The organism is Bradyrhizobium sp. 147 (genome assembly GCF_023073935.1).
Taxonomy (GTDB): domain Bacteria; phylum Pseudomonadota; class Alphaproteobacteria; order Rhizobiales; family Xanthobacteraceae; genus Bradyrhizobium.
Genome location: NZ_JADPKL010000089.1, coordinates 111,852 through 166,730, shown reverse-complemented (window position 1 = coordinate 166,730; position 54,879 = coordinate 111,852). Strand labels below are relative to the sequence as shown.

The following is a 54,879-nucleotide window of genomic DNA, read 5'->3' as shown; positions in this document are numbered from 1 at the left end:
CGATGAGACCCGCGCGCAGGAACGCGCCATTGGCGATACCTCCGCCCTCCACCAACAGACGCTTCACGCCGAGCTCACGGCTGAGAATGTCCAGCGTCAGCGCCAGATCGATCTCGGACTTGCCGGCGAAGACGTAGGACACACCCTCGCCGCGCAGCCCTGCGAGATGCGAATCCGGCACGCTTTCGGTTAGCACGACGACAATTGGATCCCCGCCGATGTCGGAGCGGCCCCAGCCGATCTTGCCCTGCGCATCGAGCACGACCCCAAAGCTTTTCGCATCGCGTCGTGCGAACCAGTTCTCGCGCGGAAATTTCTCGCTCGTCCCGGTCGGATACGGCTTGCCCTTGGCGAATTCCGAGCCAGTAACGCGGCCGATCACCCAGGCGTCGCCGCCGAGCTCGTCATGGATTTTCTCGAACCAATCCGTGCCCGCACCCTTCGGACGCCAGCGGCTGGGATGCGTGCGGCCATCCAGGCTGGCGTGCATCAGGCAGATGACATAAGGCTTCATGTGATTCTCCGGTCTCAGGCCGCCGATCCGCCAGCCTTGGCACGCTGCTCCGGCCCCTCCGCCTTCGGATTGACGCCGAGGCCCTTGTCCGCGTGCCAACTGCCGGCGAGACGGCGGAGCGGACCGAGATTGGCAAGGCCGTCGGGCGAAACGTCCTCGGGCTCGGTGAAGATGTCGGCGGGAGTAGGGAGCATGGGGGCCTCGCGGGATTGCGAGGAGCAGCAATAGCACGGAGGCGGGAACGCGGCTCGTGCTCAAGTCTCACAATTGCGAATGGACATAGGCGCCACGCGCAGACGGTTGTTGGAAGGACCTTGCCAAGGGAGCGAAGTGGAGCTGAGCCTCCTCACGGCCCGTCGCCACGACTTTGGTGGCGCCGCGGCCGCAAGCGCCGCGCGGGTGCTGTTCATAGCGCGAAGCCAGGTGAAGCAGCCTTAAGCTTTGGTTGGGGCAAAGCTCAATCCTTCTGACGACATCAGTTTGACCACGGAGGCGGCTGGAAGGCGATAGCATTGGTCATCGGTCCCGGCCTCTCACATCGCGCGCGCCAGAACGATCGTGCCGGACAGGATGAGGACCGCGCCCGCCGCATAACTCAATCGCCGGCCGAGCGGCAGCAGTTTCTCAGCGGCGACATAGAGCGCAATGCCGATGACCCAGGCCAGATTCATCGCGCCGCCGACGAACAGCAATGCCATCAGAAACCAGCAGCAGCCGACGCAATAGCTGCCGTGGCGAACTCCCATCCGGAATGCTCCGCGCGTGCCGGGCCGCCAATGCCGGCTGAGAAACAGCAGCGGGCTGTCGCAGTAGCGCAGGCAGGCATGTTTGAGCGGCGTGAACTGGTAGAGGCCTGCGGCCAGCAGAATGCTGCCGCCCAAGATTGCGCTGGTGCTGGCCATCGCCATCGACAGCAATCCCAAGCGTTCCAACGCCGATTGCGCCACGACCGCGACAACACTGAACCCCGCCCATGTCACGAGATAACCGGCGAGAAAGATCCAGGCGTCGATTGCGGCCCGGGATGCAGTCTCCTGCTTGCGCTTGACGGTCGCATACAAGAGAACGGTGGGTGCCGCGCTCGGCGCCATCATCGCGATCATCATCACCCACCACATCACGAACAGCAGCGCAGCGTAGAGTGGCGTCCACGGCATTGGCGCCATGTCCGGCATGGCGGCCATCATCTCGGTGTCCATGCCGGCGCCCCCGGCGAGATAGGCCCAGGCGAGCGCCGCCACCGTAGCGGTCCCGATCGCGACGATCAGCCGGTCGCGGTGAAGTAGGCGTTCCAGCATCACGCGCCCCCGCATGGACTTTTCCAGGATCGCGATGAGGCGCCGACACCGAGGCCTCGTCTCGATGTCAGCGCCGCATCATGCCGCAATGCCCTCGGGCGTTTGCACGACATGGGCGAGCGAGCTGTGCGTGCCCTGGGTCTCGAACGGGATCGCACCGGTCGAGCGGATGTTGGCGGACGCGACCTCGGCAGCCCTGTGCTCGAATCCCTCGGGCATCACCACCTGGATGCGATGCGGATCACCCGTCACCGGATTCCTGATCGGCTCGACGTCGGTCTCGAGCACGCCCGTGGCGATGAGTTTTGCGACGCGGCCGTCCTTGTCGAAGGAAAATTCGAAGGGGGCAAAAATCGGATCGTGGATCTTGGTGACGATGAGGCTGACAATCTGAAAAAACGTACCCTCGGCCGAATGCTTGCCTGAAAAGATATTGAACAACGCTTGGCGCTGTTCCGGCGCGGCGCGTTCGTCGATGATGGGCTGGATTGTCCCGTTGCCTTCATGCAGCGGGCCGGGGAAATCGACCGTGATCGCGAAGCAGAGACCGTCGAGCCTGGTTCCCTCGAAATGTCCTTTGGCGATCCGCATGCCGAACATTCCCTTGCAATAGCCCTTGGTGGGCGGCGCATTGAAATCGCAGGGGCAGCCAAACGCGCAGGTGCAATTCTTCATCCATTCGCCTTCGAGACGCCAGTCCGATGCAGCCATGGCACATCTCCCAATGTGAGCGAGGGACGCGGCAGCCGTAGACGAATTTGTTCAGCGTTATATCGAGGCGTTGCGAGAAGATGCGAGCGGGATCGAATCCGATCAGAAGGCCGGCATCGCGGGAAAGTCTGTGGCCAGCTGCCATTTACCGTCCTATGGCCAAGAGCATATCAGCTGCAGCCGGGCGCGTACAGCGAGCGGATGCGGCAGAGCAGCGGGCTCTTGGGACGTCGAACTGCCACCTTTCAGGCCATCTGCAGCGATGCTGGCTCAGTGCCGCATTGAAGTGACCCGGCGGAGATGGCGCTCATTTGCGCAACGCCGGCTTGCTAGAGGGTTTGGGCGTCGATGCCGATGCCGACGTTACCCGGCGCCGTGATGAGCGAGAAGACGGCCTGGCCGCCCAGGACCGAAAAGGGAGAGGTGTAGGTGATGCCAAGAGCAAGGGCGTCCCCATGCGCGTTGAGTCCGGTCACAACCGAGCCGCGCGCGCCATTGCTGGTGACGAAATTCTGCGCCGCTCCGGCGTTCGCCTGGAGGTGCAGGTAGACCGTCGCATATGCCCAGCCAGGAACGGCCAGCGCGCGCGTAACGCGTGCCGATCTTGGCCTTACTTAACTTCGTGCTTCAGCGCGAGAAAGCGTAGTTGGTGCCCAGGGGCGGAATCGAACCACCGACACTGCGATTTTCAGTCGCATGCTCTACCAACTGAGCTACCTGGGCGTGCTCCAAGAGAGGGGCCAAAGCCCATCGAGCGGGCGGTTTATAGTGGGCCGAGAGCGGCCTGTCCACCCGCCTTCGCCTGAAGGCTGCGCCGGGCGCGGCCCGGCTGTGCACAAGGTGGGGCAGTATCGCCGCGGCTGCGCGCGGCGTTCCTGAACTCAACAAATCATTGATATTGCTTTCTATTCTACGTCGTCTACCTCGTCGTCGCGGCCGGGGATGACGTAGGAGCCCTTCAGCCAGCGGTTCAGGTCGACGTCGCGGCAGCGCGAGGAGCAGAACGGGCGGGTCGCCTGCGACTGCGGCTTTCCGCAGATCGGGCAGGTCTTGAGGGGTTTGGCGGGCGTTTTGAGGTGATCGTTCATGGTGTCGGCGCTTACACGAGGTGAAGGAGTTCAACAGCCTGGCGGGAAAACGGGTTCCTCGGCGGCGCAGGCGTTCGCGCGGCGGGCCGGTGGGGCCATTCTACTGCGCATGGGGTTGTTTCGCGATTTTTGTCGACGGCGCTGTCGTGCTCACAGCGCGGTGGCGTTGAGCCAGCCGAAGCGGATCGGAAAGCCCTCGCCGCCGAGCAGGGTCGTGGTCTCGTACAGCGGCAGGCCGACCACGTTGGTGTAGGAGCCGACCATCTTGACCACGAACGAGCCGGCGATGCCCTGCACAGCATAGCCGCCGGCTTTGCCGCGCCATTCGCCCGAGCCGATATAGGCCTGGATGTCGTCTTCCGACAGGCGCTTGAAGCGGACGCGGGTCTCGACCAGGCGCTGACGAAAGGCCTCGCGCGGCGTGACGACGCAGATCGCGGTGTAGACGCGGTGGTTGCGGCCCGAGAGCAGCCGCAGGCACTGCGCGGCTTCGTCGACCAGGTTGGCCTTGGGCAAAATGCGGCGGCCGACCGCCACCACGGTGTCGGCAGAGAGGATGAAGGCGCCGCGCAGCTCATCATCCAGCTGCACCGATTTGAGCGCCGCATCGGCCTTGGCCCTCGCAAGGCGGTTGACGCAGGCGCGCGGCAGCTCGCCCCGCTTCGGCGTCTCGTCGACGTCGGCCGGCCGGAGCGCGTCCGGCTCGATGCCGGCCTGATTGAGCAGCGCAAGGCGCCGCGGCGAACCGGAGGCAAGTACGAATTTGGGGCGGCCGAGCATCAGGTGATTTGGGGGATGAAGCGGGGTGAATTGCGCGCGGAACCTATCGGAAGGGGGCCGGTTTCACAACCCGGGAACCGGAGGTTTGGTGATTCGAGAGTTGCCAACACGCGTGTGCGTGCGCTCTGTGACGCGGGTGTTACGCACGCCGCATGCTATCCGCTCGCCGCACCCACCTTCGCGAACCGCCTGCGGATGCGCATCAAGAGCTGATCGCAAACCGCGCGATAGGCGGCGAGCTTCTGGTCACGGCTGCCTTCGATGGTGGTGGGATCCTGCGTCGGCCAGTATTCGACCTCGGCGGCGAGCGTGCGGGTCAGCTCCAGCGCCTTGTGGTGGGCCTCCGGCGACAATGTGATGATGAGGTCGAAGTTCAGGCCCTCCCAATCCTCCAGCTCCTCGAAGGTCTGCGGCTTGTGGGCAGAGATGTCCTGGCCGAGTTCGGCCATCACGGACACCGCAAATGGATCGAGGTCGCCCTTCCTGGCACCGGCCGACTTCACGTAGAGGCCCTGCGGAAACATGTGCTGCAACAGGCTCGCTGCCATCGGCGAGCGCACGCTGTTCATCGCGCAGGCGAACAGCACCGATTGCGGATCGCGTGCGCGTGGCGGCGCCGCCATCGCGCTTAGCCTTTCCAGTGCAGGACAGTAATGAGCGTGAACAGCCGGCGCGAGGTCTCGAAATCGACCCGCACCTTGCCCTTCAGCCGCTCCTGGAGCGTGCGCGATCCCTCGTCATGGATGCCGCGGCGGCCCATGTCGATGGCCTCGATCTTGTCCGGCGTCGCGGTCCGGATCGCCTGATAATAGCTGTCGCAGATCATGAAATAGTCCTTCACAATCCGTCGGAACGGCGTCAGCGACAACAGATGCGCGACCACGGGCGTGCCGTCCTCGCGGCGGATGTCGAACATCAGGCGGTTGCCGGTGATGCCGATATGCAGCGTGAACGGGCCCTGCCCTTCCGCACCGTCGGGCGCGAACAAGTTCTGCTCAATCAGGTCGTAGATCGCGATCGCGCGCTCATGCTCAATGTCCGGCCCGGAACGGCCGATCGAGTCCTCGTCCAGCGTGACGCCGACGATGCGATTGGTCGAGTCGTCCTGTTCGGGCGGCCTTGTCATGACTGATTGAGGCGCAATCCAATCGAGCGCGAATGGGCGTCCAGCCCTTCCGCCTGTCCAAGCGTCATCGCGGCCGGACCTAGCGCACGCAGCTGATCCGGGCCGCATTTCAGGATCGAGGTGCGCTTGATGAAGTCGTGCACCGACAGGCCCGAGGAGAACCGCGCCGAGCGCGCTGTCGGCAGCACGTGGTTGGAGCCGCCGACATAATCGCCGATCGCCTCCGGCGTATGCGCACCGAGGAACACCGCACCTGCATTGCGGATCTTGGCGGCGAGCGCATCGGGATCGCTCGTCATGATCTCGAGATGCTCGGCGGCGATCTCGTCCGCGAGCGGGATGGCGCCAGCAATATCCTTCACCATGATGATGGCGCCGAAATCGGCCCACGAGGCGCCGGCGATCGCAGCGCGCGGCAGCGTCTTCAGCTGCGCCGCGACTGCCTCTTCGACCTCGGCGGCAAGCCGCGCGGAATCGGTGATCAGGATCGATTGCGCGCTGGCATCGTGCTCGGCCTGTGCCAACAGATCCGCGGCGATCCAGTCGGCATTGCCGGTGTCATCGGCGATCACCAGCACCTCGGACGGGCCGGCGATCATGTCGATGCCGACCTTGCCGAACACCAGCCGCTTTGCGGCGGCGACATAGGCGTTGCCGGGCCCGACGATCTTGGCGACCGGGGCGATCGTCGCGGTGCCGTGCGCGAGCGCGGCCACGGCCTGTGCGCCGCCAACCCGGTAGATCTCGGTGACGCCGCCGAGATGGGCTGCCGCCAGCACCAGCGGGTTGAGCTTGCCGTCGGGCGAGGGCACCACCATGACGAGGCGCGCAACGCCGGCGACCTTCGCGGGCACGGCGTTCATCAGCACCGAGGACGGATAGGCCGCGGTGCCGCCGGGCACATAGAGGCCGGCGGATTCGATTGCGGTGTAGCGCCAGCCGAGCTCGACGCCGAGCGGGTCGGTGAAACGTTCGTCCGTCGGAAGCTGGCGGCGGTGATAGATCTCGATGCGGTCACGCGCGAGCTTCAGCGCGTCCAGCGTCGCGGCATCACAGGCCTTTGTCGCGGCTTCGATCTCGGCGGCGGTGACGCGCAGGGAGGCGGCATCCAGCGTAAGCCGGTCGAATTTTTTCGTGGCCTCGAGCAGGGCCGCATCGCCCCGCTTGGCGACGTCGTCGACGATTGCGCGCGCGGCGGCCTCGACGTCCGCCGAGACCTCGCGTTTGGCGGCGAGGAAGGCCGCGAATCGCTGGTCAAAATCGGCGCTGCTGCGGTCGAGACGAACGGGCATTTTGGCTGGGCTTCTGGCTGGTCTTTGGGGCGGATTGGCTCACCCGACCCCTGCTCAATGGCGCGGCGGGGAAGCGGCGTCAACCCTTGGGCCGGGTCGTTTCCCTCCGCTGTCGTCCTGGCTTTCGCCAGAACGACAGCGGAATGCGTTGGCTTGGCATGCCATTCTCACCCCTCGATCCCCGGACCCGCCCCCAGCGCGTCCGTCCCGAGGTCGGTCAGCTCGCATTCCAGGCATTCGACGTCGAGGCGGATGGCGCCGCCCTGGGCGAACAGAAGCAGGGCACTGCCGCCGGGCTCCTCGCTGCGGCCACCCTGGGGGTGAAACTCGATGCCGACGAGGTCCAGCACCTTGTCCGGCGCGGCGAGGTCGATGTTGCGCGACTTGCAGGCAAGCACGCGGTCGAAGCGGAGCGCGGCGACCAGCCGGCGCGGCTCGGCCTCGCCTTCCAACGTCTGCTCCCAGTCCAGCCGGCTCATGCCGACGACAAGCCGCTTCTCGCTCTGCCGCCAGATGATGTCGGAGGCCTGGACACGGGCGTCCTGGACATGGGTCGAGATGACAGCGAGATCGTCGGCGTCAAGTGCGATCAGTTTGAGCTGGGGAGACATCGCCGACGCTTCTCCTTCAAGGGCGGACGGGACTCAACGCGCGCGAGCGCCGAAATTTCCGCGCCAAACTATCTGCGCAGCGGACTAGAGGCTATTGATATCCTCCATTTTCAGCATCTTACCTCTCCCGGGCGACGCGGATCATGGCGCGGTGACGAGCGATGGTGAGATCCGGCGGAGCACGCGAAGCTTCACTCCTTGAAGAACGCCAGGAGGTCCGCGTTGATGGTCTCGGCGTGCGTGGTCGGCATCCCGTGCGGGAAGCCTTTGTAGGTCTTGAGGATGCCGTTTTTCAGCAGCTTGGCCGACAGCGGTGCGGAATCGGCGTAAGGCACGATCTGGTCGTCGTCGCCGTGCATGACCAGCACCGGCACGTTGATCTTCTTCAGGTCCTCGGTGAAGTCGGTCTGCGAGAACGCGACGATGCCGTCGTAATGCGCTTTTGCGCCGCCCATCATGCCCTGGCGCCACCAGTTCTGGATCACCGCTTCCGACGGCTTTGCGCCGGGACGATTGTAGCCATAGAACGGGCCGGCGGGGAGGTCGCGATAGAATTGCGTGCGGCTGGCCGCGAGTTGCGCCTGGAGACCGTCGAACACGCTCTTCGGCAGGCCGCCGGGATTGGCCGCGGTCTGCACCATGAGCGGCGGCACCGCGGCCAGGAGCGCCGCTTTCGCGACGCGGCTCTCGCCGTGGCGCGCGATGTAGTGCACGACCTCGCCGCCACCGGTGGAGTGGCCGACATGGATGGCGTCCTTGAGGTCGAGATGCGCGGTCAGCGCGGCAAGGTCGTCGGCGTAATGATCCATGTCGTGGCCGTCGGCGACCTGCGCCGAGCGGCCGTGGCCGCGGCGGTCATGCGCGATGACGCGGTAGCCGTGCGAGACGAAGAACAACATCTGCCCGTCCCAGTCGTCGGCCGAGAGCGGCCAGCCATGGCTGAACACGATCGGCTGGCCCGAGCCCCAATCCTTGTAGAAGATCGCGACGCCGTCTTTGGTGGTGATGGTGGGCATTGCTAGGCTCCTTGAACGATCAGACAAACGCCATCGGCCTGAAGCGGCGCCAGGCGCCGATGGTGAGCAGCACGAAGAACACCAGCACGATGCCCTGTACCACCGCGAACACCGGACCCGAGGGCGGCGCCGGCGGCACGGCGGGCGCGAGCGCGGCGAGCGCCGGCACCTTCAGGAACGACTGGATGACCAGCACGAAGACGTTGAAATAGAGCGAGACCATCGCGGTCACGATATAGATCGGGCGCCAGGCGCCTGCGAGCTTCATGCCGTAGAGCGCGATGCAGGCGATCGCGAGCAGCAACAGCGAGATGATGCCGATGACGTGCGACGGCAGCAGCTTCTCGAAAGGAAACAGGAAGCCGGTCGCGCTGGTCAGGATAGTGAACAGCAGGAAGATCGCGGTGAGGCCCGGCATCGACTTCGAGCCGAGCAGGCCGAACATCACGACGAGGCCCGCGACGATGGCAATCAGGCTGATGACGGCATGGATCATCGTAAACGCAGACAGGCTCAACCCAAGCACCATGACGTCTCTCCTACGTGTCCAGCATTGAGGTCAGGCGATTGATATTACGGTCCTCATCGGATTGCCACATGCGATGGCGCCGCACATGCGCCCCGAGCCATGCGCCATCGTGCGAAAAGACAAACGCGTGCTCGGATTTTTTGCAGCGCTGTCACAAACGACAGCAGGTTTTCGACGAACTTGATTCATCTTCGAAGAGCGGCCCGCGATATGCGGGCCGCCCTTGCGCGTGGTTCACACTTCCTTGGTGTCGAAGATCAGCAGGTCGGCGCCGCCGCTGGCGAATTTCGGCACGTCGCCCGCTGCCGCTTTGCCTTCTGCGCTGCCGAATGCCGCCTGAATGGCGGCCACGCTGTCGAAGGTGAGAATGGCGACGAGGTGGACTCCGGAAGGACCAGCGGGAGAGCCGACCGGGCCGGTGCTGACCGCGTACTTCTTCAAGCCGGGCAGTTTCTTGGCGAGCGGGATGTGGGTCTCGGCATAATGCTTGTCGAAGGCCGCAGCATCCTTGGGCGTCTTGTAGAGCACGACGAGTTCAGCCATTTAGTCCTCCCTTGAACATATTGTGTTTAGACCCTCATGGTGAGGAGCGTGTGAAGCACGCGTCTCGAACCATGAGGGCCGGATCGTGGTTCGGGGCCTGAGACGCGCGCTTAGGCGCGCTCCTCAGGATGAGGGGATAGTCTGTAGCTGCCGACAAGATGGCAAGCTACATTCCCTTGTCTTCTGCTTGCCTAAAGCGCCGGTTTTGCGGCGTCGCCGAGATAGCCGTGCAGGGAGGCCACGACCTGCGCGCCTTCGCCGATGGCGCCGCCGACGCGCTTGACCGAGCCGGAGCGGACGTCGCCAACGGCAAAGACGCCGGGCACGGAGGTCTCGAGCGGCGCCACCAGCCGGCCCTGATTCTGCTCGGATTGCGCGCCGGTCACGATGAAGCCGCCGCGGTCGAGCGTGACGCCGCAGCCGTCGAGCCAGTTGGTGGCGGGATCGGCGCCGACGAACAGAAAGAGATTGCGGATATCGGCAGAATCCTCGTCATCGGAAAGCCGGCTTTTCCAGCGGATGCGGCGCAGCAGCGAAGCCTCGTCGCCTTCGAGCGCGGTGATCTCGGTGTTGAATATCAATTCGATGTTCGGCGTCGCTTCGATGCGTTCGATCAGATAGCGCGACATGCTCGCGCCCAGGCCGCCGCCGCGGATGATCATCAACACCTTCTTCGCATGCCCCGACAGGAACACGGCGGCCTGGCCGGCCGAATTGCCGGCACCGACCAGCGCCACCTCCTCGCCGGCGCAGAGCCGCGCCTCGACAGGAGATGCCCAGTACCAGACGCCGCGTCCTTCGAACTTGTCGAGGTTCTCGATCTCGGGCCGGCGATAACGCGCGCCGCTCGCGACCACCACCGCGCGTGACCGCAATGTGTCGCCGCAATCCAGCGCCAGCGCGAACGTACCGGCGCTGCGCGAGCAGTCCAGCGACTTCACCGACATCGGGATCATGATTTCGGCGCCGAATTTCTGCGCCTGGGTGAAGGCGCGACCCGCAAGCGCCTGGCCCGAGATGCCGGTCGGAAAGCCCAGATAATTCTCGATGCGCGCGCTGGCGCCGGCCTGACCGCCGAAGGCGCGGGTGTCGAGCACGGCGACGGACAGCCCTTCGGACGCCGCGTAGACCGCCGTCGCAAGGCCTGCCGGTCCACAGCCGACGATTGCGACGTCGTAGATGCGGTCATCCTTCGCGCCGCCGATCATGCCGATGGCGCGGCCAAGCGCGGTTTCGCTGGGGTTGCGCAGCACGGTGCCGTCGGCGGTGACGACGAGCGGCCAATCCTCCGGCTCGGGCGAATAGCGCGCGATGATCTCGGCGGCGTCATGCTCGCTGTTGGGGTCGAGCAGATGATGCGGCTGGCCGTTGCGGGTGAGAAAGCCTTGCAGGCGCACCACGCCGGCGGAGTTCGACGGACCGATCAGCACGGGGCCGCCAATGCCGCCCTGGATCAGGCTCACCCGGCGCAGGATCAGCGCGCGCATGATGCGCTCGCCAAGCTCGGCTTCGGCCACCAGCAGCGCGCGCAGCCGGTCCGGGCGTACCAGCAGCACCTCGACATCGCCCTCGGCGCGTCCGTCGACCAGCGCCGGCCGTCCCGAGAGCTGGCCGAGCTCGGCGAGGAATTGCCCCGGCCCCTGATCGATCACGGGCGTGACATGGCCGAGACCGTCGCGCTGGGTGATGACAACATGGCCAGACAGCACGACGAACATGCCGGGCCCGGGCTTGCCGGTCTCGAACAGGAACTCGCCGTCGGCATAGCTGCGGACCTCGCCGAAATGCCTGATACGCGCGATCTCGGCTGATGCCAGCGTCGGAAAGGTTTGCTCGGGACGGGTGAACCGCGACATCAGCGCGTCGCGGTCGGTTCGTTGCTGTCCGTCCTGCCCCATTGCCACTTCGATGCACTCCAAAATGTTAGCCGCCGGCCTTCAACTGCCGGTCTCGCCGGCGGTCCCCTTACCCAGGGAATCATCGTCGTTCTGCGAAGGCTCGGTCCCTGCGGCGCGTTCGCGCGCCTGCACCTTCCGCCGCTTCAGGTTTTCGCGCAGCGCCGATTTCAGCCGGTCCTGCCGGCGATCAGCGGCCCGCGTCTTGTCAGTCTCGTCGCTCATCGTGGCCCATCACGTTGTCGGCGGCAGGATGCCACCGAATGACGACATCTCAAGAGGTACAAGAGGCCGGCGCAACGAAGCCAGCGAGATTTGGTCGAATTCGAGGGCGGGACCAACTGGCCAGATGGCTGGGGCTCGCCGGCAGAAAAATCACCCCAAAATCGGTCATTTCGGGGCAATAAGGCCGCCTCGGTCGGGCAACCGCGCCGATTTTCTCGATTTGGCAGGGCCGGCAAGCTTGCACATGAGGGGGCCTTGTGGCATCCATCGCCCCGCTTGGCGGGCCTGGTGGCGGCCCGATTCTGTGCCAGCATCTGCTGCCGTAGCTCAGTGGTAGAGCACTCCCTTGGTAAGGGAGAGGTCGACAGTTCAATCCTGTCCGGCAGCACCAGTGTTCCACACATGACAAGGCATTCTCGTGGCTCGATGCGCCCGAGTTTTGCTCTATTCCGCGCCCCTCTTCGGTGAAGAGGGCGCAGGGAAGGCCGGGTGCCGGCTGGCACCCACGGTCCGCTGTGCGAAAGCACACGCAGAAAAACTGCACAGCGGCATACAGGTGAAGCCGAACACACGGCCTTCCCTGCGCAGTGGTTTGACGGCTTATGCCTGCTCTCCCCGGAGCCGAGTTCCTCCTGGCCTCCGTCACCTCGCGAATTGGCGATGCCGCGAGGCCCGGTTGAGCCTCAAAGCATCTCCGCAAGGCTTGACCGTAGCAACGACGGTCAGGACCACACGGTTTTGCCGTACGCAGCAATCCGGCTTCACCCAAAGGGCTTCGCCGGACACGGGCGCCGTCCGTCCGCACGCAGTCAAGGACCTCACGAGGTTCATCTCGCCCTGGCCTCGCCTAGGCATGCCCGACGCTGCCGCGTCCACCGCACCCCCGCCCACGTTTCGTGACGACGTACGATCGTCCCTCTCCTCGGGCCGGGATGGGTGGGAGAATGCCGCAATTCCGAATTTCGGTAAAGTGGAATATTTTTACGGCAGGGGATTGATGAGGTTTTGTATGGGGCGGGTGTTTTGCCCGACGGGTAAAAATTGCAGTGACCCGATATCAGCTTTGTTACGGCGGCTTTCCCTTGAACCTGTACGAGCGACCAACGAATAGACTTGCCAATAGCAATGCAACGATGCCGCCGAAGCCAACCCACGCGCCCCATGGACCGATGTTGCCATGCCGGGAAAGCCCGACCATACACATGCATACCAGTCCTGCCGTAACTCGCAGAATTTCCCAAACAACCCGCTTGCCACCACTTATCACGGACCTGAGCAGCGCTAAGACAACGAAGACCACTAGCCCCCCTGCGAGGAGATTAACTATTAACTTGGCCGTAAAAAGCTGGTCCATACTCTTAATCGGCTCGACAGTTTTGAGTGGCTTCTTGTTTCAATATCTCGCAATAGCGACGCACTTGAGGCGCAACCAATTCCTTCACGAGCGTAGCGCATGCGAGTTGTTTTACTCACAATCCGCTAGGCTGCTTTATGGCTCGCTGTTTAACGGAGCGTTAGTGAAGCACAGACCAAGTCGACGTCTGCTAGCTCGTAAGATGGCTAGAGCGAAGCGAAACCCATCGAGGCCTTGCCTCAGTGACGAAGCATGATGGGTTTCGCAAGCGCTGTACCCGTCTACGGACGGTCAATTGTCGTCACGCATCCGCTGTCCCATGAAGCGCTCGTCGGCACGGCGCAGCCGTCGGCACAATTCGCGATTGATGTTCTGCAGGACGATCACATAGGCGTGGATATCGGCCTTGTAGCAAGCGTAGAGCTTTTGGGCGGTCAACTCGTACAGCACCGTCGGCCCTTCCGCCATCACCGTGGCGGAGCGATTCTGCATTTCAATCAGCGTCATTTCACCAAAGAAATCACCAGGCTCCAGAGCGGAAATTGGGATGACGCTCCCCGAATTCGCCCGTTTGCGCACCGCCAGCCGACCGGATTTGACGATGAACATCGAGCGTCCCTGCTCGCCCTCCGCCACGACGGTTGCTCCGGCATCAAAGCGGCGCTCGACCAGCATCGAGATCAGGAGGTCGAGACTCGGTTTCGGGAGACCACCGAAGAACGGCGTGGCGAGCAGGAACGCCTTCAGATCAGGAGCGCTGACAGCCATCACGCAAGGATACGCCCCGTCGCCATCTGCGGCAAGCAGAGCAGCAGACATCGGCGCTGACGATGCCCGACGTGTTCGCAAGAAGAGGCCAACAAAATACGCGTAGGATGGCTAGCGCGATCTGTCCGCCGTAGCTCAGGCAGTGAAAACGGTAGCGAAATCCACCAAACCCGTTCGGCGGCGAAACGTGGCGGATTTCGCAAGTGCTCTACTCATCCTACGCTTGCCGCCACGCAACACTCCCGCCGCGCACCGTTCGCTTTTTCCAGTGGCGCAACCCGGATGGAGTGCAAGCGTAATCCGGGGCCATTAGCCGCGGACGCAATCCGTTTGACCCTCAAATTCATGGTGATAATGTCGTAATCTGCCGTCTGTCCGGGAGGACACAATGGGATGGTTTGACCGGCTGTTTGGAAGGACGTCGGCGCCTACGACCCCACTCTTTGCGAGATTTAGGCGGAAATCACGGGCACCGACTGATCCCGATCTTCTGAAGATTGCCAAAGACCGAAAAGGGCATATTTCGCGGAGAGCCGTGAGAGATGAATATAATCGGCTGCTTCTGGAGAAGTACGCGCACGACAAATCGTGATCTCTGATCACGTCCAGCTCGTGCGATCGGGAGAGCGATTTGTCCGCCGTAGCGCAAAGAGCCAAGGCGGCAGCGAAGCCCGTCGAGGCTTGCCGATGACGAAGCACGATGGGTTTCGCAAGTGCCCTACCCATCCGACGCCTACTGCCGCGCAATGCCCTCTCCGCGCAGCCTCCGCTTTCTCCAAACCAGATCAGCCATCACTTTGATGGCCGCCCCGAGAACGAGCGCACAAAGCACAACCTTCGAGATCGTCTCCATCGTCCCCTCGATCAGCAGGCAATGGGCCACGCTGGCTGCGACGATGACGATCGCGAGGGGAATATGGACGATGCGCCAGGTTCGCAGCCGCAATCCCAGCCGCCGCCGCAAGAGAGCCAGAAGCGCGACAGCGAAGATGGCCCACATGGCGACCACGCCAAAGGGCGAGAATGGCGTCGGCGATGAGAAGGTAAGGGCGTCGATCATGTCGGGCGGACTGGTGATCCAGAGGCCGGCGACATGGATCACCACCGCAAAGGCCAGCGCGCCGCCGATCCAATGATGGGCACGCCGTCCGCGATAAGCCGACAGCCCCGGCAAATATCCGCCGATCAATAGGGGCTGAACGAGCACAAGACCGAGGGCGACGATCCCTGCGAAGCCGGCGAGGATGTAGACCGGACCGCGCCAAGCGAGCAGGTCGCTTCCTGCTGCGGCGGCGATCGGCACGCAAATGGCCAAGGCAAGGGCGACCCAGATCAGGATCGCCCGGGCCGATTCCCATCCCTTCATTTGCAATTCGCGGCTCAAGCCGGCTGCAGGACGAAGTGCGCCTCGAGGCTGGTTTCCTTTGCGCTCCGCATCACCGGACGCAGAAAGACGGTTTTGAACTCGCCGCTGTCATAGGCGAGGTGGCCATGCGGCTGGCCGAAGATGGGAATGATCTGCGGCATCTCGAGCCGGAACTTGCCGTCCTTGTCGGTGAGCGTGGCGCCATGACTCTGCGGCTCGTGCTCCTGCCCCTCGACGGTGTGCGCCCAGATCTGGATGCGCTGCCCGGCGAGCGGAGCCCCGTCGCCGGCGCGGCGCACGGTACCGCTCATCCAGAAGCCACCCTTTCCGATCCGCTCCACGATCGCCGCGCCCTTGCGATAGTTGTTCGCCCCGCCCGACATCGACTCGGTCGGCGCGAGACCTTCGGCACGGGCGGGCAACAGCAGCCCGGAAACTCCGCTCGCCAAAACCCCGGTTGCGAGCACCGAGCCGCCAGCGGCGAGGAGGTTGCGGCGGTTGAGTACGACCGTGGTCATGTCAGTTCCTCCTGGCAACCGAGCAGTACTCCGGCAAGCTACAACAACAGGCGCAAAACGCCCAGTTGAGACGAAGGGCGCGATAGATCGCAATAACAGTGTTGTGAACGGGCGGCGCGGGCTGCAGCGCGAAGGATGCGCTGCTCCGTCAAGATCAAAGTCGCGCGACAAGTTCGAGCAGCATTCCCACCCCTGGGCCCCTATATGTGAGGCCCCGCGCACACGCGCCCTTCACGGGTACCACACATGATCCCCTTCTCCGTGCTCGACCTCGCGCCCATCCGCCAAGGTGGCGACGCCGCGCAGGCGTTTCGCAATTCGCTCGATCTCGCCCGGCATGCGGAGGCCTGGGGCTACAAGCGGTTCTGGCTGGCCGAGCATCACAACATGACGGGGATCGCAAGCGCGGCGACGTCAGTGGTGATCGCCCATATCGCGGGGGGAACGAAAACCATCCGCGTCGGGTCCGGCGGGATCATGCTGCCGAACCATTCGCCGCTGGTCATCGCCGAGCAGTTCGGCACGTTGGAATCGCTCTTTCCCGGACGGATCGATCTCGGCCTCGGGCGGGCGCCGGGCACCGACCAGTTCACAGCAAAGGCGCTGCGGCGCGACCTTGCCACGGCTGCGGAGAACTTTCCGCATGACGTGCTGGAATTGCAGGCGCTGCTCGGCGATGTGCAACGGAACCAGGCGATCCGCGCGGTGCCGGGCATGGGCACGAAGGTGCCGCTGTGGATCCTGGGATCGAGCACCTTTGGCGCGCAGCTTGCGGCGATGCTGGGCTTGCCTTTCGCGTTCGCCTCGCATTTCGCGCCGCAGATGATGATGCCGGCGCTGCGCGAATATCGCGCGCGCTTCGAGCCCTCGGCGCAACTCGACAAGCCTTATGCGATGATTGGTGTCAACGTGTTTGCCGCCGATAGCGACGCCGAGGCGCAGCGCATGTTCTCATCGCTGCAGCAGCAGTTCATCAATCTGCGCCGGGGCACGCCGGGCCCGCTGCCGCCGCCGGTCGACGACATGGATGTGCTGTGGTCACCGGCGGAGAAGGCCGGTGTCGGCCAGGCGCTGTCCTGCTCCGCGGTCGGCTCGCCCAGAATCGTGGAGGAGAAGCTGAAGGCACTGATCGCCGAGACCGGCGCGGACGAGCTGATGACGACGGGCCAGATCTACGATCACGCCGCCCGGCTGCGCTCGTTCGAGATTGCGGCCGAGGTGCGGGATCGGCTGGCGGGGCAGAAGGGAGCGTGAGCGCGTTGGGCCTTGATGTGCTGGAGGCTGACCGTGAGCTGGCCGAACGCGAACTGCATCATCGCCATCCTCGCCGCGATGCGGCGCAGGACGCGCGGAAGATCGTCGCGGCCAACGAGAAGAGGTTCGAAGCTACCAGACGCGGAGATCTTGCTGCGCGAGGCCGGGATTATCGCGCAGGCGATCCGGTCTTAGAGGCGCTGTCAATGGGCTGACGCAGCGCTTCTTTTTGTGGCACAAGGGCGGCCTCCGCCGATCGACCAACGAGGCCACGCATGCCCGCGCCAAAGCCGCCTGCCTTCGAGACCCTGAGCCTGCATGCGGGCCAGCATCCGGATCCCGTAACCGGCGCCCGCGCCGTGCCGATCTACCAGACCACGTCCTATGTGTTCCAGGATTCCGATCACGCCGCCGCGCTGTTCAACCTGGAGCGTGCCGGCCACATCTATACGCGCATCTCCAATCCGACCACCGGTGTGCTGGAGGAGCGGCTCGCGGCGCTCGAAGGCGGTGTCGGTGCGATCTGCACCGCCAGCGGCATGGCCGCGCTGCATCTGGCGATCGCGACACTTTTGAACGCCGGCGACCACATCGTGGCATCGAGCTCACTCTATGGCGGCACCATCAACCTGCTGGCGCATACGCTGCCGCGCTTCGGCATCACCACCAGTTTCGTCAAGCCGCGCGATCTCGACGCGTTCCGCGCCGCGATCGGGCCGACCACGAAGCTCGTGATCGGCGAGACCATCGGCAATCCCGGGCTGGAAGTGCTCGACATTCCCAAGGTCGCGGCGATCGCGCATGAGGCAAAAATTCCGCTGCTGATCGACAACACCTTCGCCACGCCCTATCTCAGCCGCCCCATCGAGCTCGGCGCCGATATCGTCATGCATTCGGCGACCAAATGGATCGGCGGCCACGGCATCGCGATCGGCGGCGCCATCGTCGACGGCGGCCGCTTCGACTGGCGCGGCTCCGGCAAGTTCGGCGTACTGACCGAGCCCTATGGCGGCTATCACGGCATCGTCTTCGACGAGCAGTTCGGCACCGCGGCCTTCATCATGCGCGCGCGCACCGAGGGCCTGCGCGACTTCGGCGCATGCCTGTCGCCGACCAACGCGTTCCAGCTGCTTCAGGGTATCGAGACGCTGGGCGTGCGCATGGACCGGCATATGCAGAACACGCACCTCGTGCTGGACGCGCTGAAAGCCAACAAGGCCGTCGATTGGGTGCTGCATCCCTCGCTGGAGAACCACCCGGACTTTCAGCTCGCAAGGGCGCTGCTGCCGCGCGGTGCCGGCTCCATCGTCTCCTTCGGCATCAAGGGCGGCCGGCCCGCCGGGCGCAAGTTCATCGAATCGCTGCGCATGATCAGCCATCTCGCCAATGTCGGCGATGCCAAGACCTTGGTGATCCACCCCGCCTCGACCACACATCAGCAGATGGATGCCGAGCAGCTCAAGGCCGCCGGAATCGGCGAGGAGCTGGTGCGGCTCTCGGTCGGCATCGAGACGGCAAGCGACATCATCGACGATCTCAACCAAGCGCTGCGCATCTCGCAAAAGGTCTGACGCCATGAAGGTTTCCGTCAACGGTACCGATGTGTTTGTCACAACCGGCGGCCGCGACTTCGACAAGTCGCTGCCGACGGTCGCCTTCATTCACGGCGCCGGCTTCGATCATTCGACCTGGGGGCTGCACACGCGCTGGTTCGCCCATCACGGCTTTTCGGTGCTGGCGCCAGACCTGCCCGGCCACGGGCGCTCGGCCGGGCCGTCGCTGTCGACCATCGCCGAGATGGCCGACTGGACCGCGGCGCTGCTGGATGCGGCCGGCGCCGCGAAGGCCCACCTGATCGGCCATTCCATGGGCTCGTTGATCTCGCTGGAGGCGGCGGCGCGGCATCCGGACAAGGTTTCTGCGCTGAGCCTGATCGGCACCGCCGCGACCATGACCGTCGGCCCGGATCTGCTCAAAGCCGCAGAAGCCAATGACCAGGACGCCGTCGACATGGTCTCGATCTGGGGTCTCGGCTTCAAGGCCGAGCTCGGCGGGAGCCTCGCGCCGGGCCTTTGGATGCATGGCGGCGCGCAGGCCGTGTTGAAGCATTGCGAGCCGGGCGTGCTGTTCAGGGATCTGTCGGCCTGCAATGCCTATGCGAATGCACTTGCCGCGGCTGCGAGCGTGAGGGTCCCGACCACGCTGATTCTCGGCGAGCGAGACATGATGACCCCCGCGAAAGCCGGCAAGGCGCTGGCGGCGGCGATCCCGCATGCGAAGACTGTCATCGTGCCGGGCGCGGGGCACATGATCATGGCCGAGCGCCCCGACGAACTGCTGGCGGCGCTGAGGAACTGAAAAGGATCAATCGTCCGGGTTATGCGTTGCGGTGAGACATCCCTGTCATCTCGAAGGGAACTCGACCCATGCCAAGACAGGAAATCATTCGCAAAGCGAAGCAGGACAAGCGCGCCGGCAAATCTGCGAGCACGCAGGCCGGCGAATTCGTCAAGGACGAGATCGACAAGATTCGTAAAGGCAAGCACGGCGCGCGCTCGACAAAGCAAGCCATTGCCATCGGCCTTTCCGAGGCACGCCGCGCCGGCGTCGATCTGCCGCCGCCGCGCAAGGGGCGCACCAAGAAATCGACGCGCCGCAGCGCCAAATATGCCTATGAGGTCGGCCAGGGCAAGCGCACCCCGAAGCGCCGGCCGCGCGTGTCGCGCGCCGTGGAAAATGTCCTGAAGAAGGAGCCGCGCTCGACGGCGTCGCGCAGCGCGTTGTCAAAACAGGCCAAGAGCGCCGCGAGCCGGCGAACCGCGGCGTCACGTTCGGCCGCTGCGCGGAAAGCGAGCCGCACCAAAGGCGCCAAGACCCGCTCCGCCGCCGCCAAGAAGGCGGCGCGCACCAGGGCGCGCCGGCGGCGCTAATTCATGTAGCGGCCTTTTGACTTGAACGGCAGTGGCTGACGCCCGACGATCCCGCTGTGATCGGATCGGAGTTTCTCATGTCAGACAGTCTGAAGGGGCGCACGGCGCTCGTCACCGGCGGCTCGCGCGGAATTGGCGCGGCCGTCTGTCGCGCGCTGGCCGAAGCCGGTGCCGCCGTAGCGATCAACTGCCGCGAGCAGATCGGTCAGGCCGAGCAGCTGGCAGGCGAAATCGGCGAGCACGGCGGCCGCGCCATCGTCGCCGCAGCCGACGTCTCGCAGCGCGAGGCCGTGGCCGGCATGGTCGAGCGCGTCACGGCCGGACTCGGACCGATCGACATCCTCGTCAACAATGCGGGCATCGCGATCACGCGCGGCATCGATGATCTCAGCGAAGAGGATTTCGACCGGACCATCCTGGTCAATCTGAAATCCGTGTTCCTGTGCACGCAGGCCGTGCTGCCGTCGATGCGCTCCCGGACGTGGGGCCGCATCGTCAACGTCTCCTCTGGGGCTGCGCGCGGTGCCGGCTCGATAGGGCCGCACTACAACGCGTCCAAGGCCGGCATGGAGGGCCTCACGCGGGGTTATGCCGCGCGGCTGGTGAAGGAAGGCATCACCGTTAACGCGGTGGCGCCATCGCTGATCGAGACCGACATGATGAGCGGACAGCAACAGCTCGTCAGCCGCATCCCGCTCGGCCGCTTCGGCACGGCGGAGGAGGTGGCGAAGGCGGTGATGCTGCTGGTCGACAATGCCTACATGACGGGTCAGACCATCGCGCTGAGCGGCGGCATGGCGTTTAATTGAGGTGAGCCGCCGCCGCGGACTCGTTCTTCCCTTCTCCCCTTGTGGGAGAAGGTGGCCTTCGGCCGCCGTTCTCAAGAACGCCGAAGCGAAGCTTCGGCTATGGCGCCGGATAAGGGGTCTCTGTCCGCGAGATCAGCTGTGAGACGGGCGCTCGCGGAGAGATACCCCTCACCCGTCTCGCCGCTATCGCGGCGAGCCACCCTCTCCCACAAGGGGAGAGGGTAAGAAACGTCACCACATCGTCGCTGCGGCTCGCGCGGGCCAGGCGCGGTCGTACTCCGCGCCGCCGACCCTGTTCTCGCTCATCTCGGCCAGGATCTGGCCGGGCGTCGGCAGGGTCTTTGGGTCGACGCGCTTGTCGGGATTCCAGAGGTCGGCGCGGACGATGGCGCGGGCGCATTGGAAGTAGATCTCGTCCACGCTCATGACCATGACGCAGCGCGGTGCCTTGCCTTCGACCTTGAACGAGGCCAGCAGTTCGGGATCAATCGAGAGATGGGCGCGGCCGTTGGCACGAACCGCATTGCCGGAGCCGGGAATCAGGAACATCAGCGACACCCGGGGATCGCGCACGATATTGCGCAGGGAATCGACCCGATTGTTGCCGCGGCGGTCGGGCAGCATCAGCGTCTTCGGGTCATGAATGCGGACAAAGCCGGGGAGATCGCCGCGCGGCGAGCAGTCGATGCCCTCCGGCCCGATCGTGGCGAGCGCCGCGAACGGCGCCTTCTCGATGTAGATGCGGTAGAGCGGGGTGACATGGTCGGCGACTTTCACGGTCGAGGCATCGTTGGTGACGCCGTAGATGGCCTCCAGCTGTTCGACCGTTTCGATCACCGACATTCTTCCACTCCTCCTTAGCGTGCCCGCCATTACTCATGCCAACCTTCATTCCTGATCACGCGCACGAGCTGTCGGCTGTGATACTCCGCGCTGCCGGCGTTGAGGATGGTGATATCGGCATGCGCCCGCGCGACATCGACACTGCGCGACAGCCGCGCCGCGATATTGCCGTCGCTGTGCCGCGCCCGCGCGGCAAGCCGCTGCGCCAGCACGTCTGGCGGGGCCGTGATCGCGACCACCACGACATTTGCATAGGCTTGGCGCAGCGCGCCGATCACCGTGCGCGAGACATTGACGACCACCGTGCGTCCGGCACGGATATCGTCGTTGATCTCGAGCGGCAGCGCGTAGGAATGCCCGTGCGCCTCCCAGTGCATGGCGAACTCGCCATGCTGCTGACCGCGGCGGAATTCGTCGGGGCCAAGCGCGAGGTTGTCTTCGGCAGCGGAGGATTCCCGCGTCACGAGGCGGCGTGGAAAGACGATGTCGTGATCCTCACTGCACGCCGCCCGCGCCAGTCGCAAAAGCGTGTCCTTGCCGGCGCCGCTGGGACCGACCACAAGCACCAGCCGCCCGGGTCCGATCGCGCCCGCGACCTCCTGCGCCATGGCCGCGGTCTCGCTCATGCGACACGACTCCCTTCGCGCCAGACGCTGCGCACGACGGGGACGCTGCCGGCAACATGCACGCGGATCAGGTCGGCGCGCTTGCCGACCGCGATCTCGCCGCGATCGGTGAGTCCGACCGCATCGGCAGGCGCCTTGGTTACGGTGCGGATCGCCGACGGCAGATCGATCGCCGGCACATGCTCGGGCAGCTGCAGCGCGCCCATCAGCAGGCTCGACGGGATGTAATCCGACGACAGGATATCGAGCAGGCCTTCGCGGGCGAGATCGACCGCGGCGATATTGCCGGAATGCGAGCCGCCGCGCACGACGTTGGGAGCGCCCATCAGGATGTCGATGCCGGCGTGATGCAGACCGCGCGCGGCTTCGAGCGTGGTGGGGAATTCCGCCACGGCGACACCGTCGCGCACGGCATCGGCGACGTTCTCCTCGGTGGTGTCGTCATGGCTTGCGAGCGAGATCTTGTACGCATGCGCCAGCGTCACGATCTCGCGCATATTGGTCGCGGCATAGGCCTTCTGATAGGCAAAGCGCTTCGCGAACAGTTCGTCGAGCTCGGCGTCGGTCTTGCCGCCGCCCTTGCCGCGATAATAGTCGCGCAGCTTGACCTCGTCGCGAAACTGGCGCTGGCCCGGCGTGTGATCCATCAGCGACATCAGCTTGACGTCGGGCCGGCCGATCAGCTCCTTGGCCTCCTCGACGACGCTCGGCATCGGGATTTCACAGCGCAGATGCAGGAAATGGTCGGCGCGCAAGAGGCCGGCATCGCGCGCGATCGTGATCGCGGCGGCGAGCACGCCGGCGCGGCCATCGACTTCCTCCGCGCCGTCCTCGCGCCAGACCCGGAGCGAATCGAACACGGTGGTGATGCCCGAGGTCGCGAGCTGGCCGTCATACGAGATGACGGCGGCGACCGGATTCCAGAACACCTTCGGTCGCGGCACGTAATGGGCTTCGAGATGGTCGGTGTGAAGCTCGATCAGGCCGGGCATGACGAGGTCGCCGCCAGCATCCTCGGCGCCGGCGGGCGCCCTGCCCTCGCCGATCTCGGCGATGCGTCCGTCGACGAGAGCAAGCCAGCCCTGATCGATCACCCGGTCAGCCAGCACGATCCTGGCGTTGGCGATGACCGTGTCCTTCGGCTTGGCGTTCATGTCCATTTCCTTCAAGCCGCGGCGGCGAAGCTGGTGACATCGACGATGCGGTCGGCAATCAGATGCCGGATTTCGTCGTCATGGACAATGGCGACCATGGCGACGCCCTGGCGTTTTTTCTCAGCGATCAGCTCGACCACCACAGTGCGGTTGGCGGCATCGAGCGAAGCGGTCGGCTCGTCGAGCAGCAGGATCGGCAGATCCGAGATGAAGCCACGCGCGATGTTGACGCGCTGCTGCTCGCCGCCGGAGAAGGTCGCGGGCGGAAGCTGCCACAGCCGCTCGGGAATGTTGAGACGATGCAGGAGCACGCCCGCGCGGGCTTGCGCCTCCGCGCGCGCCAGGCCGTTCACGATCAGAGGCTCGGCGACCACGTCGATGGTCGCAACGCGGGGCACGGCGCGAAGGAACTGGCTGACATAACCGATGGTGGCGCGGCGGACGTTGAGCACCTGCCGCGGCTCGGCGGCGGCAAGATCGATCAGCGCGCCGCGGTGGCGGATGCCGATGCGGCCGGAATCGCAGCGATAATTGCCGAAGATCATCTTCAGGATCGACGACTTGCCGGCGCCTGACGGCCCCGACAGCACGACGCCTTCGCCGGGATCGACATGGAACGTCACGCCGCGCACGACCGGCAATTTGATGCCGCCTTGCAGGTGCATCGTAAAGGTCTTCCGGGCGTCGGCGATGTCGATCATGGCAGTCGTTGCAAGGCTCATGTTGGCAGGCTCATGGCGGCAGAATCGAGGAGACGAGGAGTTGCGTATAGGGCTCGCGCGGATCGTCGAGCACCTGATCGGTGAGGCCGGTCTCGATGACGCGGCCGCCCTTCATCACCATCACGCGGTGCGACAAAAGGCGGGCCACCGCGAGATCATGCGTGACGATGATGACGGCGAGGTGCAGCTCGGCGACCAGGCTGCGCAGGAGATCGAGCAGGCGCGCCTGCACCGACACGTCCAGGCCGCCGGTCGGCTCGTCCATGAACACCAGCCGCGGCCCGGTGACGAGGTTGCGCGCGACCTGGAGCCGCTGGCGCATGCCGCCGGAATAGGTGCGCGGCGCATCGTCGATGCGCGCGACGTCGATCTCGACGCGCATCAGCCAGTCGGAGGCGGTGTCGCGGATGCGGCCGTAATGATTCCATCCCACCGCCATCAGCCGCTCGCCGACATTGGCGCCGGCCGAGACCGCCATGCGCAGGCCTTGCGCAGGATCCTGATGGACATAGCCCCAGTCGGTGCGGAACAGAAAGCGCCGCTCGGCCTCGCCGAGCGTCGTAAGATCGCGGGTGACGCCGTCGCGCATCCGGTAAGAGACCCGGCCGGCGCTCGGCGTGAGTTGAGCCGACAGCATTTGCAGCAGCGTCGACTTGCCCGAGCCGGATTCGCCGACGATCGCCAGCACCTCGCCGGGATAGAGCGCAAAGGACACCTCTCGGCAGGCGGCGATGCGGCCGAAGGACTTGCTGAGCGACTCCGCCACCAGCAGCGGCTGGTCGTTTTCGAGCGTATCGAGTTCAGCCATTTGAGCCCGCCCTCTCCTTGTACGGTGCGGCGCTCAGGCTGCCGTGATGGCCGGCGGCCTGCCGGCCCTCGCAATAATCGGTGTCCGAGCAGACGAACATCCGGCCGCCCTTGTCGTCGGTGACGATCTCGTCGAGATAAGAGCTTTCCGCACCACACAGAGCGCAAGGCGCGTTGAAACGGTACGGCTCGAACGGATGATCCTCGAAATCGAGCGACACGACTTTCGTGTAGGGCGGGATCGCGTAGATGCGCTTCTCACGGCCAGCGCCGAACAATTGCAGCGCGGCACAATTGTCCATCTTGGGGTTGTCGAATTTCGGCGTCGGCGACGGGTCCATCACGTAGCGCGCGTTCACCTTGACCGGATAGGCATAGGCAGTCGCGATATGGCCGAAGCGGGCGATGTCCTCATAGAGTTTGACATGCATCAGGCCATATTCGGCGAGCGCATGCATGCGCCGCGTCTCGGTCTCGCGCGGCTCGAGGAAACGTAGGGGTTCAGGGATCGGTACCTGATACACCAGCACCTGGTTTTCATGCAGCGGCGTCTCGGGAATGCGGTGGCGCGTCTGAATCACGGTTGCCTCGTCCGTCGCCGTCGTGGTGGCGACGCCCGCCGTCTTGGCGAAGAACTTTCGGATCGAGATCGCGTTGGTGGTGTCGTCGGAGCCCTGGTCGATCACCTTCAGCACGTCCTCAGGTCCCAGGATCGCCGCCGTCACCTGCACGCCACCGGTGCCCCAGCCATAGGGCATCGGCATTTCGCGGCTGGCGAACGGCACCTGATAGCCGGGGATCGCGATCGCCTTGAGGATCGCACGGCGGATCATCCGCTTGGTCTGTTCGTCGAGATAGCCGAAATTATAGGCGGGCGCGTTCATTCCGCGGCCTCCTTCATGGCATCGGGCGCATTGGCCTCGGCAAATTCCTGGCGCAGCTTGCGGAGCAGGCCGAGCTCGGACTGGAAGTCGACGTAATGCGGCAGCTTGAGATGCTCGACGAAGCCGGTCGCCTGCACGTTGTCCGAATGCGACATTACGAACTCCTCGTCCTGCGCGGGGGCACGCACCTCCTCGCCGAGCTCGCGAGCGCGCAGCGCACGATCCACCAGCGCCATCGACATGGTCTTGCGCTCACTCTGGCCGAAGGCGAGGCCATAGCCGCGGGTGAAGCACGGCGCTTCCGTCGCCGAGCCCTTGAACTGGTTGACCATCTGGCACTCGGTCAGCTCGATCGAGCCGAGCGGCACGGCGAAGCCGACGTCCTCGGCGAAAAATTCGACATCGACCTCGCCGAAGCGAATCTCGCCGGCAAAGGGATGGTTCCGGCCGTAACCGCGCTGGGTGGAATAGCCCATCGCCAGCAGAAAGCCTTCGTCACCACGCGCCAGATTTTGCAGGCGCAGGTCGCGGTCCGCCGGAAAATTCAGCGGCTCGCGGGTGAGATCGCCGACGCTGGCGCCGTCCTCGGCCTGCGGCGAGGACTCGATCAGTCCGTCGCGGCCAAGAATATCCGTCACGCGCGGCGTGGGTGCCGTTGATGCTTCCGCCGTCACTGGCGCTTCCGGCACAACGCCTTCTGCGAGCGAAGGATCGAGCAGGCGGTGGGTATAATCGAAGGTCGGCCCGAGGATCTGGCCACCTGGAATATCCTTGAAGGTCGACGACACTCGCCGCTGCACGCGCATCGCGCCGGTGTCGACCGGCTCGCTCGCGCCAAAGCGCGGCAGCGTGGCGCGGAAGGCACGGACCAGGAAGATCGCCTCGATCAGATCGCCCCGCGCCTGCTTGATCGCGAGCGCGGCGAGCTGGCGGTCATAGAGCGAGCCCTCGCTCATGACGCGGTCCACGGCGAGACCGAGCTGCTCCGAGATCTGCTCGAGCGTGACTTCCGGAACGCTTGGGTCACCGCGCCGCGCGTTTGCAAGCAGGAGATGGGCGTTCTCGATGGCGCGTTCGCCGCCTTTGACTGCGACATACATGCGGTCAGCTTCCCTTGTTCGCGACGCGCGTGGTGCGCGGGATCGCAACCACGGCATCATCGGCAACCAGCACCACATCGAGGCCGCGCGGAAACAGCGCCTCGTTGAACCGCAGGCGCTCGAACAGATCGAACGGCTTGATCGACGCCTGGAGCGTCGTGGCGCTATCGATGCCGGGGCCGCGCAGCTCCAAGCTGCGTCCCGAGCCCAGACTATCGACCTGAAGGATCAATGTGGTCGAGCGATCCGGATATTCGTTGGTGCCGAGCGCAAAGCTTTCGAGCGGCGGCAGCGCCGCGCCGTCGCTGATCAGCGCGAAGCTGGCAATCGAAGTGTCCTGCACCACCGGCGCGCCAGTGTGGAACTTGAGCCATTTCATCACGTCGGAATTTTCTGCCATGCGCGCATCGAGCCAGAGTGGCGTGTCATGATCGAACAGCGTCAGCGCGATCGCGGCGGTGCCGCGCATCATCGTATGGGGCGCTCCGGCTGTCGGAACGATGCGCTGGACCGAACCCGGCCGCGCCATCGCATCCATGACCGAACGAAAGGTCGATTGCGCCGACAGAACCCTGTCGGCGAAACCCGGCGGCAGTTCTGCAATCGTGGTCATGATCTCACCCCTCACCGCGCACCATGGTGTAGAAATCAACCTTCGTCGCGGCAGTCTTCGCCGCTGCCTGCTGGCGCCTCGTCATAAGCTGCTCGCGCAACGGCGCGATAATTTCGCGCTCGACGGCTGCGCCAAAATCGCTGGACTGCACCAGCGCGTCGCACAGCGCGATCAGCCGCGCCTTCTCACCATCGCGGCCGAGTGTGTAGCCGAAGCCGACCTCGCCACTGGCAAGCCGGACCGCCGCACGCGAGACCGTGGCTTCGCCGAGGTTGAACGGTGCACCGTCGCCGCCGACCCGGCCGCGCAGCATGACGAGACCGTTTTCGCCTTCGCGCAGATTTTGATGGGCCGGCAGGGCGAGTGTGCGGAGGCGGGCGGCGATCTCGCCCGCCTCCGCGTGCGCCAGCACGGCCATCGCGGCCTTGCGCTGGGCTTGCTGGTCATTCTGCTGGGTCACCAAATCCACCGAACTTGCCGATTCTAAGTTGTCTATGATACTAGACAACTTCATAAAGGAGCGCCATGACTGTTTCGTGACAAAGGCGTGATTTCTCAGCTAGGCTGACCAGCGATATGAGCATGCAAGACACTGCATCTTCGGGCGTCGCGCTGTGGCGCCTCATCGCCGACGGCATCGAGCGCGGTATCGCCGACGGCCGCTTTGCCGCCGGCGACAAATTACCGGGCGAGATGGAGATCGCGGAAACCTACCGCGTGAACCGCCACACCGTGCGGCGCGCGCTGGCCGCGCTGGCCGAGCGCGGCCTGGTGCGGGCCGAGCGCGGCAGCGGAACCTATGTCGAGGCGCAGAAGCTGGCCTATCCGCTGCGCTCGCGCACCCGGTTCTCCGAGATCGTCGGCGCCGGCGGCCGCGAGCCGCGCGGCCAGTTGATCGAGACCTCCAATGACGTCGCAACCCGGGAGCTGGCGCGCGAGCTCGGCTTGAAGGCCGGCGCGCCGCTGGTGCGGATCGAGGCGATTCGCCTCGCCGATCGCACGCCGATCTGCGTCTCCACCACGTGGTTGTCGGCCGAGTTGTTTCCGGGCGCAGGTGCCGTGTTCGCCGCGACGCGCTCGATGACGAAGTTGCTGGAGCACTACGGCATCCGCGACTACCGCCGCGGCGCGACCCGGATAACGGCCGGCATCGTCGACGCGACCGACGCCGCCCGGCTCGATCTTGCACTGGGACGACCGATCCTCGTGGTCGATGCCACCGACCACGATCTCGGCGGCAGACCGCTGGTGACAAAGCACTCGCGGTTCGCGGCGGAGCGGGTGGAGTTTTTGGTGGAGAACGGGTGAGCCCTCTTCCCCTCTCCCCTTGTGGGAGAGGGTGGCTCGCCGCACAGCGGCGAGACGGGTCAGGGGTCCTCTCCGCGAGTCCAGCTCTCATTTGAATGCGCGGAGACGGATCCCTCATCCGGCGCTTCGCGCCCCCTTCTCCCACAAGGCGAGAAGGGAAGAAGACTGCGGCCGCACCTGAGTTAAGCGATAGCCCTTCGTCCGATAATCGCAAAGCGCAGCTTGCCGGAAATGAAATCGATCGCGGCAACCGCAACCAAGATCATCAGGATCAGGAACGACACCTTCTGCCATTCCAAGACGCGGATCTGCTCGGCGAGCTGGAGGCCAATGCCGCCGGCACCGACAATGCCGATGATTGTGGCCGAGCGGGTGTTGGATTCGATGAAATAGAGCACCTGACCGGCGATCACGGGCAGGACCTGCGGCAGCAGCCCGAAGCGAATCTCGTGCAGCGCGCTGCCGCCGGAAGCGCGGATGCCTTCAACCTGCTTCTGGTCGGCGCCCTCGATCGCCTCCGAGAACAGTTTTCCGAAGGCGCCGAAATCCGACACGGCGATGGCGAGCACGCCGGCGAACGGGCCGAGCCCGACCACATTGATCCACACCAGCGCCCAGATCAGCGTGTCGACGCCGCGGATCGAATCCAGCAAGCGGCGAACGGGAAAGCGCAGGATCTTCGACGGCACCACGTTGCGCGCGGCCAGCAGACTGACCGGGAGCGCGAACAGCGCCGCCAGCGTCGTGCCGAGCAGCGCGATCGACAGCGTCTCGCCCAGCGCCTTCAGATAGACCGGAAACGAGGAGCCGGGATCGGGCGGGATCATCATCAGGCTGATCCAGCCGAGCTGGCTGAGGCCTGCGAGGAATCGTGACGGCGAGAAATCGAGATCGACCAGACCATAGATCAGGATCGCGAACGCCGCGACGATCATCGCGGGCGTTGCAAGCCGCGCCGAGGCCGGCCGGTCGAACACATCGGGATAGCGGGCGCGGATTTCTCGCGACTCGACTTGCTGCGGCCCGGTCACGTCCGCGCCTCCTTGCCGAACAGCCGGCCGCGCAGCCATCCGGTGGTGATGTCGATGATGAAGACGGTCACGATGATGGTGAGCAGGATCGCGCTGACGTCGGAGTAATAGAACTTGCGGATGGCGACGACGAGCTCCTGGCCGATGCCGCCGGCGCCGACGAAGCCCATCACCGAGGCTTCGCGAACGTTGATCTCGAAGCGCAGCAGCGCGTAGCTGGCATAACCTGCGGTGACCTGCGGCACGATTGCAAAGCGCATGCAAGACAGCCAGCTCGCCCCGGTCGAGCGGACGCCCTCGACCGGCTTCATGTCAGCATTCTCCACGATCTCCGAGAACAGCTTACCGAGCGCGCCGGTGGAGTGAATCGCGATCGCGAGCACACCCGCCATCGGACCTAACCCGAAGGCGATGACGAAGATCAGCGCGAACACGATGCCGGGAACGGTGCGGGCGAATTCGAGCAGGCGCCGCACCGTAAAGCGCAGCCAGGGCGCAGGCGAAGTGTTCTCCGCCGCGAAGAAGTTCAGGGCAAAGGCGAAGGTGGCGCCGATCAGCGTGCCGACATAGGAGATCAGCAGCGTCTCACCCAGCATCCTCAGCCATTTGCGCCAGCCCCAGAGCCACTCGCCGAGATCGGTCCAGACCCGCTGGCCGTTGTCGAGCGTGAGGATGCGATCGAAATAGCTGATGAAGTTGCCGAAATAGGTGAACAGCGTGCGCAAATTCACTTCGGCGCCGATCGCGGCGAGGACCAGCGCACCTGCGAAGATACCGGCTCCCAACAGCAGGCGCCAACGCTTGCGCGCGACCGCCTGGCGATAGGCGGCGTTGAGCACCGCAAGCTGCTGCTCGGGAAGGATCGAAACCACGACGGTCATCTGGTCAGAACAAGTGGTCGATCAAAGAGAAAGAGCCGGGTCCATCGACCCGGCTCCAGTGCATCGTCCCAAACTCAGGACGCCTTCTTCTTACGCAGCGCATCGACGAACTTGATCAGCTCGATCGTGCCATCCCAGTCCTTGTTGGTGGCGGGATGAAAGCCCTTCTTCTGGCCGTCCTGGAGGCGATCGAAGGCCGCCTTGTCCTTGGCCGGCGCGTCGAAGAACGCCTTCGCGATCGCCGCCTTGGCGTCGTCCGGCAGGTCCGAGTTGTAGGCGTATGGGCCGTTGATGATCGGCGCCGACTTATGGATGATGCGGAAATCGTCCTTCTTCATCGGCGAGCCGTCGGCATTCTTCAACATGCCCTTGGTCAGCATCTGCGCCAGCGTCGAATCGTCATCGCTGGTCCACTGGTTGGCGGCGACGTCGACCGTGCCCTGCGCCAGCGCCAGCATCGCGTTCTCGTGGCTGCCGGTGAAGACGACCTTGCCGAAATAGGTGTCGGCGTCGGCGATGCCCATCTTGTCCAGCTCGAAGCGCGGCACGTTGTTGCCCGAGGTCGAGTTCGGGTCGACGAGGCCGAGGTTCTTGCCCTTGAGGTCATCGACCTTCTTGTAGGGGCTGCTCGCCTTGACGAAAAACACGGAATAATAGCCGGTCGAGCCGTCGGCGTTGATGTCGTTGGCGAAGGCATCGGTCTTGACGCCGGTCAGACGGGCGCGGGCGAACGAGGCCGAGCCATAGCTCGCGATATGGATGTTGCCGGCGCGCTGGCCCTCGATCACCGCGGCGTAGTCGTTGGCGATGCGCAGCGTGACCTTCACGCCCAATTCCTTGGAGAGATAGCTCATGAACGGCGCCCAGCGCTCAGTGACGCCCGAAGCGTTTTCCGCTGGAATGACCGCGAAGGTCAGCTCGGGATATTTGGCTTTCCAGTCGTCCGCCGAGGCGGAGGTGGCAAGCGCGAGCGCGGCGGCGCCGGCAAGGATTAATCTGCGAGTGATCATGATACCCTCTTCGTCGGTTGGGGTCGGTTGACGCAAAAGACTTGAACTAATCGGGCGAGGCTCAGGCGGCAGCCGCCGTTCCAAGCGCCGGGACGCCCTCGGGCGCCGGGATGGGCATGCCGCCCATGACGTCGGCAGCCTCGAGATCGTAGAGCTCGCGCGCCACGTGATCGGTCAGCGCGGCCGGCGCGCCATCGAACACCACGCGGCCCTGCGCCATGCCGATCAGGCGGTCGCAATAGCTGCGCGCCAGATCGAGCGAATGCAGATTGCAGAGCACGGTGATGCCGAAATGCTTGTTGATGCGCAGCAGCGCATCCATCACGATCTTGGTGTTGCGCGGATCGAGCGAGGCAATCGGTTCGTCGGCGAGGATGATGTCGGGCTGCTGCACCAGGGCGCGGGCAATCGCCACGCGCTGCTGCTGTCCGCCGGAGAGCTGGTCGGCGCGCTGGGCGGCGAGCGCAGCGATGTCGAACTGCTCCAGCGCGGACATCGCCAGCGCCTTGTCCTGCTCGGGCCAGAGCTGCGACAGCGAGCGCCAGGCGGGCATCGTTGCGAGGCGTCCCATCAGGACGTTGGTGAGGACATCGAGCCGGCCGACCAGATTGAACTGCTGGAAGATCATCGCCGAGCGCGCCCGCCATTGCCGCAGCTCCTTGCCGCGCAGCGCGGTGACATCGGTGCCATCGAACAGGATGCGGCCCGCGGTCGGCGTCGCCAGGCGGTTGATGGTCCGCAGCAGGGTCGACTTGCCGGCGCCGGAGCGTCCGATCACACCGACGAAGCCGCCCGGGGAAACTTGAAACGAAGCGTCGTCCACCGCGGCCTTTGCGCCGAAGCGACACGTCAGACCTTCCACCACCAGCATGCAGGGCTCCAGATTAACTGAACCCACCGCTAACGCTGGCGCTTAACACTTGTGTGACATCCGCGTTGCGGTGCGGCGATCCAACACACGTCATCCCCTGTCATCGCCACGTCATGACGTTGTCATCAAAGCATTGTCATCAAGCCGCTCCAAGAAAAATGCCCCACCCTCGCGCTTCGGATGCAACATGGCCGCCAGAGCTCTTTCGATTCAGCCGACCATTGATCCCTCGGCCAAGCTGCACGAGGCCAGGCTCGGCGCCTACACCGAGGTCGGCGCGCGCACCGTACTGCATGACGTGGCGATGGGCGATTACTCCTATGTCGTCAACGATGCCCAGATCACCTACACCACCATCGGAAAGTTCTGCTCGATCGCGGCAATGACGCGGATCAATCCCGGCAATCATCCGATGCATCGTGCGACCCAGGCGCATTTCACCTACCGTTCAAGCGCCTATTTCGAAGGCGAGAGCGACGACACCGAGTTCTTCGACTGGCGCCGTCAACATCACGTCCATATCGGTCACGATGTCTGGATCGGCCACGGCGCGATCGTGCTGCCCGGCCGCAATATCGGCACCGGCGCGGTGATCGCGGCGGGCGCTATCGTGACCAAGGACGTGCCGGCCTACACCATCGTCGCCGGCAATCCGGCGCGCATCGTGCGGCGGCGGTTCTCGGAGCAGATCGCCGGCCGGCTCGCCAAGCTCGCCTGGTGGGACTGGGATCACGACAAATTGCGTGAAGCGCTGCCCGATTTCCGCAAGCTCGGGATTGAAGATTTCCTCGCGACATACGAAGCACGGGCGAGCTCTTTCACCGGTCCTCCTGCCAGCAAACCAAGCGCGGTCGCGTGACAGACATTTTCCTTGAAGGCGGCCGGGCCCTGATCGGCGCCGAGCTCGTCGAAACCTCACTTCTCGTGTCCGGAACGGACATTGCGTTGGTCGATGTCCCTCGCGGCCGCGCGCGGCTCGCGATTGATGCGCGCGACCTGCTGGTGCTGCCAGGCATCGTCGATCTGCATGGCGATGCCTTCGAGCGCCAGATGATGCCGCGCGCCGGCGTCGATTTCCCGATCGACGTCGCGCTCGCCGACAGTGATCGTCAGGCGATCAGCAACGGCATCACCACGGTGTTCCACGCCACGACCTGTTCGTGGGAGCCTGGCCTGCGCAGCGCTGGCAATGCGCGCGGCTTGATGGAGGCGATCGAGCGGCAGCGTCCGCAATTCGCCGCCGACACCCGCTTCCATCTGCGGCACGAGACCTACAATCTCGATGCCGAGACCGAGATCAGCCAGTGGCTCGCGGAAGGCCGCGTCGACCTGTTCGCCTTCAACGACCACATGGACGGCACGCTTGCCGATATGGCCAAGCCGCGCAAGCGCAACCGCATGGTGGAGCGCACCGGGCTGTCGAGCGAGGAATTTGACCGGCTGGTCGAACGTGTGGTGGCGCGCGCCGCCGACGTTCCGGCGTCGCTCTCGCGGCTCGCGGCGGCGGCCCGCGCCGCCGGGGTGCGGATGCTTTCGCATGACGATGCGACGCCGGCGATGCGCCAGGAGTTTCGCGATCTCGGTGCGATGATCGCCGAGTTTCCGATCAACGAGGAGACAGCGCGGGCGGCAGCAAGCCACGGCGACGCCATCGTTTATGGCGCCCCGAACGTCGTGCGCGGCGGCAGTCACACCGGCTGGACCAGAGCGTCGGACATGGTCGCCAAGGGTCTCTGCTCGGTGCTGGCCTCGGACTATTACTATCCGGCGCAGCTGCTGGCCGCATTCCGGCTCGCCGCCGACCGCGTGCTGCCGCTGGAGCAGGCCTGGGATTTGGTCTCTGCCGGACCTGCGCGTGCAACCGGCCTTACCGATCGCGGCGCCATCGCGCAAGGGCGCCGCGCCGACATTCTTTTGGTCGACGACAGCGTGGAGTTGCGGCCGCGGCTGATCGCCGTGATATCAGGCGGCAAGCTGGTGCATCTCACCGATGCGACGCGGCTGCTTGCGGCAGCGGCGGCGCCGCGCGAGGCTGTCGTTGCGGCTTAGATTGGTTATGCTGAGGCGATGACAGGTTTTCCCCGCTACGCGATCTATTTTGCGGCCGGCGCCGACAGCGCCCTCTCCCGCTTCGGCGCCGAGCTGCTCGGCTATGATGCCTACAGCGGCGACGAAGTGCCGTTTCCGCGCGAGGCACTGGATGTCGCGCCGGACTGGCGCGATATCAGCGCCGATCCCCGCAAATACGGCTTTCACGCCACACTGAAGGCGCCGATGATGCTGGCGCCGGGCAAGAGCGAGGCCGAGCTCGCGGCGGCCTGCGCGGCATTTGCTGGTAAGGAGCGACCAATTCCGGCGATACGACCGGTCGTCGATGCCATCAGCGGCTTCATCGCCGTCATTCCGGCCGAGCCTGTCGGCGCGCTCGGGCAGCTCGCCGCCGATTGCGCCCGCGACTTCGATTCTTTTCGTGCGGCCCTGACGGCGGAAGACCGCGCACGACGCAGGCCCGAGAAGCTGAGCGAACGGCAGCGCGATTATCTCGATCGCTGGGGCTATCCTTATGTGATGGAGGAGTTCCGCTTCCACATGACCCTGACCGGCCGGCTGGATGCGGAGCGGCGCGGACCGATTATCGAGATGCTGCGGTCCCGGTTTGCAGCGCTCGGTCTCGACACGTTGGCGATCGACCGCATCGCGCTGTTTCGGCAGCATGATGCCGCATCGCGCTTCCGCATCGTCGGCGAGTGGGCTCTGACGTAGTAGATTTCAGCGCCAGCTCGCAAGATTGAAGGCGAGCGCCACAATCCCAACTACAATGAGGCTGGTCGCCCAGATCACATCCAGGTTGAACCAGCTTCGGGAGACAAACCTCAATCCCAGATAGCGGTAGACCAGCCACGCCAGGCATCCGCCCGCGCTGATCATGGCGGCAACGTGCACCAGAGAGACCAGCACCGCCATCCCGAGACTTGCCTTCACAAGACTTGCCTTCATCAGCGCGCCGGCAGCGGCATGGCCGGCATCGAGTCCAAAAGCCTGGCAGAGACCGAGATAGATCGGCACCAGCATCAAGGCGGCGCCGTGAGCAATGGCAACGGCAAACGACCAGAGCGCCAATTGCGTTGGCGGAATTCGTGCCAGCGTGCGGGGATGGCGCCGCGCAATCAGCCGATAGACGCCGAAGCCGATGACGAGAAGGCTCGCGCTGATCTGGATCGAACGCTGCCACTCGGCCAGCACGAGCAGCAGCGCGAACGGCAGCAGCACGAGAAGCGTTGCCAGGAGATGCCCGGCCGAGAGGGCCCACAACGCACGGAAGAGCGCGCGCGGGCTCTTGTCCATGAGCCCGGCCGAAACGGCGAGCGGCCATCCCATGCCCGGATTGATCCCGTGATAGAAGCCGCTCGCAACAAGAGCGAGCCAAAGCCAGCCAGGCGCCGGGCTCGCCTGTCCCCAATCTAGGCCGACGGGTAGCAAAAGGAGTCCGTCGAACAATCGCCGCCCTCCAGCCTGATCTGGTGCGCACGATATCCGTCGGGGAAGCTTACGAAGTAATCCTTGTGGAGCTCGAGACCGCCGTCGCGACCGACATTGGCCATGACTTCCACGCCCGGAACTCCGTCGGGATAGAACTGGTCATCCCAGGTGGAATAGAGCGAATTGGTCCAGTACACGCGCCTGCCATCGCGGCTGATCTCGACCATCTGCGGACCTGCCGCAAAGGGCTTGCCGTTCGGATGTGGCGTGCGGCGCGCGATGCCGCCGATGTGGACGGAGCCTGCAAGCTTCGGCTTTCGCGGATCACTGACCTCGTACTGGCGCATTTCACCCGTGCCCCAACACGAGACATAGAGAAAGCGATCATCCATCGACAGGTCGATATCGGTCACCAGAGGCGGCACAGCACCAAAGCCCTGGAGCAGCGGCGGGAGCTTCTCCTTTGGCGCGGGCTCCGGCTGGATCGTCGCCGTCTTCTCCACGTGGAATGTCCCGCCTTCGCGCCACCAGGTCCAGATCGATGCTTCGAGATTGGTGGTGTCGACCACGACGCCTACGAAGCCGTATTCGCGAACCGGATCGTGCGCGGGCCGCACCTCCAGGGCCATCTGATGATTGGCGCCGAGGTCGATGGTCTGGACGTTGCGACGGGCTCGAAGATCCCAGAAGTGGAGACGATGGCCGTATTTATTCGCAAGCAGATCTTCCGGGACGATCCCGTTCTCGAACTGCGGCGGCAACGCCCATTCACTCGTCACCATGTAGTCGCGCGGCAGGTTCCACCAGAAATCATAGTGCAACGTCTGCGGACCGCGGTCGATCTCCCATCGTCCCAGGACCTCGAACGTCTCGCAATCCATGATGAAAACGCCCGGAGGGCCGTTGGTGCCGTCTTGGCCGCCGCCGCCCAGCGTGCTCACATAGATGCCGTCCGGCCCGCAATGGATGGTATGCGGCCGCGAGTAACCGGTCTTTTTGAAGACTTCTTCGGGCTCGATGATCTTGTGAATCTTGGCTTTGGTCGGATCTGGCTTGGTGTCGATGATGTAGATCCGCGACGAGCGCAGTCCGGGGATGATGAGATAGCGCCGCTCGATGAAGGCATGTCCCGCGAGCGGCGACAAGGCGGAGGAGCAGGCATTCCAGCCGAAGTGGTGAAACTCATCGCCCTTGTTGGGCATCGTCACGGTATGGACGATTTGGCTGTAGGTCGGCGATCCCGGCTTGACGTCGATGACCGCGAGAGCATCAGGTTTTGAGAAATCTGGACTGAGCAACAGCGTGTAAGCAAAATTCTCCGCTGGTGCTTCCATCGCAAGCTTGGGCGATGCGTGAAAGGTGGGATCCGGCCTCATCGTCATGGCACTGCCTCCCTGTTCCGTCGGTTCACGCCAACCTGGCTCGAAATAGCGGCAAAAGAAGAGCTGTTACGCGATGTCCTGGATTCTCCGCAGGCCTGGTTGGCGAACGTACAATATGTCATCGCCGGGCAGCGGGAAACCACCCGAACCGCGCTAATTCGACGCCTTCAGCCGAAATGGGCGGACCCGTCGTTGCGAGCGAAGCGACGCAAATCCAGACTTTCTCCGCCGAAACAGTTTGGATTGTTTCGTCGCTTCGCTTCTCGCAACGACGGTGGAGAGCCCTACTTCCCCCACCGCAGCGCCAGCGCGTCGCGCTCCTTGGCCAGCTCCAGCAGCCCCGCGCGCGTCGCCGGATGCAGCGGCTGCAGCGGATGGCGCACCGTGTCCGACTTGATCACGGCACCGGCCTGCATCATGACCTTGCAGGCGATCAGGCCGCATTGGCGGTTCTCGTAATTGATCAGCGGCAGCCAGCGCTCGTAGGCCGCCTTGGCCTCCTCGCGCTTGCCGGCGAAATAGGGATCGATGATCTGGCGAATGCCGTCGGGATAACCGCCGCCGGTCATCGCCCCGGTGGCGCCGGCATCGAGATCGGCGAGCAGCGTGATCGCCTCCTCGCCGTCCCAGGGGCCCTCGATGTCCTTGCCACCCGCATCGATCAGGCTGCGCAGCTTTGCGGCAGCGCCGGGCACCTCGATCTTGAAATAGCGGATGTTGGAGAATTCGCGCGACAGCCGCGCAAGCAGCTCGACCGAAAGCGGCGTGCCGGCAACGGGCGCATCCTGAATCATGATCGGAATGGTGATCGCGCCCGAGAGCACCTTGAAGAATTCGACGATGCCCTTCTCGGGGACGCGGAAGGTCGCGCCGTGATAGGGCGGCATCACCATCACCATGGCGGCGCCGGCCGCCTCGGCCTGCCTGCTGCGCGCCGCGCAGACGGCCGAGCTGAAATGCGTGGTGGTGACGATCACGGGAACCCGCCCGGCGACATGCTCCAGCACCGTATGCATCACGGTTTCGCGCTCGGCATCGGTGAGCACGAACTGCTCGGAGAAATTGGCGAGGATGCAGATGCCGTGCGAGCCGGCGTCAATCATGAAATCGATGCAGCGGCGCTGTCCTTCGAGATCGAGCTCGCCGCGCTCGTCGAAGATGGTGGGTGCGACCGGGAACACGCCGCGGTAGGGGCGCTGGGCCTTGTGTGGGGTGACCGGCATCGAACTCTCCATCCCTGATGTGTCTTACGTCTGGCGCCGCGCACACGCTGCGAGGCGGCACAGATGTACCCGCCGCGGCGACCTGCGGCAATGCCGAAGGCGCGACGTTGGAAATCAGGAATGAGGCGAAACTACGCGGTCTTCACCGCTCCCAAAAAGCCCTCGACCGCGACGCGGAGACGATCGGCGTCAGCCGACATCTTCTTGACGGAGTGAGACAGCACCGTGCCGGCGTTGCCGGTCTCCTGGTTGAGCCTGGCGACGCTGCCGATGGTGTCGGTGACCTCGCGGGTGCCTTGTGCGGCCTGCTGGAAGTTGCGCGAGATCTCGGTGGTGGCCGCGCGCTGCTGCTCGACGGCCGCGGCAATCGCCGTCATCTTCTCGTCGATGCCGCTGATGGCGCCGCCGATCGACCGGATGGCAGCAACGGCCTGGCCCGTCGCGCCCTGGATCTCCTCGACCTGACGCGAGATCTCTTCCGTCGCGGTCGCCGTCTGCGCCGCGAGGCTCTTGACCTCGCCGGCGACCACGGCAAAGCCGCGGCCGGCTTCGCCCGCGCGCGCGGCCTCGATCGTGGCGTTCAATGCCAAAAGGTTTGTCTGGCCGGCGATGGCGTTGATCATCTTCACGACCTCGCCGATGCGGCTCGCGGTCTGGTCGAGGATCTCAACGGTCGCGTTGGTCTGCGCGGCCTGCGACACGGCTTCGCGGGCCTCGCGAGCGCTGGCCTGCACCTGCGCGGAGATCTCGCCGACGGACGCGGAGAGCTCCTCGGTCGCCGCCGCGATGGTCTCGAGATTGTTGGTGGCCTGCTCGGCCGCGGAGGAGACCGCCGCGGTCTGGCTGCTCGATTGTGAGACCAGCGAGCGCACGCCGCTGGCGGTGTCATCGAGCTCCCGCGTCGAGGCCGCAACACTCTGGATGACAGCCTGCACGGTGTCGTCGAAGCTGTGGCAGGCGGAATCGACGGTGCCGGAGCGGGCGAGCTGGAGCGCCTGCTGGGATTCGCGTTCCCGGCCGAGGCGCTCGGCGGTCGCAGCACTTTCGCGCAGACTTTCGAGCGCGGCGGCCATGGTGCCGAACTCGTCAGGATGCCGGGATTGCGGCACCGGCGTCGCATAGTCGCGTGCGCTGATGCGGGCGATGGCGTCGAGAATGGCGCGCACCGGGCGCATCAGGCGATTGCGCACCACAAACACACCGGCCAGGGTCACGGCCAGCGCCACGAGGAATGCCAGCGACTGCACGATCAGATTGGTGAGGGCTTTATTCTGAACGGTCTCCGCGCGCGCGATCGACTGGTCGAGGGCTTTGTTCGCGACAGCGACGATGGACGCGAACGGCGACTGGCACAACGCGTTCCATTCCGAAGCGGGCATCGCGGGGCGGCCGCTGCCGTCGAGGTTCTTGGTCAGTTCGCCGATCTGCTTGAGCACTCCATCGGTCTTGGCCCGTGCCTCCTTGGCCGCATTGGCGAGGTCCGCCGTCACGTCGGGCGCAGCCAGCAGCTCCTCCATGCCGGTCCAGCCGGCGCTGACGATGCCGTTCCAGCTGGCCACGGTCTGCTTCTGGGTCTCGTCGAGCGGCTTGGAGCTGTTGACGTTCGGGCGCAGGGTCGAGCACTGGATGCCATAGCGGTCGCGCACCTGCCAGGCGAGGCGGCGAGCCTGGATCATGCGGGCGATGAAAGGATCGTTCATCCAGGCGCGGTTCGACACCGCCGTGGACGCGAGATTGGCAGTCTCGATCACCTTCGTGACGGAATCGTACCAGGCGGCGGTGCGCTCCACCTTGCGCTCGCCGCGCGGCAGCCGGGCCTCCTCGTAGAACAGCTGGAATTTCGGCGCGGCCTCGCTCCAGCGCTGCTTCAAGGTGTTTGCGAGCTCGTCGCGCCGGCCGAATTCCACGGTGGAGAGCGCGGCGATGATGGCGTCAAAGCCGGCCTGCTCTGCCTTTTCGGCGGCGCCGAGCTTGGCACGCGGATCGTCCTCGCCGAGCAGCGCGCTCTGGGCATCGCCGCGATTGTTGCGCAAGGACAGCACGCCCTGGAAGATCGCCTTGTCCGCGTTCGCAAGCCGTTCGGTCTCCAGACTGTCGCTGTAGCGGCCGAAGGCCCCGAACATCTGGATCGCCGTGCTGGCCAGCGCGCCGGCGGCCAGCAGGGCCATCAAAGTCAGGAGAAGCGAGCTTACCGATTTCTTAAACATTGCCATGGGTCGGGGGCCTACTCTTCACGAGCAGCCACCTTGCACCGCGACATGCCAAGGTTTGGTTAAGGCTTTAATCGAATACCTGGGTTGTGCCCGCTGCGCCTGCGGCAGGCCGCGTTCCCTCACGCAACCCTGGTGAAATCCGGCGGTCGGCGCTCGGCAAAGGCAGTGAATGCCTCGCGCGCTTCGGCGGTACGCAGGCGCTGCGCGAACTGCTCGCCCTCCGCGTTCAGCTGCGCAACCAGCGCCTCGCCATTGCGCATCAGCTTCTTGGTGGCGATGAGCGCACCGGCCGGCTGGCGGGCCAGGCGCTGCGCGAGCGCAAGCGCCTCGGCATCGAGCGTGTCGAGCGGCAGCACCCGGTTGGCGAGGCCCCATTCAGCGCGGCCTGCGCCGGCACGGTCTCGCCAAGTGCGAACATCTCGTAAGCTCGGGCGTAGCCGATCCGCGCCGGCATCAACAGGCTGGAGGCCGCTTCCGGCACTAGCGCGAGGCTGACGAAGGGCGTCGACAATTGCGCATTGTCGGCGAGCACGACGAGATCGCAATGCAGCAGCATGGTGGTGCCGACGCCGACGGCGCGGCCCTGCACCGCCGCAACCAGCGGCCGGGTGCAACGTGCCAGCGACTGAATGAACCGCACGACGTTGCGGCTGCCTTCCGACTTGCCCGCTGCAACCGCGGCAAATTCGCCGACGTCGTTGCCGGCAGTGAACATGTCGCCCTCGCCGCGGATCAGGATCACGCGAGCGGACGGATCGAACTCGGCGGATTCGATACTGTCGGCGAGCTTGCCGTACATCGCGTCCGTCAGCGCGTTCTTCTTGTCGGGGCGCGCCAGCGTGAGGGTAAGAATTCCGCTGTTGTTCTCGATCCGGACGTGCTCGGTCATTCGTCTGCTCCTCTTGGAAACTTGTCCTGAATGCTCATCAGCCAGCGTGCGACGATGTCGATCTCCGCAGCCGTAAATCCCTCCGTCAGCGCCGCGTTGACCTCCGCCGCGCCTGCTTTCGCCTGCGCCAGCGCGCTGCGCCCCTTCGGCGTCAGCCAGATCCGCCAGGCGCGCCCGTCCTCGTGGTCGGCCCGCCGCTCGATCAGTTTGGCGGCTGCCGTGCGATCGACCAGGCCGGAAATACCGGCCGGGCCAAGATCCAGCGCCGCGCCCGCCTCGCCGATCAGCACACCATCCTGCTTGCCGAGAATGAACAGCAGCCCGGCCTGCGCCGGCGTGACCTCGCTCTCGGGGCGAGCCGCCATCCAGCGCTGCAACCGGCGTTGCGCGACGCTCAGCAGGTAGATCAGGCGATGGTGGCTCGCTGCGGCTTCCTTATTTCGCATACGAAATATATAATGCGAGGCCAATCGCGTTGTCAAAGAGGGGTTGCCGATGCGGCATGGCCATGGCGATCGCGGTCGTGCCGATCGTCAAGCCGACGCGGCACGAAGGCGGCGAGTGGGATGGCGCATTGAAATTCCATCGGGAATTTGACGCACCCGTTGGCGCTTGACGGCCGCCCTCCTTTATGTTCCATATTTGTTCTTCACTCGTTTTGGTTGCAATAGGATCATTTCATGACGAAGGATGCGCGCGGCGAGCGCGAGCCGGCTCAGCTCGTGATTCACAATGATGACGAAACGCCGGACGAGTTTGTCATCGGGTTGCTCCGCCAGGTTTTTGGCAAATCGGAGCGTGAAGCGGCCGCGGTGATAGCGCGGGTCGAGCGGGAGGAGAAGGCCACTTGCGGTCCGTACCCGCAATCGGTCGCCGAGGCGCTGTTCAAGTCGGCTCAGCAATATATCTGGCTCGGCCAACATCCGCTGAGGATCACGCTTGAAGAGATTAAGACCCCCTGCGAGCTCTGCGGCAAGCCTGAGGGACAGACCGATGTTCGGATCGGGAGCCGCACGGTCTGGCTGTGCAGCGACTGCATTCGCGCAGCAGACACCGTGAACACACCGCAAGAGCCGGAAGAGGAGTTCGAATACGCTTGCGACGTGCTTGACTGGCATTTTGCCAACGTCTCGCGTAGCAATCTCGTGACCACCATCCGCCAGTTTCCCGGCCATATGCGGGTCGATGTCCAGGCAGCGATCGAGGGACTGTTCGGCAAGTCGATCCGGCTGTTCGGGCTGAACGAAGAACAGCGCTACGAAACGCTGTCGATCTCACGGCTCCTCCGCGATGGCCGCAATGCGCTCGCGATTGCTCCGCTGCAATATTCCGACGTGGATGTCGGCGAGAAGAGCCCGGTCAAATGTCTCGATAACGGCCTCTGGCTGTGCGAGCAGGATGGCCTTCGTTACGCGGTCTTGCTGTGTGCCCACCGCGAATACAGCCGAGAACCGGGAATTCGGATCGAGATCCTCGTGCCGGCAGGCACCGCGGGCGCGGCACTCGTGCAGCAGTGTTTTGGCGAGCTGGAGCAGGCCGTGCAAGCTGCGCGCAGCTATCGCGGCAAGATCCTGTCCCTCGACGCCGATTCCGACTATCGCGGCCGCTCGCGCGGCATCACGGTGCATCGGCTGCCGCCGGTTGCGCGCGATGAGGTGATCCTGCCCGAACAGACCCTGCGGCTGCTCAATCGCAACGTTCTGACTTTCGTCAACACCCGAGATCAATTGCGCCGGCTCGGCCAGTCGACACGTAAGGGCATCTTGCTTTACGGACCGCCGGGCACCGGCAAGACCCATACGATCCGCTATCTGGCAACTCATTTGCCCGGGCACACGACACTGATCATCACCGCCGAGCAAATCGGGCTTCTCGGCGCTTATATGAGTCTGGCACGGCTGCTCCAGCCGTCGATGGTCGTTATCGAGGATGTCGATCTCATCGCCCGCGACCGCGACGACATGGGGCCGTGCGAAGAATCCATGCTGAACAAGTTGCTCAACGAGATGGACGGGCTGAAGGAGGACGCGGACATCCTGTTCGTCCTGACCACCAACCGGCCTGAGGACCTCGAAGGCGCCCTCGCCGGCCGCCCGGGCCGCATCGATCAGGCCATCGAAGTCCCGCTGCCGGACGAGACCGGCCGCGGCAAGCTGGTCCGGCTCTACGGCAAGGGGCTGCCGCTCGACGATGCAATCATCGCAGAAGCGGCCCGCCGCAGTGAGGGCACGAGCTGTGCCTTCATCAAGGAATTGATGCGACGGCTTGCGCAAGGGAGCCTCGCGCGAGACGGTGGCAATTCCGTCGTGTCTGCCGACATCGACGAGGCGCTCGACGACATGTTGTTCTCCGGCGGCAAACTCAATGCGCAATTGCTCGGAGGCGCACAGGCGATGGCGACGAGATAACGCCTACCCACCGAAGTGGCGGGCTTGGACTGAGCGTTTACGGCGCGCAGGTGAAGCTCGAGGCCTCCGTCACCGGGCCCGACTTGTAATGAGGCCAGGCCGGCCAGCGGCACAGCGGCATCGCGCGCAGCGTCGCGAACGACGGCGCTTCGACCTTCTGCTCGGCGACTTCGAGATCGCCGGGCGCCTTGCCCTGCTCGACCCAGTCGACCAGCACGTTCAGCATGTCAACATTGGCCGGCGCGCCGGAGCCGACATGGTCGACCCCGGGCGCGGTGTAGAGCCGCGCGAACTCCGCGGTCTCCGCCTTACCGAGCTTGCGCTCGACGCTGTCGAAATAGCGGATGCCGGCATAGGGGCTCTGCGCATAGTCGGCCATGTGCTCGAGCATGATCAGCCGGCCGCCGCGCATCCGGAAGCGGCTAAGGTCGGGATCGGTCGAGTCCATCAGCGTGGAGATCTCGAGCAGCCGCGCCTTGTGCTCCTCAACCTTGTAGGTCGTGACGTCGAGCTTGGGATCGCGCGCAAATACATATTGGATGCCGCCGGCGCCGTAGATCCAGGCGATGCCGTTGTTGGGCGCAGGCGGCTGCGCGGGCGGCGCGGTGCCGAGCCACCATGCGACCCAGCCGCCGGTCGGGCCGATTGCCGGCGTGTCCTCGCCGGAGACGCCCCAGCCCGGATAATCGTCGAGACCATTGGCGAGCGCGAACGGGAATTTGTAGGGCGCGTGCAGCGTGTTGACGGCCTTGATCTGCGCGTCAGTGAGGCACTGATCGCCGCTCTCGCCCGCCGCGCAGCGCAGCGTCTCGACCTTGAACGCCGCCTTGCAGGAAACGGGATCCTGCACCAGCGCATCGTCGGAGCCGTCGGCCTTGTCGCAGGCCGCGCGCACGGCATCACCGACGAGCTTGACCTGCGCCGGATTGATCCAGCCCTCGCCCATGGTCACGAGGCCCGAGCGGGTGCCGGCATGCTGCAAGCCGACCCAGTTGATGACGGGGACGCGGGCGAAGATGCCGTCGAAATCGTCGGGATAACGCTGCGCCATGGTAAGGCCTTCGCGGCCGCCTTCGGACGAGCCCATGAAGTACATCTTGTCCGGCTTCCTGCCGTAGGCGCGCTGCATCAGCGCAACCGCAGCATCGCGCACCTTCTTGTAGGCGCGATGGGCGAAATTCTCGAACGCTTCGTCGTTGAGCGCGAACAGCTGCGGCGGCTCGCCCTGCTTGGTCTCGTGGCCGGAATCGGTGCCATAGGTGACGAAGCCGCGCGCGAGCGGTGACGGCTTGTCGAAGGGATAGGCCGGCGGCAGCGCAAGGCCGGTGATCAGCACGCCGTTGAAACCGCCGCCGCCATATTGCAGCGAGCGCCCGTTCCATTCGGCGGGAAGGTTGACCTGGAATTTGATCGGCGGCGCCTTGGGGTCGGTGGGATCGATGTGGCCGAGCACCTTGCAGAAGCGCGGATTGGCCGGCGTGATGCGCCCCGACGGGGTCGGCCCGCGCTCGGCGACGGCGAGTTGCGACGGCGCCAGCAATGTCGCGGAATCAATCTTCACCGCATCAGTGCCGCCAACAAGACCGTTGCAGACCGTCTCGGCGTCGTCTGTCAGCGTCGCCGCCGAGGCGCTACCCGCAATCAATGCAGCCGCCGTCCCTACGAGCAGCGCACGGAGCTTCGCACGCATTTGCGCCATGGTTCCCCCTGTTTTCTGTTCTCGTTCGATCCGTCAGGAGGCCGCATTGAAGGCGACCTACCGCCGGCCGTCAATGATGCGCTAGTGCTCGAACACCAGCCGCGCGCCGACCGTGCCCTCGAGGCTGCGGATCTGCTGGAGCAGCGCTGCCGAATCCTGACCGGCCAAGTCGGCATCGAGCACGACGTAGCCGAGATCGCCGGCGGTCTCCAGATATTGCGCAGCGATGTTGATGTCGCGTTGGAGAAAGACTTCGTTCAGGCGCCGCAGCATGCCGGGTACGTTGCGATGGACGTGGCTGAAGCGCGCGCCAGAGGGCCGCAAGTGCAACTGCACCTCCGGGAAGTTCACCGCGCCCATGGTCGAGCCGGTGATGAAATAGTCGACCAGCTTGCGCGCAACCTCACCACCGATCCGCTCCTGCGCCTCCTCGGTCGAGCCGCCGATATGCGGCGTGAGGATGACGTTCTCGAGGCCCTGCATCGGGCTGTTGAAGCGATCCGCGTTCGAGGACGGCTCGACCGGAAACACGTCGACGGCCGCGCCAGCGAGATGGCCGTCGCGCAAGGCGCGCGCGAGCGCATCGAGATCGACCACGGTGCCGCGGCTGTTGTTGATCAGGAACGAGCCTGATTTCATCGCCCGCAGCTCCTTCTCGCCGATCATGCCGGCGGTCTCCGGCGTCTCGGGCACGTGCAGGCTGACGACGTCGCTCTGCGCCAGCAGCTCCTCCAGTCTCTCGACCGGCTCGGTGTTGCCGTGACGGAGCTTGTCGGTGCGGTCGAAATAGATCACGCGCATGCCCATGGCCTCGGCGAGCGTCGAGAGCTGCGAGCCGATATTGCCGTAGCCGACGATGCCAAGGGTGCGGCCGCGCACCTCGCGACTGCCGGTCGCCGACTTGTCCCAGCCGCCGCCATGCGCCGACGCCGAGCGCGGAAAGATCCGCCGCAGCAGCATCACGATCTCGCCGATCACGAGCTCGGCGACGCTGCGCGTGTTGGAGAACGGCGCATTGAACACGGGAATGCCGCGCTTGCGCGCCGCCGTCAGATCGACCTGGTTGGTGCCGACGCTGAAGCAGCCGACCGCGAGAAGCTGGTCGGCGGCCCCAAGCACCTCATCGGTGATCTGGGTGCGCGAGCGGATGCCGAGCAGCGACACGCCCTTGAGCGCCCGCCGGAGATCCTCGCCGTCCAGCGCCTTGGTCAGGCGCTCGACATTGGTGAAGCCCGCGCTTTTGAATAGGTCGACTGCGCTATCATTGACGCCTTCGAGCAGCAGCGCCTTCGCATTCCGCTCGGGGCTTTGGCCTGGGGCTGGCATTGTATCTCCGTAAGTAGCACCTTTGCCGCAGCTCATAGACCGCGGACGGTGCGCGGCACAATAGGGCCTAGATACGGGGAGAAGATGGCGGGCGCCCGTCATGCTTGCGTCAGCAATTCCGCCATCCGAGAGGGTGACGGGCAACAGACTCAGATCACATAAAACCCGTGCGTTCCGTCCCGGCGGAGCTGCTCGACCAGGCCGTACTCCCAGTTCAGATAGGCCTGCATCGCACCTTCCGCGACGTCGGTGCCTTCATAGGGGCGGCGGTAACGATTTGCCGGATCGGGCTTCGGCAATACGCGCGACGGGCCGATCTCGAGCGCACCGTCATAGCCGCCTTCGAGCACATAGACCTCCCAGCCCATCTGCGCGAGCCAGGACGCCGTCACGTCGGCACGGACGCCCTTGTCGTCAGTCAGGAGGATGCGCGCCCCACGCACCGGCGCGGCCATGTCGGTCTCCTGGACGAGCTGACCGCCAGGATAGTGGCGGAAGCCGGGAAGATGGCCGGCCGCATATTCCTCGGCATCGCGCACGTCGAAGCGATAGAGCGTGCGCTCGGCCTGCGCGACAAGCGCCGCCGCCTCGCTCGCGCCGATATGACGAACGCCGGCGCGATAGGCCACGTCGCGGGCATTGGCGGGGCCGCCTTCGAACGGCCCGATCGCGCCGCGCCTGTCGGCGCCGTGATCGAGCCTGTGCCGCGCCAGCGTCCAGCCGATTGTGCCGTTGCGCAGCGCGCACACTTTGTTGGGCACGCCGGCATTGATCAGCGACTGGGTGCCGATGATCGAGCGCGTGCGGCCGGCGCAATTGACGATGATCGTGGTGGCGGGATCGGGCGCGGCGCTGCCCGCGCGCAGCACCAGCTCCGCGCCCGGCACGCTGACCGAGCCCGGAATGTTCATGGTCGCATATTCGTCGAAGCGGCGAACGTCGAGAATGGCGATGTTGGCCTTCTCGGCAATGAGTCTTGCCACCTCGTCGGCGCTGAGGGAAGGCGTGTGGCGGCGCGCCTCGACCAGTTCGCCAAATGCTTTTGAATAGGAATTGACGTCCTCGAACACCTCGTAACCGGCCTTGCGCCAGGCCTTCAGCCCACCATCGAGCACGCTGATGTTGCTGTAGCCGAGCGCGGCCAGACGTTCGGCGCCGGTCGCAACCAGCTCTTCCCCATCATCATAGAGCACGATCGCCACGTCCTTGCGCGGCAGCCTGACCTCGGCTTCGACCGCGATCCGGTCGGCAGCCATGTTAGCAGCGAACAGCGGATGGCCAGTCGCGAACGCCGCCTCGTATCTGAGATCGAGCAGCGCGATTTCTTCACGCAGCAGCAACGAGCGGCGGATCTCGGCGGGAGTGACGGTCGGGAGCTTCATGGCATGGACTCGATATGTGGGCCGGAAGCTTTTGAACCATTGCAGCGGTGTTGGCCAGCCATATCGGAGAGCAGGAGAATCGCGAATTCGCCGCGTAGATCCGTCTAGTCGCATTCGTATGTGGCGACGACCTGCGAAAAATCGCGCCGGGCAAGAGCATCCCGATCGATCCAAAAATGCAGCACACCGCCGACGTCGGAGTGCCAATCAAAGAACGCAAGATCGCCTTGTATCTGGAGCAACAACATGTCTTCCAGATGCTCCTCGGTCGCATCCTGCGGGCCGCTGCCATACCCCAGCATCTGATGAAGCGCCGTGCTGAAGTGGCGGCGCTGCCCTTCTTCGACAGTTGGCGTCTTCCAGTGATTCTGCCGCGCGAGATTCGCAACATAGCTGAGAGGGACGTCATCGCAACCATCGGCACGTTGGGTCGCCATGCAACGAATCGTGTGGTTGATGGCGTTGCCCAGGTCCCTCGGGAGTTCGCTCGCGTATGTGCGCACTTGCCCGTCCAGCTTCTCGTAGGCTCGCACGACATCGAACCACCAGGATCTGAAGCTCGCTTTTGTGTCCAAATCGATGCCATCCATCTGGGTGAGCGCCCGACACCGCTCGAGCCACCCGACGGCACCAGCGCGAAGCCGCTTCAATTCCATGGTTGCTTCGTCGGTGAGCGGCTTGCCGTAGTATCCACGCGTCAGATCGCGTTGGACGTGCGACAATACCGACCGAACCACGTAAGTGATCAGTAGCCAGTTGAAGGGCCAATCCTCGTCCTTCTCGTATTTGGCCGCACCTCGGAATTGAAGCAGATCACTCTCCGGCGGCTCCCCCGGACCCAAAGCCTTGCATAATTCTTCCACCATAAGCTCACCTCCGACTGCGTCCTCGCGGAAGTAGAAGTCGCGGAATAACCGGAAGGAGATCGGATATTTGAACTCGACCTTGGAATGAAAATCGAAGTTGGGGTCGAGCCATTTGACTTGGTAATCACCATCAGTGCCGGCCAGCGGCATCAAATTTGGCGGCGGCGCACGGTCAGGATAAGCGCCACCGTCGCTCGGACCATAGAGGACACGGCAAGGTGGACGCCCCTCGCCGACGAATACCGAACTGCAAAAGAAATAGAGTGTGCCGCGTTTCGGAAGCGGCGACCAACCTGAACCGGGCAGTTCGGCCAAGTCAATTTGAGCCACGAACGTGAGCGCAACTGTCTCCAAGGTTTCGTTTGCTCTGACTTCCGCCGTCGGCCATTCGAATTGCGGGGGCAGCTTGGGAAGACCGCCGAAGAAGCTTCGCGAAGGATGAGCAAGGGGCACGGGCAGATCGCTACGTCGAACGAGCACCGCAGGCAGCGCCGCTTGTTCAAGTTCGTCTCGTTCGGATCGCGCCATCAAGCCCCCTCACGACCTTAGCGTGTATCATGAGGATCGAACCATTTCGCGAAACCGCACACAAGTGTTTCTTAGTCGCAGCGGCAATACCCAGCTCGTCATGTCCTTAAGACGGACTGTTCGGGAGCCGCTGAACGCTGAACCTCACTCGCCCGGAACGAGCCGGCCGGGCGGCGGCTGCGCCGGGCGCCGAAGCCTGCGGCGGGACAGGTAGAGCAACATGCCCGTGACCGAGAACAACGGCATTAAAGCCGCGGCGATCATGAAGGCGACCTTGCCCGGCCGCCCCAGGATGGCGCCGCGATGGATGTCGAGCACGTTGGCGACAATCCTCTCGCCAAAAGTTTTGTTGGCTTAGCGCTCCGCGGAGACCAGTTGTTCACCGTGGGCCCGTCGCGATTCTGCGTGATCTCACGCGACAGCGGGAGCCATCAGTTCATCGAGCTTTCGCTGGAACGCGGCGCCGTCGGACAACGCGCGGAGCGGCGGACGCACACGCAGCCAGCTGGTATCGCCTGTCTGCGCCGCGAGAATGGCCTTCAGCGTCGCGACCAGAGATGGCGTCTTGACCACGACGTCGATCGCGGCTTGCATGCGCGCTTCGACATCCTTGCCGTCGACCATGGCCTTGACCAGCTCCGGCACGACATTGGCCATGCCGCAGATGGTGCCGGCACCGCCGGCGGCGATCGCACGGGCGATGTCGGCTTCGTTGCCGACAGTAATCGCGAGGTCGGGCGCGGCGTTGCGGAACGCCTGGAATTGCTTGAAGTCGCCACTGGAGTCCTTCAGGCCCGCAATCAGCTTGCCGTAGCGCTTGCGCAGATTCGCAGCGACACTGGTCGGGATCGCGACGCCCGAGACCTGCGGAATATGATAGAGCGAGGCGCGCAGGCGATCGTCGCCGACGCCGTCGATGATCGCGGCGAAGGCATCCTCGATGCCTTCAGGGGTGACGTTGCGATCGACGTAAGGCGGCAGCAACAGGACGTGACGCAGGCCGAGGCCGAGCACGGCGCGCGTCAATGCGATGCCGTCGGTGATGGCGGGGAAGCCGCCGCCGATGCCGATACGTTCCGGCGCGACGCCGGCCTTGAGCACGGCTTCGATGGTCGCGATACGTTCGGCGGCATTGAACGAGGTGCCCTCGCCAGTGGTGCCGAACAGCACGACACCGTCGATCCCTCTACTGAAGAGTTGCTTGGCATGAGCCGCGAGCTTTGTGCTGTCCACGCTGCCGTCCGTCGCCAGGGGCGTCACTGATGCCACCCAGAACCCGCGAATTGCCTCCATCATGATACCACCCATTGCTGCGCTTCAGACTAAGCCCCTGATTTCTCGCGATCTTCAGGCCTGTCGAAGCGGTGTTTTTGCTTTACTTCTTCTGATGTACCTTACATACAAGGCGAACGCAATCCCGCGGCGATCGGCGGCCGCAGATCGTGAGGAGGTCTCGCATGGACATGGCGCCCAACATTGAGCTTCCCGACCAGTTGCTCTGCGCACTTCGCGACAAGCTCGGCGCGGCCGCGGTGCTGACCGGCAGCGACGTGCCGGCGCGCAATTGCAACGATTGGAGCGCAAGCCTGCCGCAAACGCCGCGCGCGGTGATCCGTCCGCTCGATGCGCAGGGCGTTGCCGATGCGATTCTGGTCTGCCGGCAGGCGCGGCTTCCCTTCGTGCCGCAGGGCGGATTGACCGGGCTGTGCCGCGGCGCATCGCCCGAAACAGGCTGGGTCGCAATCTCGCTCGAGCGCATGACCGGCATCGAGGAGATCGATCCTGCGTCGGCAACGATGACGGTGAAGGCAGGCACGCCGCTGGAGACGATCCAGAAGGCCGCAGATGAGGCCGGCTTCTTCTTTCCGCTCGATCTCGGTTCGCGCGGCTCCTGTGCCATTGGCGGCAATCTCTCGACCAATGCCGGCGGCAACCGCGTGATCCGTTACGGCATGACGCGCGAGCTTGTGCTCGGGCTCGAAGTGGTGCTGCCCGACGGCACCATCATCACCAATCTCAACAAGCTGATAAAGAACAACGCCGGGTACGATCTGAAGCATCTCTTCATCGGCTCGGAAGGCACGCTCGGCATCATCACCCGCGTGGTGCTGCGGCTGTTTCCAAAACCGCGTTCGACCATGGCTGCGCTCTGCGCGCTGAAGGACTATGCCGCGGTGATCGCGCTGCTCGGCGCCGCACGCAGCGGGCTCGGGCCGCTGCTGTCGGCCTTCGAGGTGATGTGGCCGGACTATTGGGACGTGATCACGATTCGCGCCGGCGTGAAGCCGCCGGTCGCAGCAGGCCACGGCCTCTACGTGCTGGTCGAGGCGCAAGGCACCGACGAGAGCATCGACGCGCCGCGCTTCCAGACCTGGCTCGAAGAGCTCATGGAGCGCGGGCTGCTGACTGACGCGGCGGTGGCGCAATCGCTGGCGCAAACGCAAGCGTTCTGGCGCGTGCGCGACATCTGTGCCGAGTTCGGCCAGGTGCTGGGGCCGCACATCTCCTACGACATCGGGCTGGCGGTGGCGCGGATGGACGAGTTCGCGACGCGCTGCAAGGCCGCACTCGCCGATGGCATCAAGGGCTGCGAGAGCGTCTATTACGGCCATATCGGCGACGGCAATCTGCATCTCGTCTCCTGGGTCACGGGTCTCTCCGTCGCGCAGCAGCCGAAGGAGGAAATGGACGCGATCATCTACGGTCTCGTGCGCGAGATGGGCGGCAGCGTCTCCGCCGAGCACGGCATCGGCACGCTGAAGAAGAAATGGCTGGATCACGCCAGGAGCGAGCCTGAGATCGCGCTGATGCGCACGCTGAAGGCCGCGCTCGATCCCGAGCATCTGCTCAATCCCGGCAAGGTGATCTGACCGAACAGCCCATGAAATCGCTGAAGCTCGATACGCCGAAATCGCTGTCGCAGCGGGTGATGCAGCGGCTGCGCCAGGCCATCATCGACGGTGAGTTCGCGCTCGGCGCCGCCATCTCCGAGGAGATGGTGGCAAATTCCTTCGGCGTCAGCCGCACGCCGGTGCGCGAAGCGATGGGCCAGCTGCAGGCGCAAGGCCTCGTGGTGATCCGGCCGCAGGTCGGCAGCTTCGTATTCACGCCGAGCGCGGAGGACATCCATGCGCTCTGCACCTTCCGCATCGCGCTCGAGCCGAAGGCCGCTGAGTTCGCCTTCCGCCACGACCGCGACGGTGCTGTCGCGGCGATGAGCGCAGCGATCGCCGCGATGGAGCCGGCGATCGCGGCAAGAGACAACATCGCCTATGGCCGCGCCGACGCCGCTTTTCACGAGGCGCTGTTCGCCCGTTGCGGCAACCGCTACCTCGCCGAATCCTATCAGCTCGTCTCCGGCCGCGTCGCCGCGCTCCGCACCAATTTGACCTCGCCGATCGACGTGCGCACCCGCTCGTCCTTCGACGAGCATCGCAGGCTGCTCGATCTGTTCGCACGCGGCGAGCAAGCCTCCTTCGAAGCACTGATGACGACGCACATCACCAATTCGGGCGTGGTCTATGCCAAGGCGCTGAAAGTAGAGGCGCTGAAAGTAGAGGCGGTGAAGATGAAGATGGAGGCGCCGAGGGTGGATTGAGCGTCGTCACGGCTCCTCCGCCGGTCCCGGCCTGTCCAGAAAATCCAGCGCGGTGTTGATCTGTTCGAGCTGGTGCTCGAGCCTGTCGCGGTCTTCGACCGACTGCGCTGTCTCGAGCTGTTCCACGAGCTTCTGCTTCCGCATCAGCAAGTTCTCTATGACGGTGCTCACAATTCCCCCATCGCCAGAGGCGACGTCACGAACGCCGAGATGGTGGAGGCGCGCGCGACTCGGGCCCGGTTAGAACCCTGAACCAGAATGTTCGCAGCGGCGATTGGTTCCCGCGGGCGCCACCCGATCTGGGCGGCCGCGAGGCTGGAACTCCGCGCTCAACTCGTCATGACGATGCCGCCAAGCTGCATCGGCGAGACATCGGCAAAGGCCGCGCATCGATCGGTTGTATTCACCCGCCCGGAGCCCTATGCCTATCCGTATGGACACCCAGATCGTCACCGTCGAAAAGCCTCTGATGACACAGGCGCGCCCGCGCAAGCCGGCACCGTTCCTCCCCATGAGCCGTGCCGAGATGAATGCGCTCGGCTGGGATGCCTGCGACATCGTGCTGGTGACGGGCGATGCCTATGTCGATCATCCGAGCTTCGGCATGGCGATCATCGGCCGGCTGCTCGAGGCGCAAGGTTTTCGCGTCGGCATCATCGCGCAGCCGGACTGGCACTCGGCCGAGCCGTTCAGGGCATTGGGCCAGCCGCGCGTGTTCTTCGGCGTCACCGGCGGCAACATGGATTCGATGGTGAACCGCTACACCGCGGACCGCCGCCTGCGCCATGACGATGCCTATACCGCCGGCGGCGAAGGCGGCAAGCGGCCGGACCGCTGCACCATCGTCTACGCCCAGCGCTGCCGCGAGGCGTTCAAGGACGTCCCGATCGTGCTCGGCGGCATCGAGGCCTCGCTGCGCCGGATCGCGCATTACGATTACTGGTCCGACAAGGTGCGCCGCTCGGTGCTGGCCGATGCCAAGGCGGACCTTCTGCTCTACGGCAATGCCGAGCGCGCCGTCGTCGAAGTGGCGCAGCGGCTCGCCGCCGGCGAAGCGCCGCGCGAGCTCGACGACATCAGGGGCGTCGCGCTGTTCCGCAAGGTCCCTGCGGATTACACTGAGCTGCACGCCGACGATCTCGACTCCGCCGATGAAGGCGCATCGCGCCAAAAAGGCTCCACGGTGATCCGCCTGCCGGCCCTCGAGCAGGTCGAGCAGGACCGCGAGGCCTATGCGCGCGCTTCACGCGTGCTGCACCGGGAGAGCAATCCCGGCAATGCGCGGCCGCTGGTGCAGCGTCACGGCGATCGCGATCTCTGGCTGAACCCGCCGCCGATCCCGCTCACCACCGAGGAGATGGACGCGGTCTACGACCTGCCTTACGCGCGCGCGCCGCATCCGTCCTAC

General features: G+C 64.8%; 56 protein-coding genes, 2 tRNA genes and 3 pseudogenes (2 of these 61 running past the window's edge). 15 read left to right on the top strand and 46 right to left on the bottom strand.

Annotation, left to right across the window (positions count from 1 at the left end; genetic code table 11):
- The 17 genes and pseudogenes from IVA87_RS21940 to IVA87_RS21860 all read right to left on the bottom strand — a co-directional run.
- Positions 1 to 514, bottom strand: partial view of a dihydrofolate reductase family protein gene (locus IVA87_RS21940; RefSeq protein WP_247294461.1) — the 5' portion only. 197 nt of this gene lie to the left of the window's left edge; only the first 514 of its 711 coding nucleotides appear in the window; the start codon lies at positions 512 to 514; its stop codon lies beyond the left edge, outside the window.
- A 41-nt stretch (positions 515 to 555) separates the two neighbouring features.
- A pseudogene (locus IVA87_RS21935) lies at positions 556 to 708 on the bottom strand (FABP family protein); the annotation flags it as partial.
- 339 nt (positions 709 to 1,047) lie between these two features.
- Positions 1,048 to 1,827 (bottom strand): DUF2182 domain-containing protein, encoded by a 780-nt coding sequence (locus tag IVA87_RS21930; RefSeq protein WP_247294459.1) that lies wholly within the window; start codon positions 1,825 to 1,827, stop codon positions 1,048 to 1,050.
- Between the two features lie 63 nt (positions 1,828 to 1,890).
- Positions 1,891 to 2,523, bottom strand: coding sequence for a DUF1326 domain-containing protein (locus tag IVA87_RS21925; RefSeq protein ID WP_247294455.1), 633 nt, complete (start codon positions 2,521 to 2,523; stop codon positions 1,891 to 1,893).
- Positions 2,524 to 2,852: 329 nt separating this feature from the next.
- Complete coding sequence (locus tag IVA87_RS21920) at positions 2,853 to 2,999, bottom strand: hypothetical protein (protein ID WP_247294452.1); 147 nt, start codon at positions 2,997 to 2,999, stop codon at positions 2,853 to 2,855.
- 171 nt (positions 3,000 to 3,170) lie between these two features.
- A tRNA-Phe gene (locus tag IVA87_RS21915) sits at positions 3,171 to 3,246 on the bottom strand.
- A gap of 182 nt (positions 3,247 to 3,428) precedes the next feature.
- Positions 3,429 to 3,611, bottom strand: a complete 183-nt coding sequence (yacG, locus tag IVA87_RS21910; protein WP_247281461.1) for a DNA gyrase inhibitor YacG — start codon at positions 3,609 to 3,611, stop codon at positions 3,429 to 3,431.
- A 150-nt stretch (positions 3,612 to 3,761) separates the two neighbouring features.
- Positions 3,762 to 4,391 carry a Maf-like protein gene (locus IVA87_RS21905; protein ID WP_247334947.1) on the bottom strand — a complete coding sequence of 210 codons (630 nt, stop codon included), beginning with the start codon at positions 4,389 to 4,391 and terminating at the stop codon, positions 3,762 to 3,764.
- A gap of 155 nt (positions 4,392 to 4,546) precedes the next feature.
- A complete protein-coding gene (locus tag IVA87_RS21900) occupies positions 4,547 to 5,014 on the bottom strand; it encodes a low molecular weight phosphatase family protein (RefSeq protein WP_247294447.1) in 468 nt (155 codons plus the stop codon).
- A 5-nt stretch (positions 5,015 to 5,019) separates the two neighbouring features.
- Complete coding sequence (locus IVA87_RS21895) at positions 5,020 to 5,517, bottom strand: UPF0262 family protein (protein ID WP_247281464.1); 498 nt, start codon at positions 5,515 to 5,517, stop codon at positions 5,020 to 5,022.
- On the bottom strand, positions 5,514 to 6,809 hold the full coding sequence (gene hisD / locus IVA87_RS21890; RefSeq protein ID WP_247294443.1) for a histidinol dehydrogenase: 1,296 nt from the start codon (positions 6,807 to 6,809) through the stop codon (positions 5,514 to 5,516). The genes IVA87_RS21895 and hisD overlap by 4 nt, the downstream gene beginning before the upstream one ends.
- 167 nt (positions 6,810 to 6,976) lie before the next feature.
- Complete coding sequence (locus IVA87_RS21885) at positions 6,977 to 7,420, bottom strand: DUF2948 family protein (protein WP_247294442.1); 444 nt, start codon at positions 7,418 to 7,420, stop codon at positions 6,977 to 6,979.
- Between the two features lie 191 nt (positions 7,421 to 7,611).
- On the bottom strand, positions 7,612 to 8,436 hold the full coding sequence (locus tag IVA87_RS21880; RefSeq protein WP_247334945.1) for an alpha/beta hydrolase: 825 nt from the start codon (positions 8,434 to 8,436) through the stop codon (positions 7,612 to 7,614).
- Between the two features lie 19 nt (positions 8,437 to 8,455).
- Positions 8,456 to 8,965 (bottom strand): hypothetical protein, encoded by a 510-nt coding sequence (locus IVA87_RS21875; RefSeq protein ID WP_247294438.1) that lies wholly within the window; start codon positions 8,963 to 8,965, stop codon positions 8,456 to 8,458.
- Between the two features lie 234 nt (positions 8,966 to 9,199).
- Positions 9,200 to 9,508 carry an EthD family reductase gene (locus tag IVA87_RS21870; protein ID WP_247281469.1) on the bottom strand — a complete coding sequence of 103 codons (309 nt, stop codon included), beginning with the start codon at positions 9,506 to 9,508 and terminating at the stop codon, positions 9,200 to 9,202.
- Between the two features lie 191 nt (positions 9,509 to 9,699).
- Positions 9,700 to 11,406, bottom strand: a complete 1,707-nt coding sequence (locus IVA87_RS21865; protein WP_247335042.1) for a cyclic nucleotide-binding domain-containing thioredoxin-disulfide reductase — start codon at positions 11,404 to 11,406, stop codon at positions 9,700 to 9,702.
- Between the two features lie 39 nt (positions 11,407 to 11,445).
- Positions 11,446 to 11,628: a hypothetical protein gene (locus tag IVA87_RS21860; RefSeq protein ID WP_247294434.1), complete on the bottom strand. Its 183-nt coding sequence runs from the start codon at positions 11,626 to 11,628 to the stop codon at positions 11,446 to 11,448.
- Positions 11,629 to 11,944: 316 nt separating this feature from the next.
- Between IVA87_RS21860 and IVA87_RS21855 the strand changes: the two genes are divergently transcribed.
- Positions 11,945 to 12,019: transfer RNA gene (locus tag IVA87_RS21855), tRNA-Thr, on the top strand.
- 1,254 nt (positions 12,020 to 13,273) lie between these two features.
- Here IVA87_RS21855 and IVA87_RS21850 read toward each other — a convergent pair.
- From IVA87_RS21850 to IVA87_RS21840, 3 genes are all read right to left on the bottom strand, one after another.
- Positions 13,274 to 13,750 (bottom strand): cyclic nucleotide-binding domain-containing protein, encoded by a 477-nt coding sequence (locus IVA87_RS21850; protein WP_247294590.1) that lies wholly within the window; start codon positions 13,748 to 13,750, stop codon positions 13,274 to 13,276.
- A gap of 733 nt (positions 13,751 to 14,483) precedes the next feature.
- Positions 14,484 to 15,116, bottom strand: coding sequence for a ferric reductase-like transmembrane domain-containing protein (locus IVA87_RS21845; RefSeq protein ID WP_247294432.1), 633 nt, complete (start codon positions 15,114 to 15,116; stop codon positions 14,484 to 14,486).
- Positions 15,117 to 15,130: 14 nt separating this feature from the next.
- Entirely contained in the window at positions 15,131 to 15,634 is a 504-nt protein-coding gene (locus IVA87_RS21840; RefSeq protein WP_247281471.1) for a Twin-arginine translocation pathway signal, read from the bottom strand.
- A gap of 246 nt (positions 15,635 to 15,880) precedes the next feature.
- Between IVA87_RS21840 and IVA87_RS21835 the strand changes: the two genes are divergently transcribed.
- The 6 genes from IVA87_RS21835 to IVA87_RS21810 all read left to right on the top strand — a co-directional run bounded on the left by IVA87_RS21835 (position 15,881) and on the right by IVA87_RS21810 (position 20,627).
- Entirely contained in the window at positions 15,881 to 16,888 is a 1,008-nt protein-coding gene (locus tag IVA87_RS21835) for an LLM class flavin-dependent oxidoreductase (RefSeq protein WP_247294430.1), read from the top strand.
- Positions 16,885 to 17,103 (top strand): hypothetical protein, encoded by a 219-nt coding sequence (locus IVA87_RS21830; RefSeq protein WP_247334944.1) that lies wholly within the window; start codon positions 16,885 to 16,887, stop codon positions 17,101 to 17,103. The genes IVA87_RS21835 and IVA87_RS21830 overlap by 4 nt, the downstream gene beginning before the upstream one ends.
- 60 nt (positions 17,104 to 17,163) lie before the next feature.
- Positions 17,164 to 18,459, top strand: coding sequence for an O-acetylhomoserine aminocarboxypropyltransferase (locus IVA87_RS21825; protein ID WP_247294428.1), 1,296 nt, complete (start codon positions 17,164 to 17,166; stop codon positions 18,457 to 18,459).
- Between the two features lie 4 nt (positions 18,460 to 18,463).
- On the top strand, positions 18,464 to 19,246 hold the full coding sequence (locus tag IVA87_RS21820) for an alpha/beta hydrolase (RefSeq protein ID WP_247294425.1): 783 nt from the start codon (positions 18,464 to 18,466) through the stop codon (positions 19,244 to 19,246).
- 68 nt (positions 19,247 to 19,314) lie between these two features.
- Positions 19,315 to 19,818 carry a DUF6496 domain-containing protein gene (locus tag IVA87_RS21815; protein ID WP_247281475.1) on the top strand — a complete coding sequence of 168 codons (504 nt, stop codon included), beginning with the start codon at positions 19,315 to 19,317 and terminating at the stop codon, positions 19,816 to 19,818.
- Positions 19,819 to 19,895: 77 nt separating this feature from the next.
- The gene (locus tag IVA87_RS21810; RefSeq protein ID WP_247294421.1) at positions 19,896 to 20,627 is read left to right on the top strand and encodes an SDR family NAD(P)-dependent oxidoreductase; all 732 of its coding nucleotides are present in this window, start codon (positions 19,896 to 19,898) and stop codon (positions 20,625 to 20,627) included.
- 231 nt (positions 20,628 to 20,858) lie between these two features.
- On the opposite strand, the gene IVA87_RS21805 is transcribed toward IVA87_RS21810, so the two are convergent.
- The 9 genes from IVA87_RS21805 to phnG are packed head-to-tail and all read right to left on the bottom strand — an operon-like array spanning position 20,859 to position 27,845.
- The gene (locus IVA87_RS21805) at positions 20,859 to 21,470 is read right to left on the bottom strand and encodes a pyridoxamine 5'-phosphate oxidase family protein (RefSeq protein ID WP_247302868.1); all 612 of its coding nucleotides are present in this window, start codon (positions 21,468 to 21,470) and stop codon (positions 20,859 to 20,861) included.
- 29 nt (positions 21,471 to 21,499) lie between these two features.
- Positions 21,500 to 22,096: a phosphonate metabolism protein/1,5-bisphosphokinase (PRPP-forming) PhnN gene (gene phnN / locus IVA87_RS21800; protein WP_247302866.1), complete on the bottom strand. Its 597-nt coding sequence runs from the start codon at positions 22,094 to 22,096 to the stop codon at positions 21,500 to 21,502.
- Positions 22,093 to 23,250, bottom strand: a complete 1,158-nt coding sequence (locus IVA87_RS21795) for an alpha-D-ribose 1-methylphosphonate 5-triphosphate diphosphatase (protein ID WP_247302865.1) — start codon at positions 23,248 to 23,250, stop codon at positions 22,093 to 22,095. The genes phnN and IVA87_RS21795 overlap by 4 nt, the downstream gene beginning before the upstream one ends.
- Before the next feature lie 11 nt (positions 23,251 to 23,261).
- Complete coding sequence (gene phnL / locus IVA87_RS21790; protein ID WP_247302863.1) at positions 23,262 to 23,972, bottom strand: phosphonate C-P lyase system protein PhnL; 711 nt, start codon at positions 23,970 to 23,972, stop codon at positions 23,262 to 23,264.
- A gap of 10 nt (positions 23,973 to 23,982) precedes the next feature.
- A complete protein-coding gene (gene phnK, locus IVA87_RS21785; protein WP_247302861.1) occupies positions 23,983 to 24,780 on the bottom strand; it encodes a phosphonate C-P lyase system protein PhnK in 798 nt (265 codons plus the stop codon).
- On the bottom strand, positions 24,773 to 25,663 hold the full coding sequence (locus IVA87_RS21780; RefSeq protein ID WP_247334943.1) for an alpha-D-ribose 1-methylphosphonate 5-phosphate C-P-lyase PhnJ: 891 nt from the start codon (positions 25,661 to 25,663) through the stop codon (positions 24,773 to 24,775). Before IVA87_RS21780 ends, phnK begins: the two co-directional genes overlap by 8 nt.
- The gene (locus IVA87_RS21775) at positions 25,660 to 26,763 is read right to left on the bottom strand and encodes a carbon-phosphorus lyase complex subunit PhnI (RefSeq protein ID WP_247302857.1); all 1,104 of its coding nucleotides are present in this window, start codon (positions 26,761 to 26,763) and stop codon (positions 25,660 to 25,662) included. Before IVA87_RS21775 ends, IVA87_RS21780 begins: the two co-directional genes overlap by 4 nt.
- A gap of 4 nt (positions 26,764 to 26,767) precedes the next feature.
- Positions 26,768 to 27,376, bottom strand: a complete 609-nt coding sequence (phnH, locus tag IVA87_RS21770; RefSeq protein WP_247302855.1) for a phosphonate C-P lyase system protein PhnH — start codon at positions 27,374 to 27,376, stop codon at positions 26,768 to 26,770.
- 4 nt (positions 27,377 to 27,380) lie between these two features.
- The gene (phnG, locus tag IVA87_RS21765) at positions 27,381 to 27,845 is read right to left on the bottom strand and encodes a phosphonate C-P lyase system protein PhnG (RefSeq protein ID WP_247302853.1); all 465 of its coding nucleotides are present in this window, start codon (positions 27,843 to 27,845) and stop codon (positions 27,381 to 27,383) included.
- Between the two features lie 107 nt (positions 27,846 to 27,952).
- On the opposite strand from phnG, the gene phnF reads away from it, so the two are divergent.
- Complete coding sequence (gene phnF, locus IVA87_RS21760) at positions 27,953 to 28,684, top strand: phosphonate metabolism transcriptional regulator PhnF (protein ID WP_247302851.1); 732 nt, start codon at positions 27,953 to 27,955, stop codon at positions 28,682 to 28,684.
- 182 nt (positions 28,685 to 28,866) lie between these two features.
- Here phnF and phnE (IVA87_RS21755) read toward each other — a convergent pair whose 3' ends face one another.
- The 4 genes from phnE (IVA87_RS21755) to phnC form a co-directional block, all read right to left on the bottom strand.
- Positions 28,867 to 29,715 carry a phosphonate ABC transporter, permease protein PhnE gene (gene phnE / locus IVA87_RS21755; RefSeq protein WP_247302849.1) on the bottom strand — a complete coding sequence of 283 codons (849 nt, stop codon included), beginning with the start codon at positions 29,713 to 29,715 and terminating at the stop codon, positions 28,867 to 28,869.
- The gene (gene phnE / locus IVA87_RS21750; RefSeq protein WP_247334942.1) at positions 29,712 to 30,596 is read right to left on the bottom strand and encodes a phosphonate ABC transporter, permease protein PhnE; all 885 of its coding nucleotides are present in this window, start codon (positions 30,594 to 30,596) and stop codon (positions 29,712 to 29,714) included. Before phnE (IVA87_RS21750) ends, phnE (IVA87_RS21755) begins: the two co-directional genes overlap by 4 nt.
- Positions 30,597 to 30,670: 74 nt before the next feature.
- Positions 30,671 to 31,606, bottom strand: coding sequence for a phosphonate ABC transporter substrate-binding protein (gene phnD / locus IVA87_RS21745; RefSeq protein WP_247302846.1), 936 nt, complete (start codon positions 31,604 to 31,606; stop codon positions 30,671 to 30,673).
- 61 nt (positions 31,607 to 31,667) lie between these two features.
- A complete protein-coding gene (gene phnC / locus IVA87_RS21740) occupies positions 31,668 to 32,477 on the bottom strand; it encodes a phosphonate ABC transporter ATP-binding protein (RefSeq protein ID WP_247334941.1) in 810 nt (269 codons plus the stop codon).
- Between the two features lie 187 nt (positions 32,478 to 32,664).
- Between phnC and IVA87_RS21735 the strand changes: the two genes are divergently transcribed.
- From IVA87_RS21735 to IVA87_RS21725, 3 genes are read left to right on the top strand one after another with little or no spacing between them, the layout of a single operon-like run.
- On the top strand, positions 32,665 to 33,336 hold the full coding sequence (locus tag IVA87_RS21735; protein WP_247302842.1) for a chloramphenicol acetyltransferase: 672 nt from the start codon (positions 32,665 to 32,667) through the stop codon (positions 33,334 to 33,336).
- On the top strand, positions 33,333 to 34,526 hold the full coding sequence (locus tag IVA87_RS21730; protein ID WP_247302840.1) for an alpha-D-ribose 1-methylphosphonate 5-triphosphate diphosphatase: 1,194 nt from the start codon (positions 33,333 to 33,335) through the stop codon (positions 34,524 to 34,526). The genes IVA87_RS21735 and IVA87_RS21730 overlap by 4 nt, the downstream gene beginning before the upstream one ends.
- Positions 34,527 to 34,544: 18 nt before the next feature.
- Positions 34,545 to 35,240 carry a DUF1045 domain-containing protein gene (locus IVA87_RS21725; RefSeq protein WP_247302838.1) on the top strand — a complete coding sequence of 232 codons (696 nt, stop codon included), beginning with the start codon at positions 34,545 to 34,547 and terminating at the stop codon, positions 35,238 to 35,240.
- Positions 35,241 to 35,246: 6 nt separating this feature from the next.
- Here IVA87_RS21725 and IVA87_RS21720 read toward each other — a convergent pair whose 3' ends face one another.
- The 6 genes and pseudogenes from IVA87_RS21720 to IVA87_RS21695 all read right to left on the bottom strand — a co-directional run bounded on the left by IVA87_RS21720 (position 35,247) and on the right by IVA87_RS21695 (position 42,110).
- Positions 35,247 to 35,855 (bottom strand): hypothetical protein, encoded by a 609-nt coding sequence (locus IVA87_RS21720; RefSeq protein WP_247302884.1) that lies wholly within the window; start codon positions 35,853 to 35,855, stop codon positions 35,247 to 35,249.
- 83 nt (positions 35,856 to 35,938) lie between these two features.
- On the bottom strand, positions 35,939 to 37,339 hold the full coding sequence (locus IVA87_RS21715; protein WP_247334940.1) for a selenium-binding family protein: 1,401 nt from the start codon (positions 37,337 to 37,339) through the stop codon (positions 35,939 to 35,941).
- Positions 37,340 to 37,623: 284 nt separating this feature from the next.
- Positions 37,624 to 38,562: a dihydrodipicolinate synthase family protein gene (locus IVA87_RS21710; RefSeq protein WP_247302834.1), complete on the bottom strand. Its 939-nt coding sequence runs from the start codon at positions 38,560 to 38,562 to the stop codon at positions 37,624 to 37,626.
- 131 nt (positions 38,563 to 38,693) lie between these two features.
- The gene (locus IVA87_RS21705; protein ID WP_247334938.1) at positions 38,694 to 40,775 is read right to left on the bottom strand and encodes a methyl-accepting chemotaxis protein; all 2,082 of its coding nucleotides are present in this window, start codon (positions 40,773 to 40,775) and stop codon (positions 38,694 to 38,696) included.
- Between the two features lie 119 nt (positions 40,776 to 40,894).
- A pseudogene (locus IVA87_RS21700) lies at positions 40,895 to 41,664 on the bottom strand (enoyl-CoA hydratase).
- A complete protein-coding gene (locus IVA87_RS21695) occupies positions 41,661 to 42,110 on the bottom strand; it encodes a MarR family winged helix-turn-helix transcriptional regulator (RefSeq protein WP_247302828.1) in 450 nt (149 codons plus the stop codon). Before IVA87_RS21695 ends, IVA87_RS21700 begins: the two are co-directional and overlap by 4 nt.
- 234 nt (positions 42,111 to 42,344) lie before the next feature.
- Between IVA87_RS21695 and IVA87_RS21690 the strand changes: the two genes are divergently transcribed.
- Positions 42,345 to 44,072: an ATP-dependent Clp protease adaptor ClpS gene (locus tag IVA87_RS21690; protein WP_247334934.1), complete on the top strand. Its 1,728-nt coding sequence runs from the start codon at positions 42,345 to 42,347 to the stop codon at positions 44,070 to 44,072.
- 37 nt (positions 44,073 to 44,109) lie between these two features.
- Here IVA87_RS21690 and IVA87_RS21685 read toward each other — a convergent pair whose 3' ends face one another.
- The 6 genes and pseudogenes from IVA87_RS21685 to IVA87_RS21660 form a co-directional block, all read right to left on the bottom strand.
- Complete coding sequence (locus tag IVA87_RS21685) at positions 44,110 to 45,771, bottom strand: tannase/feruloyl esterase family alpha/beta hydrolase (RefSeq protein ID WP_247302822.1); 1,662 nt, start codon at positions 45,769 to 45,771, stop codon at positions 44,110 to 44,112.
- A gap of 81 nt (positions 45,772 to 45,852) precedes the next feature.
- Positions 45,853 to 47,097 (bottom strand): phosphoglycerate dehydrogenase, encoded by a 1,245-nt coding sequence (gene serA / locus IVA87_RS21680; RefSeq protein WP_247302821.1) that lies wholly within the window; start codon positions 47,095 to 47,097, stop codon positions 45,853 to 45,855.
- A gap of 149 nt (positions 47,098 to 47,246) precedes the next feature.
- Entirely contained in the window at positions 47,247 to 48,479 is a 1,233-nt protein-coding gene (locus IVA87_RS21675; protein ID WP_247334931.1) for a rhodanese-like domain-containing protein, read from the bottom strand.
- Between the two features lie 104 nt (positions 48,480 to 48,583).
- Positions 48,584 to 49,873 carry a DUF1963 domain-containing protein gene (locus IVA87_RS21670; RefSeq protein WP_247302817.1) on the bottom strand — a complete coding sequence of 430 codons (1,290 nt, stop codon included), beginning with the start codon at positions 49,871 to 49,873 and terminating at the stop codon, positions 48,584 to 48,586.
- A 144-nt stretch (positions 49,874 to 50,017) separates the two neighbouring features.
- Positions 50,018 to 50,251 (bottom strand): annotated as a pseudogene (locus IVA87_RS21665) (PepSY domain-containing protein); the annotation flags it as partial.
- A gap of 33 nt (positions 50,252 to 50,284) precedes the next feature.
- Positions 50,285 to 51,169, bottom strand: a complete 885-nt coding sequence (locus tag IVA87_RS21660; protein WP_247302815.1) for a dihydrodipicolinate synthase family protein — start codon at positions 51,167 to 51,169, stop codon at positions 50,285 to 50,287.
- Between the two features lie 161 nt (positions 51,170 to 51,330).
- Between IVA87_RS21660 and IVA87_RS21655 the strand changes: the two genes are divergently transcribed.
- Together IVA87_RS21655 and IVA87_RS21650 are read left to right on the top strand one after the other, a co-directional pair.
- Complete coding sequence (locus tag IVA87_RS21655; protein WP_247302813.1) at positions 51,331 to 52,743, top strand: FAD-binding oxidoreductase; 1,413 nt, start codon at positions 51,331 to 51,333, stop codon at positions 52,741 to 52,743.
- An 11-nt stretch (positions 52,744 to 52,754) separates the two neighbouring features.
- Positions 52,755 to 53,471 (top strand): GntR family transcriptional regulator, encoded by a 717-nt coding sequence (locus IVA87_RS21650; RefSeq protein WP_247334927.1) that lies wholly within the window; start codon positions 52,755 to 52,757, stop codon positions 53,469 to 53,471.
- Positions 53,472 to 53,477: 6 nt separating this feature from the next.
- Here the strand turns inward: IVA87_RS21650 and IVA87_RS21645 are convergent, their stop codons facing one another.
- Positions 53,478 to 53,615, bottom strand: coding sequence for a hypothetical protein (locus IVA87_RS21645; protein WP_247302809.1), 138 nt, complete (start codon positions 53,613 to 53,615; stop codon positions 53,478 to 53,480).
- A gap of 289 nt (positions 53,616 to 53,904) precedes the next feature.
- Here IVA87_RS21645 and IVA87_RS21640 point away from each other — a divergent pair, with 289 nt between their 5' ends.
- Positions 53,905 to 54,879, top strand: the 5' portion of a protein-coding gene (locus tag IVA87_RS21640; RefSeq protein ID WP_247302883.1) for a YgiQ family radical SAM protein. It continues 1,047 nt past the right edge of the window; 975 of the gene's 2,022 nt are visible here — the first part of the coding sequence; the start codon lies at positions 53,905 to 53,907; its stop codon lies off the right edge, out of view.

Bases quoted from the DNA above. Each gene is read 5' to 3' on its own strand.
- IVA87_RS21930 (WP_247294459.1), bottom strand. From the start codon at position 1,827: ATGCGGGGGCGCGTGATGCTGGAACGCCTACTTCACCGCGACCGGCTG.
- IVA87_RS21925 (WP_247294455.1), bottom strand. From the start codon at position 2,523: ATGGCTGCATCGGACTGGCGTCTCGAAGGCGAATGGATGAAGAATTGC.
- yacG (WP_247281461.1), bottom strand. From the start codon at position 3,611: ATGAACGATCACCTCAAAACGCCCGCCAAACCCCTCAAGACCTGCCCG.
- IVA87_RS21905 (WP_247334947.1), bottom strand. From the start codon at position 4,391: ATGCTCGGCCGCCCCAAATTCGTACTTGCCTCCGGTTCGCCGCGGCGC.
- IVA87_RS21900 (WP_247294447.1), bottom strand. From the start codon at position 5,014: ATGGCGGCGCCGCCACGCGCACGCGATCCGCAATCGGTGCTGTTCGCC.
- IVA87_RS21895 (WP_247281464.1), bottom strand. From the start codon at position 5,517: ATGACAAGGCCGCCCGAACAGGACGACTCGACCAATCGCATCGTCGGC.
- hisD (WP_247294443.1), bottom strand. From the start codon at position 6,809: ATGCCCGTTCGTCTCGACCGCAGCAGCGCCGATTTTGACCAGCGATTC.
- IVA87_RS21885 (WP_247294442.1), bottom strand. From the start codon at position 7,420: ATGTCTCCCCAGCTCAAACTGATCGCACTTGACGCCGACGATCTCGCT.
- IVA87_RS21880 (WP_247334945.1), bottom strand. From the start codon at position 8,436: ATGCCCACCATCACCACCAAAGACGGCGTCGCGATCTTCTACAAGGAT.
- IVA87_RS21875 (WP_247294438.1), bottom strand. From the start codon at position 8,965: ATGGTGCTTGGGTTGAGCCTGTCTGCGTTTACGATGATCCATGCCGTC.
- IVA87_RS21870 (WP_247281469.1), bottom strand. From the start codon at position 9,508: ATGGCTGAACTCGTCGTGCTCTACAAGACGCCCAAGGATGCTGCGGCC.
- IVA87_RS21865 (WP_247335042.1), bottom strand. From the start codon at position 11,406: ATGGGGCAGGACGGACAGCAACGAACCGACCGCGACGCGCTGATGTCG.
- IVA87_RS21860 (WP_247294434.1), bottom strand. From the start codon at position 11,628: ATGAGCGACGAGACTGACAAGACGCGGGCCGCTGATCGCCGGCAGGAC.
- IVA87_RS21850 (WP_247294590.1), bottom strand. From the start codon at position 13,750: ATGGCTGTCAGCGCTCCTGATCTGAAGGCGTTCCTGCTCGCCACGCCG.
- IVA87_RS21845 (WP_247294432.1), bottom strand. From the start codon at position 15,116: ATGAAGGGATGGGAATCGGCCCGGGCGATCCTGATCTGGGTCGCCCTT.
- IVA87_RS21840 (WP_247281471.1), bottom strand. From the start codon at position 15,634: ATGACCACGGTCGTACTCAACCGCCGCAACCTCCTCGCCGCTGGCGGC.
- IVA87_RS21835 (WP_247294430.1), top strand. From the start codon at position 15,881: ATGATCCCCTTCTCCGTGCTCGACCTCGCGCCCATCCGCCAAGGTGGC.
- IVA87_RS21825 (WP_247294428.1), top strand. From the start codon at position 17,164: ATGCCCGCGCCAAAGCCGCCTGCCTTCGAGACCCTGAGCCTGCATGCG.
- IVA87_RS21820 (WP_247294425.1), top strand. From the start codon at position 18,464: ATGAAGGTTTCCGTCAACGGTACCGATGTGTTTGTCACAACCGGCGGC.
- IVA87_RS21815 (WP_247281475.1), top strand. From the start codon at position 19,315: ATGCCAAGACAGGAAATCATTCGCAAAGCGAAGCAGGACAAGCGCGCC.
- IVA87_RS21810 (WP_247294421.1), top strand. From the start codon at position 19,896: ATGTCAGACAGTCTGAAGGGGCGCACGGCGCTCGTCACCGGCGGCTCG.
- IVA87_RS21805 (WP_247302868.1), bottom strand. From the start codon at position 21,470: ATGTCGGTGATCGAAACGGTCGAACAGCTGGAGGCCATCTACGGCGTC.
- phnN (WP_247302866.1), bottom strand. From the start codon at position 22,096: ATGAGCGAGACCGCGGCCATGGCGCAGGAGGTCGCGGGCGCGATCGGA.
- IVA87_RS21795 (WP_247302865.1), bottom strand. From the start codon at position 23,250: ATGAACGCCAAGCCGAAGGACACGGTCATCGCCAACGCCAGGATCGTG.
- phnL (WP_247302863.1), bottom strand. From the start codon at position 23,972: ATGAGCCTTGCAACGACTGCCATGATCGACATCGCCGACGCCCGGAAG.
- phnK (WP_247302861.1), bottom strand. From the start codon at position 24,780: ATGGCTGAACTCGATACGCTCGAAAACGACCAGCCGCTGCTGGTGGCG.
- IVA87_RS21780 (WP_247334943.1), bottom strand. From the start codon at position 25,663: ATGAACGCGCCCGCCTATAATTTCGGCTATCTCGACGAACAGACCAAG.
- IVA87_RS21775 (WP_247302857.1), bottom strand. From the start codon at position 26,763: ATGTATGTCGCAGTCAAAGGCGGCGAACGCGCCATCGAGAACGCCCAT.
- phnH (WP_247302855.1), bottom strand. From the start codon at position 27,376: ATGACCACGATTGCAGAACTGCCGCCGGGTTTCGCCGACAGGGTTCTG.
- phnF (WP_247302851.1), top strand. From the start codon at position 27,953: ATGAGCATGCAAGACACTGCATCTTCGGGCGTCGCGCTGTGGCGCCTC.
- phnE (WP_247334942.1), bottom strand. From the start codon at position 30,596: ATGACCGTCGTGGTTTCGATCCTTCCCGAGCAGCAGCTTGCGGTGCTC.
- phnD (WP_247302846.1), bottom strand. From the start codon at position 31,606: ATGATCACTCGCAGATTAATCCTTGCCGGCGCCGCCGCGCTCGCGCTT.
- phnC (WP_247334941.1), bottom strand. From the start codon at position 32,477: ATGCTGGTGGTGGAAGGTCTGACGTGTCGCTTCGGCGCAAAGGCCGCG.
- IVA87_RS21735 (WP_247302842.1), top strand. From the start codon at position 32,665: ATGGCCGCCAGAGCTCTTTCGATTCAGCCGACCATTGATCCCTCGGCC.
- IVA87_RS21725 (WP_247302838.1), top strand. From the start codon at position 34,545: ATGACAGGTTTTCCCCGCTACGCGATCTATTTTGCGGCCGGCGCCGAC.
- IVA87_RS21720 (WP_247302884.1), bottom strand. From the start codon at position 35,855: ATGGGATGGCCGCTCGCCGTTTCGGCCGGGCTCATGGACAAGAGCCCG.
- IVA87_RS21715 (WP_247334940.1), bottom strand. From the start codon at position 37,339: ATGACGATGAGGCCGGATCCCACCTTTCACGCATCGCCCAAGCTTGCG.
- IVA87_RS21710 (WP_247302834.1), bottom strand. From the start codon at position 38,562: ATGCCGGTCACCCCACACAAGGCCCAGCGCCCCTACCGCGGCGTGTTC.
- IVA87_RS21705 (WP_247334938.1), bottom strand. From the start codon at position 40,775: ATGGCAATGTTTAAGAAATCGGTAAGCTCGCTTCTCCTGACTTTGATG.
- IVA87_RS21695 (WP_247302828.1), bottom strand. From the start codon at position 42,110: ATGCGAAATAAGGAAGCCGCAGCGAGCCACCATCGCCTGATCTACCTG.
- IVA87_RS21690 (WP_247334934.1), top strand. From the start codon at position 42,345: ATGACGAAGGATGCGCGCGGCGAGCGCGAGCCGGCTCAGCTCGTGATT.
- IVA87_RS21685 (WP_247302822.1), bottom strand. From the start codon at position 45,771: ATGGCGCAAATGCGTGCGAAGCTCCGTGCGCTGCTCGTAGGGACGGCG.
- serA (WP_247302821.1), bottom strand. From the start codon at position 47,097: ATGCCAGCCCCAGGCCAAAGCCCCGAGCGGAATGCGAAGGCGCTGCTG.
- IVA87_RS21675 (WP_247334931.1), bottom strand. From the start codon at position 48,479: ATGAAGCTCCCGACCGTCACTCCCGCCGAGATCCGCCGCTCGTTGCTG.
- IVA87_RS21670 (WP_247302817.1), bottom strand. From the start codon at position 49,873: ATGGCGCGATCCGAACGAGACGAACTTGAACAAGCGGCGCTGCCTGCG.
- IVA87_RS21660 (WP_247302815.1), bottom strand. From the start codon at position 51,169: ATGATGGAGGCAATTCGCGGGTTCTGGGTGGCATCAGTGACGCCCCTG.
- IVA87_RS21655 (WP_247302813.1), top strand. From the start codon at position 51,331: ATGGACATGGCGCCCAACATTGAGCTTCCCGACCAGTTGCTCTGCGCA.
- IVA87_RS21650 (WP_247334927.1), top strand. From the start codon at position 52,755: ATGAAATCGCTGAAGCTCGATACGCCGAAATCGCTGTCGCAGCGGGTG.
- IVA87_RS21645 (WP_247302809.1), bottom strand. From the start codon at position 53,615: ATGCGGAAGCAGAAGCTCGTGGAACAGCTCGAGACAGCGCAGTCGGTC.